Source organism: Variovorax sp. P5_A3 (assembly GCF_056400665.1).
Map to the genome: position 1 here is coordinate 1 of NZ_JBFUKW010000021.1, position 54,873 is coordinate 54,873.

General features: G+C 65.6%; 55 protein-coding genes and 3 pseudogenes (1 of these 58 only partly in view). 36 read left to right on the plus strand and 22 right to left on the minus strand.

The window, feature by feature from the left end; genetic code table 11:
- Window positions 1-1,101, plus strand: a 1,101-nt coding sequence (locus AC1D3B_RS26105) for an autotransporter outer membrane beta-barrel domain-containing protein (protein ID WP_478193578.1), incomplete at its 5' end; no start/stop codon positions are given.
- Between the two features lie 211 nt (window positions 1,102-1,312).
- Here the strand turns inward: AC1D3B_RS26105 and AC1D3B_RS26110 are convergent.
- From AC1D3B_RS26110 to AC1D3B_RS26120, 3 genes are all read right to left on the minus strand, one after another.
- A complete protein-coding gene (locus tag AC1D3B_RS26110; RefSeq protein WP_478193579.1) occupies window positions 1,313-2,533 on the minus strand; it encodes a DUF4382 domain-containing protein in 1,221 nt (406 codons plus the stop codon).
- Window positions 2,534-2,761: 228 nt separating this feature from the next.
- A complete protein-coding gene (locus tag AC1D3B_RS26115; protein WP_478193580.1) occupies window positions 2,762-3,895 on the minus strand; it encodes a CaiB/BaiF CoA transferase family protein in 1,134 nt (377 codons plus the stop codon).
- Window positions 3,896-3,907: 12 nt separating this feature from the next.
- Window positions 3,908-4,909 carry a YhdH/YhfP family quinone oxidoreductase gene (locus AC1D3B_RS26120; protein ID WP_478193581.1) on the minus strand — a complete coding sequence of 334 codons (1,002 nt, stop codon included), beginning with the start codon at window positions 4,907-4,909 and terminating at the stop codon, window positions 3,908-3,910.
- Window positions 4,910-5,029: 120 nt separating this feature from the next.
- Here AC1D3B_RS26120 and AC1D3B_RS26125 point away from each other — a divergent pair, with 120 nt between their 5' ends.
- Window positions 5,030-6,262: an acyl-CoA dehydrogenase family protein gene (locus AC1D3B_RS26125; RefSeq protein ID WP_478193582.1), complete on the plus strand. Its 1,233-nt coding sequence runs from the start codon at window positions 5,030-5,032 to the stop codon at window positions 6,260-6,262.
- Between the two features lie 4 nt (window positions 6,263-6,266).
- Here the strand turns inward: AC1D3B_RS26125 and AC1D3B_RS26130 are convergent, their stop codons facing one another.
- Entirely contained in the window at window positions 6,267-7,424 is a 1,158-nt protein-coding gene (locus tag AC1D3B_RS26130; protein ID WP_478193702.1) for a CaiB/BaiF CoA transferase family protein, read from the minus strand.
- A 235-nt stretch (window positions 7,425-7,659) separates the two neighbouring features.
- Here AC1D3B_RS26130 and AC1D3B_RS26135 point away from each other — a divergent pair, with 235 nt between their 5' ends.
- From AC1D3B_RS26135 to AC1D3B_RS26150, 4 genes are read left to right on the plus strand one after another with little or no spacing between them, the layout of a single operon-like run.
- Window positions 7,660-8,469: an IclR family transcriptional regulator gene (locus AC1D3B_RS26135; protein WP_478193703.1), complete on the plus strand. Its 810-nt coding sequence runs from the start codon at window positions 7,660-7,662 to the stop codon at window positions 8,467-8,469.
- 23 nt (window positions 8,470-8,492) lie between these two features.
- Complete coding sequence (locus tag AC1D3B_RS26140; protein WP_478193583.1) at window positions 8,493-9,647, plus strand: acyl-CoA dehydrogenase family protein; 1,155 nt, start codon at window positions 8,493-8,495, stop codon at window positions 9,645-9,647.
- A 45-nt stretch (window positions 9,648-9,692) separates the two neighbouring features.
- Window positions 9,693-10,673 carry a tripartite tricarboxylate transporter substrate binding protein gene (locus AC1D3B_RS26145; protein ID WP_478193584.1) on the plus strand — a complete coding sequence of 327 codons (981 nt, stop codon included), beginning with the start codon at window positions 9,693-9,695 and terminating at the stop codon, window positions 10,671-10,673.
- The gene (locus tag AC1D3B_RS26150; protein WP_478193585.1) at window positions 10,670-11,782 is read left to right on the plus strand and encodes an NAD(P)H-dependent flavin oxidoreductase; all 1,113 of its coding nucleotides are present in this window, start codon (window positions 10,670-10,672) and stop codon (window positions 11,780-11,782) included. Before AC1D3B_RS26145 ends, AC1D3B_RS26150 begins: the two co-directional genes overlap by 4 nt.
- 527 nt (window positions 11,783-12,309) lie before the next feature.
- On the opposite strand, the gene AC1D3B_RS26155 is transcribed toward AC1D3B_RS26150, so the two are convergent.
- From AC1D3B_RS26155 to AC1D3B_RS26175, 5 genes are all read right to left on the minus strand, one after another.
- Window positions 12,310-12,816: a tyrosine-type recombinase/integrase gene (locus AC1D3B_RS26155; RefSeq protein ID WP_478193586.1), complete on the minus strand. Its 507-nt coding sequence runs from the start codon at window positions 12,814-12,816 to the stop codon at window positions 12,310-12,312.
- A gap of 165 nt (window positions 12,817-12,981) precedes the next feature.
- Window positions 12,982-14,235 (minus strand): NAD(P)/FAD-dependent oxidoreductase, encoded by a 1,254-nt coding sequence (locus AC1D3B_RS26160; protein WP_478193587.1) that lies wholly within the window; start codon window positions 14,233-14,235, stop codon window positions 12,982-12,984.
- Between the two features lie 2 nt (window positions 14,236-14,237).
- Window positions 14,238-14,630 carry a 2Fe-2S iron-sulfur cluster-binding protein gene (locus tag AC1D3B_RS26165; RefSeq protein WP_478193588.1) on the minus strand — a complete coding sequence of 131 codons (393 nt, stop codon included), beginning with the start codon at window positions 14,628-14,630 and terminating at the stop codon, window positions 14,238-14,240.
- A 36-nt stretch (window positions 14,631-14,666) separates the two neighbouring features.
- Complete coding sequence (locus tag AC1D3B_RS26170) at window positions 14,667-15,062, minus strand: RidA family protein (protein WP_478193589.1); 396 nt, start codon at window positions 15,060-15,062, stop codon at window positions 14,667-14,669.
- A 54-nt stretch (window positions 15,063-15,116) separates the two neighbouring features.
- The gene (locus tag AC1D3B_RS26175) at window positions 15,117-16,190 is read right to left on the minus strand and encodes an aromatic ring-hydroxylating oxygenase subunit alpha (protein ID WP_478193590.1); all 1,074 of its coding nucleotides are present in this window, start codon (window positions 16,188-16,190) and stop codon (window positions 15,117-15,119) included.
- Window positions 16,191-16,384: 194 nt separating this feature from the next.
- On the opposite strand from AC1D3B_RS26175, the gene AC1D3B_RS26180 reads away from it, so the two are divergent.
- The 11 genes and pseudogenes from AC1D3B_RS26180 to AC1D3B_RS26230 all read left to right on the plus strand — a co-directional run bounded on the left by AC1D3B_RS26180 (window position 16,385) and on the right by AC1D3B_RS26230 (window position 29,199).
- Window positions 16,385-19,147: a winged helix-turn-helix domain-containing protein gene (locus AC1D3B_RS26180; RefSeq protein ID WP_478193591.1), complete on the plus strand. Its 2,763-nt coding sequence runs from the start codon at window positions 16,385-16,387 to the stop codon at window positions 19,145-19,147.
- Between the two features lie 135 nt (window positions 19,148-19,282).
- Window positions 19,283-20,491, plus strand: coding sequence for an ABC transporter substrate-binding protein (locus tag AC1D3B_RS26185; protein WP_478193592.1), 1,209 nt, complete (start codon window positions 19,283-19,285; stop codon window positions 20,489-20,491).
- A complete protein-coding gene (locus tag AC1D3B_RS26190) occupies window positions 20,488-21,231 on the plus strand; it encodes an ABC transporter ATP-binding protein (RefSeq protein WP_478193593.1) in 744 nt (247 codons plus the stop codon). The genes AC1D3B_RS26185 and AC1D3B_RS26190 overlap by 4 nt, the downstream gene beginning before the upstream one ends.
- Entirely contained in the window at window positions 21,231-21,965 is a 735-nt protein-coding gene (locus AC1D3B_RS26195) for an ABC transporter ATP-binding protein (RefSeq protein WP_478193594.1), read from the plus strand. Before AC1D3B_RS26190 ends, AC1D3B_RS26195 begins: the two co-directional genes overlap by 1 nt.
- Window positions 21,962-22,891, plus strand: a complete 930-nt coding sequence (locus tag AC1D3B_RS26200) for a branched-chain amino acid ABC transporter permease (protein ID WP_478193595.1) — start codon at window positions 21,962-21,964, stop codon at window positions 22,889-22,891. The genes AC1D3B_RS26195 and AC1D3B_RS26200 overlap by 4 nt, the downstream gene beginning before the upstream one ends.
- A 41-nt stretch (window positions 22,892-22,932) precedes the next feature.
- Complete coding sequence (locus AC1D3B_RS26205; RefSeq protein ID WP_478193596.1) at window positions 22,933-23,985, plus strand: branched-chain amino acid ABC transporter permease; 1,053 nt, start codon at window positions 22,933-22,935, stop codon at window positions 23,983-23,985.
- 46 nt (window positions 23,986-24,031) lie between these two features.
- A complete protein-coding gene (gene gloA / locus AC1D3B_RS26210; RefSeq protein ID WP_478193597.1) occupies window positions 24,032-24,430 on the plus strand; it encodes a lactoylglutathione lyase in 399 nt (132 codons plus the stop codon).
- Window positions 24,431-24,512: 82 nt separating this feature from the next.
- Window positions 24,513-25,430 (plus strand): FAD binding domain-containing protein, encoded by a 918-nt coding sequence (locus AC1D3B_RS26215; protein ID WP_478193598.1) that lies wholly within the window; start codon window positions 24,513-24,515, stop codon window positions 25,428-25,430.
- Window positions 25,423-25,920, plus strand: a complete 498-nt coding sequence (locus AC1D3B_RS26220) for a (2Fe-2S)-binding protein (RefSeq protein ID WP_478193599.1) — start codon at window positions 25,423-25,425, stop codon at window positions 25,918-25,920. The genes AC1D3B_RS26215 and AC1D3B_RS26220 overlap by 8 nt, the downstream gene beginning before the upstream one ends.
- The gene (locus AC1D3B_RS26225; protein ID WP_478193600.1) at window positions 25,913-28,270 is read left to right on the plus strand and encodes a xanthine dehydrogenase family protein molybdopterin-binding subunit; all 2,358 of its coding nucleotides are present in this window, start codon (window positions 25,913-25,915) and stop codon (window positions 28,268-28,270) included. The genes AC1D3B_RS26220 and AC1D3B_RS26225 overlap by 8 nt, the downstream gene beginning before the upstream one ends.
- A 382-nt stretch (window positions 28,271-28,652) precedes the next feature.
- A pseudogene (locus tag AC1D3B_RS26230) lies at window positions 28,653-29,199 on the plus strand (IS6 family transposase).
- 278 nt (window positions 29,200-29,477) lie between these two features.
- On the opposite strand, the gene AC1D3B_RS26235 reads toward AC1D3B_RS26230, so the two are convergent.
- The 3 genes from AC1D3B_RS26235 to AC1D3B_RS26245 all read right to left on the minus strand — a co-directional run bounded on the left by AC1D3B_RS26235 (window position 29,478) and on the right by AC1D3B_RS26245 (window position 31,498).
- The gene (locus AC1D3B_RS26235; protein WP_478193601.1) at window positions 29,478-29,879 is read right to left on the minus strand and encodes a nuclear transport factor 2 family protein; all 402 of its coding nucleotides are present in this window, start codon (window positions 29,877-29,879) and stop codon (window positions 29,478-29,480) included.
- Between the two features lie 145 nt (window positions 29,880-30,024).
- On the minus strand, window positions 30,025-30,657 hold the full coding sequence (locus AC1D3B_RS26240) for a class I SAM-dependent methyltransferase (protein ID WP_478193602.1): 633 nt from the start codon (window positions 30,655-30,657) through the stop codon (window positions 30,025-30,027).
- Window positions 30,658-30,745: 88 nt separating this feature from the next.
- Entirely contained in the window at window positions 30,746-31,498 is a 753-nt protein-coding gene (locus tag AC1D3B_RS26245; RefSeq protein WP_478193603.1) for an SDR family NAD(P)-dependent oxidoreductase, read from the minus strand.
- Between the two features lie 156 nt (window positions 31,499-31,654).
- Here AC1D3B_RS26245 and AC1D3B_RS26250 point away from each other — a divergent pair, with 156 nt between their 5' ends.
- Window positions 31,655-32,245 (plus strand): TetR/AcrR family transcriptional regulator, encoded by a 591-nt coding sequence (locus AC1D3B_RS26250; RefSeq protein WP_478193704.1) that lies wholly within the window; start codon window positions 31,655-31,657, stop codon window positions 32,243-32,245.
- Window positions 32,246-32,252: 7 nt separating this feature from the next.
- Here AC1D3B_RS26250 and AC1D3B_RS26255 read toward each other — a convergent pair whose 3' ends face one another.
- The 4 genes from AC1D3B_RS26255 to AC1D3B_RS26270 form a co-directional block, all read right to left on the minus strand.
- A complete protein-coding gene (locus AC1D3B_RS26255; RefSeq protein WP_478193604.1) occupies window positions 32,253-32,594 on the minus strand; it encodes a nuclear transport factor 2 family protein in 342 nt (113 codons plus the stop codon).
- Between the two features lie 59 nt (window positions 32,595-32,653).
- The gene (locus tag AC1D3B_RS26260; RefSeq protein ID WP_478193605.1) at window positions 32,654-33,253 is read right to left on the minus strand and encodes an NADPH-dependent F420 reductase; all 600 of its coding nucleotides are present in this window, start codon (window positions 33,251-33,253) and stop codon (window positions 32,654-32,656) included.
- A 22-nt stretch (window positions 33,254-33,275) separates the two neighbouring features.
- Window positions 33,276-33,689 (minus strand): GFA family protein, encoded by a 414-nt coding sequence (locus AC1D3B_RS26265; RefSeq protein WP_478193606.1) that lies wholly within the window; start codon window positions 33,687-33,689, stop codon window positions 33,276-33,278.
- 98 nt (window positions 33,690-33,787) lie between these two features.
- Complete coding sequence (locus AC1D3B_RS26270; RefSeq protein WP_478193607.1) at window positions 33,788-34,522, minus strand: SDR family NAD(P)-dependent oxidoreductase; 735 nt, start codon at window positions 34,520-34,522, stop codon at window positions 33,788-33,790.
- A gap of 112 nt (window positions 34,523-34,634) precedes the next feature.
- On the opposite strand from AC1D3B_RS26270, the gene AC1D3B_RS26275 reads away from it, so the two are divergent.
- The 3 genes from AC1D3B_RS26275 (at window position 34,635) to AC1D3B_RS26285 (ending at window position 36,546) form a co-directional block, all read left to right on the plus strand.
- Window positions 34,635-35,012 carry a winged helix-turn-helix transcriptional regulator gene (locus AC1D3B_RS26275; RefSeq protein WP_478193608.1) on the plus strand — a complete coding sequence of 126 codons (378 nt, stop codon included), beginning with the start codon at window positions 34,635-34,637 and terminating at the stop codon, window positions 35,010-35,012.
- A gap of 92 nt (window positions 35,013-35,104) precedes the next feature.
- Window positions 35,105-35,560 carry a hypothetical protein gene (locus AC1D3B_RS26280; RefSeq protein ID WP_478193609.1) on the plus strand — a complete coding sequence of 152 codons (456 nt, stop codon included), beginning with the start codon at window positions 35,105-35,107 and terminating at the stop codon, window positions 35,558-35,560.
- A gap of 68 nt (window positions 35,561-35,628) precedes the next feature.
- A complete protein-coding gene (locus AC1D3B_RS26285) occupies window positions 35,629-36,546 on the plus strand; it encodes a helix-turn-helix domain-containing protein (RefSeq protein WP_478193610.1) in 918 nt (305 codons plus the stop codon).
- A gap of 22 nt (window positions 36,547-36,568) precedes the next feature.
- On the opposite strand, the gene AC1D3B_RS26290 is transcribed toward AC1D3B_RS26285, so the two are convergent.
- The gene (locus tag AC1D3B_RS26290; protein WP_478193611.1) at window positions 36,569-37,486 is read right to left on the minus strand and encodes a LysR family transcriptional regulator; all 918 of its coding nucleotides are present in this window, start codon (window positions 37,484-37,486) and stop codon (window positions 36,569-36,571) included.
- A 166-nt stretch (window positions 37,487-37,652) separates the two neighbouring features.
- On the opposite strand from AC1D3B_RS26290, the gene AC1D3B_RS26295 reads away from it, so the two are divergent.
- The 11 genes from AC1D3B_RS26295 to AC1D3B_RS26345 all read left to right on the plus strand — a co-directional run bounded on the left by AC1D3B_RS26295 (window position 37,653) and on the right by AC1D3B_RS26345 (window position 46,185).
- Complete coding sequence (locus AC1D3B_RS26295) at window positions 37,653-38,372, plus strand: pirin family protein (RefSeq protein ID WP_478193612.1); 720 nt, start codon at window positions 37,653-37,655, stop codon at window positions 38,370-38,372.
- Window positions 38,373-38,507: 135 nt separating this feature from the next.
- Window positions 38,508-39,161 (plus strand): hydrolase, encoded by a 654-nt coding sequence (locus tag AC1D3B_RS26300; protein WP_478193613.1) that lies wholly within the window; start codon window positions 38,508-38,510, stop codon window positions 39,159-39,161.
- A gap of 13 nt (window positions 39,162-39,174) precedes the next feature.
- Window positions 39,175-39,465 carry a XapX domain-containing protein gene (locus AC1D3B_RS26305; protein ID WP_478193614.1) on the plus strand — a complete coding sequence of 97 codons (291 nt, stop codon included), beginning with the start codon at window positions 39,175-39,177 and terminating at the stop codon, window positions 39,463-39,465.
- Between the two features lie 104 nt (window positions 39,466-39,569).
- On the plus strand, window positions 39,570-41,459 hold the full coding sequence (locus AC1D3B_RS26310) for an amidohydrolase (protein ID WP_478193705.1): 1,890 nt from the start codon (window positions 39,570-39,572) through the stop codon (window positions 41,457-41,459).
- Window positions 41,460-41,526: 67 nt separating this feature from the next.
- A complete protein-coding gene (locus AC1D3B_RS26315; protein WP_478193615.1) occupies window positions 41,527-42,156 on the plus strand; it encodes a hydrolase in 630 nt (209 codons plus the stop codon).
- Window positions 42,157-42,213: 57 nt separating this feature from the next.
- Window positions 42,214-42,657 (plus strand): hypothetical protein, encoded by a 444-nt coding sequence (locus AC1D3B_RS26320; protein ID WP_478193616.1) that lies wholly within the window; start codon window positions 42,214-42,216, stop codon window positions 42,655-42,657.
- Complete coding sequence (locus AC1D3B_RS26325; RefSeq protein WP_478193617.1) at window positions 42,657-43,052, plus strand: DoxX family protein; 396 nt, start codon at window positions 42,657-42,659, stop codon at window positions 43,050-43,052. The genes AC1D3B_RS26320 and AC1D3B_RS26325 overlap by 1 nt, the downstream gene beginning before the upstream one ends.
- Complete coding sequence (locus tag AC1D3B_RS26330) at window positions 43,045-44,619, plus strand: MFS transporter (protein WP_478193618.1); 1,575 nt, start codon at window positions 43,045-43,047, stop codon at window positions 44,617-44,619. Before AC1D3B_RS26325 ends, AC1D3B_RS26330 begins: the two co-directional genes overlap by 8 nt.
- Before the next feature lie 26 nt (window positions 44,620-44,645).
- A complete protein-coding gene (locus AC1D3B_RS26335) occupies window positions 44,646-45,164 on the plus strand; it encodes a Dps family protein (protein WP_478193619.1) in 519 nt (172 codons plus the stop codon).
- Between the two features lie 115 nt (window positions 45,165-45,279).
- Window positions 45,280-45,867 (plus strand): AraC family transcriptional regulator, encoded by a 588-nt coding sequence (locus AC1D3B_RS26340; RefSeq protein WP_478193620.1) that lies wholly within the window; start codon window positions 45,280-45,282, stop codon window positions 45,865-45,867.
- Between the two features lie 3 nt (window positions 45,868-45,870).
- Window positions 45,871-46,185: a GNAT family N-acetyltransferase gene (locus AC1D3B_RS26345; protein WP_478193621.1), complete on the plus strand. Its 315-nt coding sequence runs from the start codon at window positions 45,871-45,873 to the stop codon at window positions 46,183-46,185.
- Between the two features lie 31 nt (window positions 46,186-46,216).
- On the opposite strand, the gene AC1D3B_RS26350 is transcribed toward AC1D3B_RS26345, so the two are convergent.
- Window positions 46,217-46,921 (minus strand): YoaK family protein, encoded by a 705-nt coding sequence (locus AC1D3B_RS26350; protein WP_478193622.1) that lies wholly within the window; start codon window positions 46,919-46,921, stop codon window positions 46,217-46,219.
- Between the two features lie 206 nt (window positions 46,922-47,127).
- On the opposite strand from AC1D3B_RS26350, the gene AC1D3B_RS26355 reads away from it, so the two are divergent.
- Window positions 47,128-48,624, plus strand: a complete 1,497-nt coding sequence (locus AC1D3B_RS26355) for a catalase (protein WP_478193623.1) — start codon at window positions 47,128-47,130, stop codon at window positions 48,622-48,624.
- Window positions 48,625-48,753: 129 nt separating this feature from the next.
- On the opposite strand, the gene AC1D3B_RS26360 is transcribed toward AC1D3B_RS26355, so the two are convergent.
- The gene (locus AC1D3B_RS26360; RefSeq protein WP_478193706.1) at window positions 48,754-49,908 is read right to left on the minus strand and encodes a DUF6351 family protein; all 1,155 of its coding nucleotides are present in this window, start codon (window positions 49,906-49,908) and stop codon (window positions 48,754-48,756) included.
- Between the two features lie 160 nt (window positions 49,909-50,068).
- Here AC1D3B_RS26360 and AC1D3B_RS26365 point away from each other — a divergent pair.
- Window positions 50,069-50,317: pseudogene (locus AC1D3B_RS26365) on the plus strand (IS110 family RNA-guided transposase); the annotation flags it as partial.
- Window positions 50,318-50,783: 466 nt separating this feature from the next.
- On the plus strand, window positions 50,784-52,466 hold the full coding sequence (locus AC1D3B_RS26370) for a serine hydrolase domain-containing protein (protein WP_478193624.1): 1,683 nt from the start codon (window positions 50,784-50,786) through the stop codon (window positions 52,464-52,466).
- Between the two features lie 171 nt (window positions 52,467-52,637).
- Here the strand turns inward: AC1D3B_RS26370 and AC1D3B_RS26375 are convergent.
- Window positions 52,638-53,105 (minus strand): annotated as a pseudogene (locus tag AC1D3B_RS26375) (transposase); the annotation flags it as partial.
- On the opposite strand from AC1D3B_RS26375, the gene AC1D3B_RS26380 reads away from it, so the two are divergent.
- Window positions 53,104-53,412: a hypothetical protein gene (locus AC1D3B_RS26380; protein ID WP_478193625.1), complete on the plus strand. Its 309-nt coding sequence runs from the start codon at window positions 53,104-53,106 to the stop codon at window positions 53,410-53,412. The pseudogene AC1D3B_RS26375 and the gene AC1D3B_RS26380 overlap by 2 nt on opposite strands.
- Window positions 53,413-53,599: 187 nt before the next feature.
- On the opposite strand, the gene aroQ is transcribed toward AC1D3B_RS26380, so the two are convergent.
- Both aroQ and AC1D3B_RS26390 read right to left on the minus strand, forming a co-directional pair.
- Window positions 53,600-54,043 carry a type II 3-dehydroquinate dehydratase gene (aroQ, locus tag AC1D3B_RS26385; RefSeq protein ID WP_028252444.1) on the minus strand — a complete coding sequence of 148 codons (444 nt, stop codon included), beginning with the start codon at window positions 54,041-54,043 and terminating at the stop codon, window positions 53,600-53,602.
- A gap of 30 nt (window positions 54,044-54,073) precedes the next feature.
- Window positions 54,074-54,873, minus strand: partial view of a TRAP transporter large permease gene (locus tag AC1D3B_RS26390; RefSeq protein WP_478193626.1) — the 3' portion only. Its footprint extends 487 nt past the window's final position; the window shows 800 of its 1,287 coding nt (coding positions 488-1,287); its start codon lies beyond the right edge, outside the window; its stop codon occupies window positions 54,074-54,076.

Here is a 54,873-nt window from a genome sequence, read left to right on the forward strand (position 1 = left end):
CCCGCACCCGCACCCGCACCCGCACCCGCACCCGCACCGGCACCSGCACCSGCACCGGCACCGGCACCCGCCGCAGAAGAGCCCACCAAGAGTGCAGCACCAGCAGTCGCCGCCGAGGAAACAACTGCGCAGTCCGAGGCGAGCGTGGCAGCGCCTGCTCCGCCGGCACCCGCATCTCAGAAGGAGGCGCTGCTGTTCGCTGCCCTTCCCGCGCAAGTGCGCCAAAGTGATCTCGCGATGGTGGGCAACCTGCATCGCCGCGCCGGCGATACCGGTCCCGCGGTTGGCGCCTGGGCGCGCGCTATCTACAGCGATCTGGACATCCGCCAGAACGGCATCGCTTCGCCGAACAGTCAGGGTCAATTGAGCGGCCTGCAGGCCGGCAGCGACTTCCTGACCGCCGACAACTGGCGTGTCGGTGTCTACGTCGGCTCGCTCGACGGCAGCGTCGACGTGAGCAACACCCGTGTCGCCACTGGCAGAGTCGGTAGCAACGATCTGCGCTCGAGCTTCCTCGGTGGCTATGCGACCTGGATGGATGCGAACGGCTGGTACGCTGACACTGTGCTGCAAGCGGGCAGCCATCGCTACGACGTGCGGCCCGATGTCAGCTTGTCGGCGTCAGGCAAGGCGCGGAGCTACTCGGCATCGCTCGAAGCGGGCAAGTCCTTTGCCCTGACAGGCGCATGGAGCATCGAGCCCCAGGCACAGCTGATTTATCTCAGTACGCGGTTCGACGACGTGCGAATCGTCGGCGCGCGCGTCCAGCAGGACTCCGACGCAGGCTGGATCGGCCGCCTCGGCGTGCGGATCAAGGGCGACATCTTTACTGCGGCCGGCCGTCTGCAACCCTATGCACGCGTCAATGTGTACCGCGCGGAAGCGGGCACCGACGTGGTGACGTTCGTCGGTCCCGTCAGCGCCATCCAGAGTTCGAGCGCGAGTGGCTACACCTCCACAGAATTCGCGGGTGGTTTTACGTTGGCGCTGACGCCTGTCACGACCCTGTACGGTGAGGTGGGTCGGTTGTTCAGCAGCAGCGGCGATGCCCAGGTGAAGTCATCGGTGCAAGGGTCGCTGGGCGTACGAGTGACCTGGTGATGCGGATCGACCCGTCATCGCAACAAGGTTGCCGTGGGTTCACAGTCATGGCGCTTGGCGAACGCCCGGCGCGCACGCGATTTCGACCCGTCAATGCCATGCTGGAATGCCGGGAGGCGGTCGTCGATGGCTTGTGAGGTCGTCCAGCGATCGTGGCGGCAATCGTCCCATTTGAGGTGCGCCCGGTCCCCGGGGCGCAGCTCACATCAACTCAGGGCAGGGTGAAATTGGTAGCGAAGGTAGCGCCCCCGGCCAGCTCCGGCGAGGACGCCGTCTTCACCGCGCCGGCCCCGCTGGCTTCCACTACGTAATTGCCAGCCGCAGCCGTATTCGGCGCAAAGACCAGCGCCGCGGGCGTCTCGACATAGGGCGCAACCAGCGGCGCATTCACCGGCACCGCGTAGGAGTAGACGCCCGTGGCGCCGTCCGCCGGACGATCGGCCACGACGATGGTCGGGCCACCGGACAGCGGCTGCAGGGCACGCACCTGCGCCTCGATCGGCGAGTTGGCGGTGCTCACGACGCCAGACAGGGTGGCCGTCGGAGAAGTGGGCACGGAGAGCGCCGACGTCGATGCATTGAGCGTGGTCACGGTTTGAGCGGCGACGGGCACGCTGGTCACCACCGCAGTGGTGCGGCCGGGCGCCGTCAGCACCAAGGTGTAGTTTCCAGCAGGCGCCGGCTGCAGCAGGAATTTGCCCGTGCTGTCCGGCACCGTCGCCTTGACGATCACCCCGTTCTGCTGCAGCGAAACGCTGGTCTGCGGATCGATCACGCCGACGGCCACATAACCAAGCACGCCAGAGATCAGGCGCGGCACCACCGTGAGCACCGGCTTGAGCAGGTACTGGCCGGAGTTGCCAGCTTTCACCACTGACTTGCAGGCGTCGAAGTCAATCACGAAGTCCGCCATCTGGTTGGCCGCCACGTTGATGTCGGCATTCGCCTTCAGGCCCGATTGCTGGCCGCTGGGCGTCTTCAGCGCGATTTCCTTTGCCCCAGTGGGAACGACCGAATTCGCCAGCGGCGTGCTGCCGCCGTTCTCAGCCAGGACCAGGCGCAGCTGGGTGTATTTGCCTATCGGCAGTGGCATTTGCCCGAGTTCGATGAGCACACCGTTGGTCAGCGACAAGAGGTCGATCCGCGCCGGCGGGTCCACCGGCAGGTCCTGCCAACCGGCATCACTTTCTGCCGCGTCTGCGGCCTGATTAACGCGCACCTTGGTGACGGTCACATTGACGGCGTCATAGCCACAGGCCGGCGCGTCGGTCATCGCCAACCGGAGCGTGCCTTTCTCGGCAGTGGAGGTAGGGGCGGGGGKGGCGGCGACTGGAATCGAGCCCCCGCCGCCGCCGCCTCCTCCTCCGCAAGCCAGCAGGGATCCCAGCACCGCCACGGACAAGGCCGCACGCATACAGGCGAATGTGTTCATCTTCTAATTCCAGAATGGACAAATGTGAATATTTCACATTCTGCACACACGCAAACGCTTCAAGCAAGGGCCTGCACACAGATCGCGCGTCCTTGCAACGCTGCCGGCGCAACCTCAAGCCACGGCAGGCATGCTCGATTCCAACGATGAAAAAGGACATTCCAGGAAGAAGAGCGGGTGTGTTGTCTACCCCGAGGCCCCTGGGCAATCCAAGCGGCGGGTATGCGCTCAGCGCTGGCCGAGGACTGACAGGCGCGCATCCTCGAGATCGAAACCCCAGTCGCGCAACGCTTCGTCGCCACCGCTGCAGGCGTCGGCCGGCGTGCGGTCCGTGATGCTCGTGGTGCGCGAGAAGCGCGGTGCCGGTGCGGGCTGGCGCACACCGCCGACCTGCACGAAGCTCTCGCGCGCCACGTGGTGCGCATGGCCCGGCACTTCGGCGAGCGAAAGCACGGGCGTCACGCAAGCCTCGGTGCCGTCGAAGATCGCGCACCACGCGTCGCGTGTGCGCGTGACGAAGAGGGCGGCAAAACAGCGCCGCGTCTCGGGCCATGCGGTGCGGTCGTGCTGCGGCGGCAGTGCATCGGGCGCCAGGCCCAGCCCCGCGAGCAGCGCTGCGTAAAACGCGGGCTCGATGGCACCGACGGCCATGTGCCGACCGTCGCGCGTCTCGTACACGCCGTAGAAGGGCGCGCCGCCGTCCAGCAGATTGGATTCGCGCCGGTCCAGCCATTCGCCCGTGGCCACGCGCCCCAGGATCGGCGCCATCAACAGCAGCGAGCCGTCCACCATCGCGGCATCAACCACCTGGCCTTGCCCGCTGGTGCGCGCCTCCAGCACGGCGGCCAGAACGCCCAGCGCCAGCAGCATCGCACCGCCGCCGAAATCGCCGATGAGGTTAAGCGGCAGAACCGGCTTGTCGGCCGTGCCGACGGCATGCAACACACCCGTGAGGCCGATGTAGTTGATGTCGTGGCCCACGGCCTGTGCGAGCGGCCCTTGCTGGCCCCAACCCGTCATGCGTCCGTAGACCAGCGCGGGCGATGCAGCCAGGCAGGCATCGGGACCAAGGCCCAGCCGTTCCATCACACCGGGGCGGTGGCCTTCGAGCAGCACGTGCGCGTTGCGCGTCAGCGTGAGCACGGCATCGCGCGCGGCCGGGTCCTTGAGATTCGCCGTCACGCTGCGCCGGCCGCGTAGAACCGTCTCGTGCCGCAAGTCCCGCGCGATGCCCATGTCGACCGGCGCCGGCCGCGCGATGCGCAACACGTCGGCGCCCATGTCCGCGAGCATCATCGCGGCCCAAGGCACGGGGCCGATGGCTTCGAACTCCAGCACGCGCAGACCGCGCAAGGGACCCATCGCCGCAATCCTTCAGCGCGAGAAATCGATGAGCACGCGGCCCGAGCTCGCGCCGTCGAGTTGCCGTGCGCTGTGTTCCATCAACGCGCCCAGCGGGATGTGCTGCACGTGCGGCAGCACGGCCGCCATGTCGGGTTTCCATTCGGCCGCGAGCTTCGTCCACAGGCGCCGCCGCTGGTCGACGGGCGCATTCGCCACGATGCCGAACAGCTGCACGCGCCGCATGATGAAGGGCAGCACGCTGCCCTCGTAGGTGTTGCCGGCCGCATTGCCCACCGATGCCACGGCGCCGCCATCGACCATCGAGCGAAGCAGCCACGACAGCATCGGGCCGCCGACGTTGTCGATGGCGGCGGCGAAGCGCGGCTTCTCCAGCGGGCGTTGCGGCGTGTCGAGCACGGCGGCGTCGATCACGTCATGGGCACCGATGGCACGCAGCCGTTCCTCCTGCGCCATGCGGCGCGTGATGGCCGCCACGCGATAGCCCGCGCGCGCAAGGATCGCCGTGCCCAGCAGGCCTACCGCGCCGCCCGCGCCGCTCATCGCCACGCTGCCGGTGTCGGGGCCGATGCCGATTTCGATGAAGCGCTCCAGCGCCATCGCGGCCGTGAAGCCGGGCACGCCGATGACGGCCGCCTCGTGGGGCGTGAGTCCTTGCGGCACGGCCTGTACATGTGCGGCGGGCACGCGCACATAGGCGGAAAAGCCGCCGTCGAACGCAATCCCGGTCTGGAAGCCGTGCACGAGCGCGGCCTGGCCGGACTCGAAGGAAGCCACCGATGACGCGACCACCTCGCCGACCAGCTCGATGCCCGCCACGCGCGGATACGACGCGATGATCTTCGCGCGCCCGTGCAGCGAGAGGCAGTCCTTGTAGTTCACGCCCGCGTAGAGGTTGCGCACGACGATCTCGCCGGCGGACAAATCGTCGAGCCGCAAGGTCTCCATGCGACTGTGCACGCCGCCCTCCGTTTGATGCGTGCGAAGGGCTTCGAAAGTCTGTGGAATGCGCATGGGGACATCTGACCAGCGCCGGAGCGCATCCGCAAGCCGGTGTTTCGCCTGTCGAAACACGGCTCGACCGTGCGGTCCGTGCGACGCCACCATGCAGGCCCTCGACCGGAGACACACAAGATGACGACAAGCACGCAAGCCGCACGACTGTTCGGCGATCACTTTCTCGAACGCCTGCAGCCCGATGAGCAGGTCACCGTTCAACGCGTGCGCGACCTGTGCCGCAACACGCTCGGCCCGCAAGCCGATACCGTCTCCCGCGAGGACGTGTTCGCCTGGGCCACCTTCCGCACGCTCGCACGCGAAGGCGTGGTCGCCACGGCGTTCCCGCGCGAATACGGCGGCACCGACGCGCGGCAGGCCGTGCGCATCCGCATCATCGAAGAGCTGGGCCGGGTATGCAGCACCTCGGCCTCGATGATCACGGGCACCGATCTGTCGAGCCGCGCCATCGTCGCGGGTGCGAGCGAGACGTTGCGCCGCGCGATCGTGCCGGGCCTTTGCGCCGGCGAGCTGCAGGCGGCCTTCGCGCTGACCGAACCCGGCGCGGGCTCCGACGTGCGCGGCCTCTCGACGACGATCCGCCGCGAGGGCGAGCGCTACGTCGTCACGGGGCGCAAGAAGTTCATCACGCGCGCGAGCACGGCCGACTGGTTTGCGGTGGTGGGCCGCGCCGAGGACGATCCCTCGGTGTTCATCGCCGTGCTGATGCCGCGCGACGCCAGGGGCTTTCGCATCAGCGCGGAGGTCGACAAGCTGGGCTGGTTCGGCGTGCCGATCTCTTCGCTCGAATTCGATGCGGTCGAAGTGCCTTCTTCACACCGTCTTGGAGAAGAGGGCGACGGCTTTTCGCTCGCGCAGGACGCATTGCTGCGCGCCCGCATCGGCCACGCCGCGATGGCGCTGGGCCGCGCGATCGGTGCGGTCGAGATCGCGAGCCGCTATGCGAGCGACCGCACCGTGTTCGGCAAGCGCGAGGGGGAGCACCAAGGCGTGCAGTGGATGCTGGCCGACATGGTCACGCAGATCGAGGCGAGCCGTGCTTTGCTCGCGCTCACGGCCGACAAGTACGACGCAGGCGCGAGCGATGTGTCGATCTTCGCGTCCATGGCCAAGTTGCAGGCCACCGACCTGTGCATGAAGGTCGTGACCGATGCGGTGCAGCTCACGGGTGGGCGCGGCTACCTGCGCGACTTTCCGCTGGAGCGCTTCTTCCGCGATGCCAAGCTCAACCAGATCGGGGAGGGCGCGAGCGAGGTGCACAAGACGGTGATCGGCCGCGATGTGATGCGCCGCGCGCCGCTGGCCGAGCGCAACCCGTGCCTGCGCGACGGGCCGCTCACGGACTACTGAAGCTTCAGATCACCTTGGCCGCACGAAGCGCATCGAGCGCGGCGGCGTCCAGGCCGAACTCACCGTAAACCTCGGCGTTGTGCTCACCGGTGTCAGGCCCCGTGCGCGGAACGGGCAGTTCGCGGCCCGGCACGCGCGGCACCACGCACGGCGCGGGCAGCGTGCCGTAGTCGCGGTCGGGCAGGCGGATGATCGCGTGGCGCGCCTGGTAGTGCGGGTCTTGCTCGATGTCGGCGATGGTGAAGATCTTGCTGAACGGAATGCCCGCGTCCTCGAGCTTGCGTTCGACGGTGCCGTAGTCGTGCGAAGCAAACCATGCGCCGAGCCCTTCGTCGAGCGCCACGAGGTTCAACACGCGCGAAGGGTTGCTGGCAAAGCGCGCGTCGCTCGCCCATTCGGGCTTGTCGATGGCCACGCACAGCCGCTGGAAGATCGGGTCCGACGAAGCCACCACCGAAAAATAGATGCCGTCGCGGCTGCGGTACATGTTCGAGGGCGCGGTGTAGCTCGCGCAATTGCCCGCAGGCATGCGCACCGTGCCGAGCTGTTCATGCTCCACGGGCAGCGGATCGAGCAGGCGGAACAGTGCCTCGGTGGCGGCCAGGTCCACTTCGCAGCCCAGCGCCTGCGGATCGCCGCGCAGGCGGGCCATCTCCGATGCGATGGAGAAGGCGCAGAACAGTCCCGCCACCGCATCGCCCACCGGGAAATTGCTGTGCAACGGCGAGCCGCCCGCTTCGCCCGTGAGGTTGGTGAAGCCGCTCATCGCCTCGAAGATGCGCGCAAAACCCGGCCGCGCCTTGTAGGGCCCGGTCTGGCCGAAGCCCGTGAGCCGGACCACCACGAGCCGCGGGTTGGCGCGGTGCAGCGTGGCCAGGTCCAGCCCCCAGCGGTCGAGCGTGCCGGTGCGGAAATTCTCCACCAGCACGTCGAACTGCGTCACCAGCCTGAGCAACAGCTCGCGTCCGGCGGGCTGGCGCACATCGAGCGTGATACCGCGCTTGCCGCGGTTGGCAATCTTCCACCACAGCGCCTTGCCGTCCTTCACGGGCTGCAGGCCGCGCAGCGCGTCGCCGCCGCCGGGCAGTTCGAGTTTCACCACTTCGGCGCCCTGGTCGGCGCACAGCGTGGCGCCCAGGGGCGCGGCCAGCACGGTGGCCATGTCGAGGATGCGCACGCCGGAAAGGGCGCCGCGCGCGGCTTGTCGTCGGGTGTCGTCGGGGGAATTCAACCGTGGCTCCAATGCCGGAGCAAAGGGCCCCGGGTAAGGACCGGTTTTGCCAGACGCAGCGCGGGCCAACAATCGATGTTTCGCACAGCGAAACACCTGCTGCGTTTCATTGACTCCCCATTTCGATCGGCCAATCATGCCCACACTGCCGCGTTCCTCCTCACGCATGACAACCATCGCGCTTCCGGGTCTCGTCGACCCGCACGACCTCACCGCCGACCGCCAGTTCTCCATGAACCTGGCGCGCGGGATGGAAGTGCTGCGCGCGTTCACCAGCGCCGACCCGGTGCTGGGCAATCGCGAGATCTCGGACCGCACCGGCCTGCCCAAGCCCACCGTCTCGCGCATCACCTACACGCTCACGCTGCTGGGCTACCTGAGCCGTGATGCGGGCGCGCAGAAATACAAGCTCGGGCCCGGCGTGCTGTCGCTGGGCTACCCGTTGCTGGCCAGCATGCAGGTGCGCCAGGTTGCGCGGCCCATCATGGAAAGGCTGGCGCGCGAGACGGGCTGCTCGGTGAACCTGGGCATGCGCGACCGCGCCGACGTGGTGTACGTCGACACCATCCGCACCGGCAACACCAACACGCACATGCCCGACATCGGCAGCACGCGCCCGCTGCTGGCCGCGGCCATCGGCCGTGCGCTGGTGCTGGCGTGCACGGCGCAGGAGCGCTCGGCCATCCTCAACCGGCTGCGTCTGCAGGACGCGGCACTGTTCCAGCAGTTGCGTCCCGCGTGGGAAGCCGACCAGAAGGTCTTTGCCGCCCGCGGCTTCTGCTACTCGCGCGGCGACTGGAAGAAAGACATCCACGCCGTCGCCGTGCCCGTGCGCGTGCCCCCGCGCGAAACGCCGCTGGCCATGAATTGCACGCTCGCCACCCACCGCCCGCCCGGCGAGAAGATGGAGCGCGAAGTCGCGCCCCTGCTGCTCGACGCCGTGCGCCAACTCGAAATGGCGCAAGGCCTGCGCTGAACAACTACCAAGCCCTCGAACCCATGATCCGCAACCCCGAAAAGTTCAACGCCCTGCTCGCCGAAGTCCGCGACTTCATTCGCAACGAATGCATGCCCATCGAGGCCGAGGTCGACCGCAACGATCTCATCCCCGAGCCCGTGGTCGAACGCATGCGCACGCTGGGCCTGTTCGGCCACAGCATCCCTGAACAATACGGCGGCGCCGGCCTCACGAGCGAAGAGCTGTCGCTGGTGAACATGGAGGTCTCGCAGGCCGCCACCACCTTTCGCGCGCGCTTCGGCGGCAACACGGGCATCGCGTCCGAATCGCTCGTGGTCGACGGTACGCCCGAACAAAAGCGGCGCTGGCTGCCCGAGCTGGCCAGCGGCCGCCTCACGGGCTGCTTCGCGCTCACCGAGCCCGAGGCCGGCTCCGACGCCACCGCGCAGCGGACCGTGGCCGTGCGCGACGGCGATCATTACGTCATCACGGGCCGCAAGTGCTTCATCACCAACGCGCCCATCGCCGGCCTGTTCACCGTGTTTGCGCGCACCGACATGCAGGCCAAGGGCGCGGCCGGCATCACGGCCTTCCTGGTCGAGCGCGACACCCCAGGCCTCACGGCGCCCACGGGCTATCGCAAGATGGGCCAGCACGGCTCGCCTGTCGGCGAGGTGATTCTCGAAGGCTGCCGCGTGCATGAATCGGCCATCGTCGGCGGCATGCCGGGGCTGGGCTTCAAGACGGCGATGAAGGCGCTGAACAAGCAGCGCATCAACCTCGCGGGGCTGTGCATCGGCCCGGCCATCCGGCTCGTCGACGAGATGGTGGCGCGCGCCGCATCGCGCAAGCAGTTCGGCCAGGCCATCGGCGAGTTCCAGCTTGTGCAGCAGATGATTGCGGAGAGCAATACCGAAGTGCACGCCGCCCGCGCGCTGCTGCTGGAGACGGCGCGCAAGCGCGACGACGGCGCCGACGTGACCATGGAAGCGTCGATGTGCAAGCTGTTCGCCTCCGAGATGTGCGGCCGCGTGGCCGACCGCGCGGTGCAGGTCTTCGGCGGCGGCGGCTACATCAACGACAACGTGGCCGAGCGCTTCTACCGCGACGTGCGGCTGTTCCGCCTCTACGAAGGCACAAGCCAGATCCATCTCACCAACATCGCGCGCCGCACCATGGCACAAGCCGGGCACTAGACCTGAGCCGGCGGCGCAGCCAGTCATCACCAACGGAGACAAACCATGACCCTCAAAAGCACCTTGCTGGCCGCGCTCGTCGCAGTCCAGTCCCTGGCAATGGCGGCGCCCGCGCTCGCGCAGGGCAATTACCCGGCCAAGCCGATCCGCATCATCGTGCCGTTCACCGCCGGGGGCGTGGTCGACTCGGTGGCGCGGCTCGTGGGCGAGCGGCTGTCGGCCAAGTACGGCCAGCCCGTCATCGTCGAGAACAAGACCGGTGCGGGCGGCTCGATCGGCACCGACTACGTGGCCAAGGCCGCGCCCGACGGCTACACGCTGCTGTGCGTGAGCCCCAGCCACGCGGTGGCGCCGAGCCTCATCAAGGGCGTGGCCTGGAACCCCGTGCGCGACTTTCGCGCCATCGAGGGCTTCGGCGTGATTCCCAACGTGTTCGTGGTGCCGACCGAAGTGCCCGCCAAGACCATGGCGGAGCTGGTCGCGATGGCGAAGAAGGCCAATCCATCGCTGACCTACGCGACGGCCGGCATGGGCACGTCCAACCATCTGTCAGGCGAACTGTTGGCGCAGAGCGCGGGCATCAAGATCACGCAGGTGCCTTATCGCGGCCAGCCCGACGCGCTCAGCGACCTGCTCGCGGGCCGTGTGACGATGATGCCGCTCACCGTGGCGCTGGCCGTGCCGCACATCAAGACCGGCAAGCTGCGCCCGCTGGCCGTGACCACGAGCAAGCGCTCCAGCGCCTTGCCCGACATTCCCACCGTGGCGGAGGCCACGGGCCTGAAGGGCTACGACGTGGGCACGTGGTTCGGCCTTGTCGCGCCGGTGAAGACGCCCGACGCCATCGCCGCCAGGCTGTCCGCCGACGTGGCCGAGATCCTGGCCGACCCGGCGATGAAGCCCAAGTTCGAAGTGCTCGGCCTCGAGGTGGCGCCACAGGGGCCCAAGCAGTTCGACGCCTTCATCGCGACCGAATACGACAAGTGGAGCAAGGTCATCAAGGCGGCGGGCATCGAAGCGCAATGAACACCGCGGGCGATTCGCCCCTGCGGCCGCCGCTGTGCGACTGGCTGGGCATCCGTCATCCGATCTTCGGTTTCTCGCACTCGATGGACGTGTGCGTGGCCATTGCGCAGGCGGGGGGCTTTCCGGTGCTGGGGCTCGCGCGCGAGCTGCCGCACGAGATTCCGCACATCCTGGCCGAGGTCAGCGCGCGCATGGCAGGCATGCCCTACGGCATTGACCTGATGCTGCCCTCGCAGGTGCCCGAAGAGGCCACGAGCATCGAGAGCGTGCGTGCGCAACTGCCCGCGCAGCACGTGGCCTTCGTGGAAGGGTTGCGCGACCGCCTCCACGTGAAGCCGCCGCAGCGGCCCAGCTTTTTCACGACACAGGTGCGCACCAAGGCGCTGTTCGATGCCCAGATCGAGGCCGTGCTCGACTCCGATGCGCGCGGCGTGGCCACGGCCATCGGCCTGCGCGCCGACCTCATCGGACGGGCGAAGGCGCGCGGCAAGCTCACATTCTCGCTGGTTGGCTCGGTGCGGCATGCGCGCAAGGCGCTCGGCATGGGCGTGGAGGTGCTGGTGGCACAGGGCTACGACGCGGGCGGCCACACGGGCACGGTCGGCACGCTCTCGCTGTTGCCGCAGGTCATCGCCGAAGCAGGCGACGTGCCGGTGCTGGCGGCCGGCGGCATCGCCACCGGCGCGCAGGTGCTGGGTGTGCTGGGCATGGGTGCGCAGGGCGCGTGGCTGGGCACGCTGTGGATGGGCGCGAAGGAAAACCACACGCCGCCCGCGCTGTTGCAACGGCTCATCGCCAGCGGCAGCGAAGACACGCTCATCACGCGCGCCCACAGCGGCAAGCCCTGCCGCGTTGTGCGCAGCGACTGGATCGACGCGTGGAACGAGCCTGGTGCGCCCGCGCCGCTGGACATGCCGCTGCAGCAGGCGCTGACGGGCGACGTGTTCGCCTCGATGCACGAGTTCGACGACGCACGGCTCATCTACGAGGCGGCTGGCCAGAGCGTGTTCGGCATCGAGCGCGAGACCACGGTGGCCGCGCAGATGCACGCGCTGGTGGCCGACATGCAGGCCGCGTGGGCCCGCATGCGCGGCTGGGCCGCTCAGTAGGCAGTCACTCTCCCGCGTCAGCCGCCGGTGCACGCAACCGGCATGGCGCGTCCCACGGCCCACGAGGTGCGACCCTGCTCGATGAGCAGCGTTTGGCGGCCGTTGGAAAACGTGGTCCCCGACTCTCCGATCGCCGGAAGATCGACGGCAGCCGCCCCGTCAACGGAGATCGAGGCGCTTTCTCCCATCAAGCGCACAGCCAAGCGTGTCCCGTCGCAGACGTAGCTGCTGACTGGATATGGATTGCCGACGCCGATCGAGGGGCTTGGCGTCGGATGGTGGCATGCCGCCAGCGTCCAGATGGCAAACGCGCCGACGATTGAACAAAAAAAGTATCGCATTTATCCCCACGTTCGCTGGTTCACGAGTTTTGCGCCGTTCATAGTACGGCGTCGAGTAGGGCGTCGTCCAGTGAGCGTTCCTGAGGCGAACGTCAGGCTGCGACGTTTTCAGGGCGGGCGTGGCTGCACGATTCAGCGATCCTGCCCCTGCGTCACTGCGTCACTGCGTCGCCCTGAATGGCCCCTTCAGGCTTTATCGGAACTCTGCTTTCCCGAGTCCATCATCCGAGCCACCGCACTCACCTGCGCGGGCCCGGCCCGGAAATACCCCGCCACGGTGTCCGTGCTGTGATGCCCCGTCATCGCCATCGTCTCCTGCAGCGGCATGTTTTGTCTTCCGGCTTCGGTGACGAACCCCGAACGCAGCGAGTGCGCCGAGAAGTTCTCTCCCACGCCGGCGAGCGCACAGCGCGCCTTCACGATGTCGCGTACCGCCGTGCCCGAGAGCCCGTCGGTGCCGAGCTTTCCGTTCTTGAGGATGCGCCGGAAGAGGGGCCCCGAGGGGATGCCGCTCGCCTTCACCCAGGCCTCGAGCGCTTCTGCGGCCGAGCCGACCACCGGCTTCACATCTTCCGGACGTATCTTCCCGTTGTGGTTCGTCTTGGGGTAATCGTATCTTTGATGAAAATTGACACGGTTGCCCTCAGCAAACCCAAGCGCGACAAGTACTTGCGGACCACGTCCGGATGTCAACCGACACTCCGCATAACTTATTGCACGGACATTCGCTGCCTCGAGTGCCAGAGAAATCCGGACCACCGGCTCGGCGAGGCCTACCTGGCACAACGAGAACCGGCCCGCGCTGATAAACCAGAAGACCGTGCGCGCGTCGATGCCACTGCACTTGTCGAAGCGTCGTTAAAGCGCCCCTAGCGCCAGTTCCGAATTTACGGCGTGGTGTTTCAGAGGCGAGTGGCCCCGGGCCAGCCATCGGCGGGCCGCCATGTGATCGCCGGGTGCGTTCACCGACTCGACCGCCAACAACCGTTCGCCCGCGTAGTGCAGCAACGAAAAACTGCCTGGCTTATTGCCGATGCGCCGAACACACTCTCCGCCGGGCCGCCACAGGCCCGCAATTTGGAGGCGCGTTTGACCTTGGTCCGACCAGAATGACGGCGCCGGCACATAGGCCGGCGCGCCGCGCCCGAGCAGCCGATGGCTCAGCAACCGGGCCTGCGCCTGTGCGTTCTGCACCGACTCCAGCCGCATCCTGCCCCCGTTGACCGGGTCCGGAAACGCGGCGCAATCACCGATCGCGAAGATGCAGGGATCGGTCGTCGCAAGACCTTCATCGACCGCAATGCCGTTCTCGCAATCCAGCCCGCAGTCGCGGGCCAGCGAGGTGTCAGGCTCGGCCCCGATGCCGGCGAGCAACAGGTCGGCCGACACGCTGCCATCGACCAGCGCCAGCCCGGTGAAGCGGCCATCGCGTTGCCGCAAGCCGCGCACTTGCGTACCCAGCCGCAGGTCGATCGACGATTGGGCATGGACCTCGCGCAGGTGCTCGGACAACGCTGGAGAGACGGCGCGGGCCAACAAGCGGGCAGCCGACTCCAATACCGTGACTTGCAGCCCCAGCGTGGCCGCGGTCGCAGCCGCTTCGAGGCCAATGAAGCCGGCACCGAGGACCGCGAGCGATCGGGCCTGCTTCAGCCCGCGTGCCAGTCCCAAGGCATCGTCGGCGCTTCGCAACAGATGCACGCCCTGGGGCGATGCGTCTTGGCCCCAAGCCGGCGGCAGGCGACGTGCACGCGCGCCGGTCGCCAGCACCAGCACGTCATAAGGCAGGCATTCGGACGGTGCGCCCGCGCTCAACGATCGAACCATGACCCGTTGCCGGGCACGGTCGATCTGCTCGGCCCGCGTCTGCAGGCGCAGCGTGATCCCATGCTCCGGGTAGAAGGCCTCGCCGAGCAACGATTGCAACCCCGCCGCGGGTTCACGCAAGAAACTCTTCGACAGCGGCGGTCGGTGATAGGGCGCATGCGCCTCCTGGCTGATGATCGTCAGTTTCCAGGCGGAATCGGATTGCGCTTCTGCGGCCTGCGCGACCAATTCGCTGCACAACTGCGCCGCCGCGTGGCCGCCACCAATCACGACGATGGAAGACATGGCTATTCTCCGATGACGGTGAGCCGCACGCCGTCAAGTGCGGGCTCGAGGCGCACCTGACAGCTGAGCCGTGAAAGCCCGGGCCGGTAATCTTCGCAGCCCTCTAGGATTGCCACCTCGTCCGATGAGGCGGCTGCGATTCGATCGGCCCATGGCCGCGGCAAATGGACGTGGCAAGTGCCACAAGACATGCCGCCACCGCACAGCGCCATGACGGACATGCCGCGATCGCGCAGCAATTGCATCAAGGTCTGCTGTCCCGAGGCTTCGAGGGTGCGCTCGCCGCGCCGCGGATCCTGGACACGGACCGTCGTAGCGGGCTCTCGCGCCGATGCACTTGGCGCCGACGCCTCGTGCGGGTCGGCCCCGAAGGTTGCTGGACTTCTGTCGGTCATCGGTGCCTCCCTGCGCTGCGGATGGGCCTCGGCCCGCTACTTGAACGAGGCCACGGCCTCGATTTCCAGCAGCAGTTCCGGCGCGACGAGCGAATCGATCTCGATCCAGGTCGAAGCCGGCGCCGGGCCGCCCTTGAACACCGCCAACCGGGCATCCGCATGCCGCACCAGCGCACCCATGTCGCGCGTGTAGATCGTCTCCTTGACCAGGTGATCGAAGCTCAGGCCGTGGTGCTGGAGCGTCTTCTCGATGTCTGCGTAGCAATTGCGGATCTGCGCCGCCATGTCGTCGACGTCAATGGGCGTCCCGTCCTGATCCCAACTGACGGAACCCGCGATGAAGAGCAGATCGCCGGCCCGGACGGCCTGGGAAAAGCCGAACTTGGTTTCGAGTTCGGGGCGCAAAAGATAGACGTTGTTGGAGCGTGCCATGGGAAATTCCTGGTGGAGCGTGATGGGCATAGCTGGTGCGGTGTGGCGGCCGGCTCAGCGGATGAAATCCGCGGAGGGATGGGCGCGCGGATAGGCGCGCAGGTAGTCGAAGAACTTGCTCAGGAACTTGTCGGTGCGGGTCAGCGAGCCCGGCCGATAGTGGATGGTGTTCAGGAGGTTGAGGTCCTGCATGCCGAAAGTTATTTCGAGGTTCGTGCTCACGCGCAGCCATTCCTTGGCCCGAATTTCCGAGCGGTCGCTGCCGTCCCCCTTGTGCACCACATTGATGAAGTACGAGAACGACTTGCCAGGTTCCGGCATGCCAAAGGGCGCCGCGAGGCCGAACCACTGATCGTCCAGCGTGCCGTCCTGAATGAAGAGGCTGGTGCCGTAGATGCCGATGTCCCAGTTGAGCTTCTTGTCGCCCCAATGCAGCCACTCAGAGTGGTACATGAAGCCATGCTCGAACCAATTGATGTCGTCATCAGGCACCACGTGACTGCCCTCCAGGCCGTGGACCGTCATCAGGTGCGCCACGTCCGGCGTATTGGCGGCAAAGACCCACGGGTCCGCGCCGAAATCGATCCTCGGGCTGACCGAGACCAGGAGTTCATCATCCGGGTACCGGAAGTCGGGCAAGTCCCAGGTCGGCGTGTCGCCATTGAAGGCGAACACCACGCCCCAACGCTCCTGCGTCGGAAAGGTGTAGATGCAGGCGGTTTTCGGCGCCGGATCGCCAACCCCGGTCTTCTCGCACCAGCCATCGCCGTTCATTTCCCACTTGTGGAACGCGCACTGGATGTTGTTGCCCACGACGGCGCCGATGGAGAGATCGGCCCCCATGTGCGGGCAGTAGGCGCTCATGACCCGGGCGTTGCCGTCCTCGCCTCGGAAGGCCACCACCTTCCCGTCCAGGAAAGGACGTCCAATGACCCCGCCCTTGGGAATGTCGGTGGACAAGCAGATGGGGAACCAGCTTTGCGAGAACAGGCCGTTCTCGCCTTCTGCGGGTATGGGGCTGGCCAACACACGCCTGCGTGGAGAGGCCGCGCCGAATTGTGCGGCGCTGATGCTGGAGCGCGAAGGGGTGGCGCCGGGTCGGCGGTCTTTGAGTGCATGCACTTCCATGGGAAATCTCCTGTACATCGGGGTCGGTGGGTGATGCGATGAATTCTGTGGCGCGGAGCTTGCGTTGCCACTCACACCCAACAGGGGACCCCCGTGTGAGGCATTGCTTTTCAGGGCTAACCCGGGTGTGGATGTCCCCTATTCGTGGCGCAATGGCCGCGCCAGCGCCCCACGATGAACAAGGAAATACGGATATGAGTCTCACGCTCGTCGAACACCAGGACGGGCAGCGAGCGAGCGCGGAGGACTGCGGTCTTCCGGTTTTGCCCGCGCCCTGCATGGACCTCTCCTCGCGGCTGCCCGCGCCGGGGCCGAAGCCGCGCACGGTCCTGATCGTGGCGCCAGCGGGTTACGGCAAGACCACGCTGATGTCCCTGTGGTTCCGGTCGCKGCGCCGCGAATCGCGCGGCGCCGCCTGGCTGTCGCTGACCCGGGGCTGCAGCGACGAGCACTCGTTGCTGGCGGCACTGACCCAAAGCCTGACCCTCGCGCAAGTGCTGCGCGAAGACGCACCGCGCGCCCTGGCGCTGGACGACCTGCTGCTGAACGCTGCGGCAGTTCGGCCCTTCACGTTGTTCATCGACCATCTGCGTCACTTCCCTTCGACCGGACTCGACGCCGTGTTGCAGGCACTGCTGCAGGGGCTGCCATCGCGCTGCCAACTAGTCATCGCGTCACGCGTCCGGCCGTCTTTTGGCTTCGGCGCCATGTCGGTGGAAGGCACCGCCATGGAAATTGGCAGCGAAGAGCTGCGCTTCAGCGACGAAGAGGCGACGCGCTACCTGGGCGATGCCGTCTCGCAAGACGAACTGGAACAGGTGCAGCAATTTGCCGAGGGCTGGCCGGTGGCGTTGCGCATCTGCCGCGACCTGGCGCGACAGCCCGGTGTTGCGGCGCGGCCGCCCCAGGCACTGGCCGCCGCACTGTGCATCAGCAGCCGGCTGCACGCCTATTTCGACGAAGAAGTGCTGCGCCCGCTGCCGGCACCGGTGCGCGATGTCGTGCTCAAGCTGTCGGTGCTGGACGAGATCTCGCCCGAGCTGGCCGAATGCCTGACTGAGTCCCCGGACACCCCGGCCATCCTCGAGATGCTGGGGCAGCAGAGCCTGTTCATCCTGCAGGTGGACGAGCGCCCGCAGTGGCTTCGCTACCATCGCCTGTTTGCCGCCTACTTGCGTGCGCGCCATCCGCAGCAACCCGCCGCAGCGACCGACCTCCACCGCAGGGTTGCCGCCTGGCTGCTGCAGCGCGGGTTGTACGCGCAGGCACTCCCGCACATCGGCGCGGTCGGCGATGCCAATCTGATCGCCAGGCTGCTGATTTCCTCCGGCGGCTGGTGCCTGCTGTTTCGTGGCGGCGCGACGGCTGCGCGCATCCTGCACAGCCTGCCGCTGGCCGTGGTGCGCGCGTACCCGTCGCTGGAACTGGCACGCATCTACCGGCTCGTGCACACCGGCGACATCACTCAGGCCCGGCAGTGCTTCGAGGACCTGAAAACAAGGACCCACGACTTCAGCGTCTGCGCCGAGACGCCCGAGCTCACGCAGGCCGACGGCATCGTCATGGAACTGCTGCTGTCGCTCTACGAAGATCGCACGCTGGGCCCGCAAGCACTGATCAAGGCCGAGGCCGGACTCGGCACCGACCTGACCGGCGACGCGATCCGCTCCTCGGTCATTCGCGAATTGCTCTCATGGTCGTTCTACCACGCAGGCAGCTTCTACAAGGCGCTGACCGTCGGCCAGGAATCGGTCGACCTGTGCGAACGCGTCGGCATTCCGTACGTGCAGATCTACGCCTTCCTGTCCATGGGCCTGGCCGAGCTCGCCGAGGGGCACATCAGCCGCGCAGCGGGCATCTACGCACATGCCGAAGCGGAAGCGGTGCGCTGCTTCGGCGATGGCGGCAACCAGGTCATGGCCGCGCAAATCCTCGGCGCAGAGATTCTTTACGCGCGCAACCAGGTCGTGGCCTCGCGCAACTGCACCGCCTACTGGCGCGAAGCCGTCGCCGACGGCGATGGCTGGGTCGACCTGTATGCCTCGCTCTACCGCACGCTGAGTTCCGCCATGCGCGTGCTCGGCGATGGTCCGGCCGCGCTGTCGGTGCTGGAACAAGGCCGCCACATGGCCCGCAGCCGGCGTCTCTGGCGGCTGGACCAGATCCTGCAGAACCACCAGCTGCGCGAAGCCTGTATGAGCGGCGACACGGAGCAGGCCGACCGGCTTGCGGCCCAGTTGCAAAGCGCGCATCCGCGCTCCGTCTCGGTGCAGCAGCAGGGCTGGCGCGTCTGGTACACCCGGCTGCTGGCGCTGGCGCGGCACGCCCTCGACAGGCACGACACCGGCACTTGTGCACAGATGCTGGACGACATTGACCAACTGGTGTTCTCCGGCACCGGCAACCACAGCCTGTGCCGGCTCGAACGCGACCTGCTCGAAGCCCGCATGCTGTTCGAACGCGGCAACGATGCCTACGTGCGGCCACTGTCGCGGGCGCTGCTGCAGGCCGCGGAAGCGGGCCTGGTGCGGCCCGTGCTGGACGAAGGCCCGGTCATGTTGCGGATGCTGCGCCAATATACCGAGGGCTTCACCCTGACCCGCGCGATTGGCGTTTTCATGCAGCTGGTGCAGGCGCAGGTGGCGCAGGATTGCGTGCAGCCGAGCGTGCCAGGATCGCCGCCCGTGGCGGCCCTCGCGGACTCGGCCCACACGCCAGTGGCGAGCGACATGCTGAGCAAACGAGAAGCCGACGTGCTGGCGCTCATCTGCGATGGGCTCACCAGCAAGGAGATCGCGCGCCGTCTTGCCATCTCGGTCAACACGGTGTTGACGCACCGCAAGAACCTCTACCGCAAGCTCTGCGCAACGACCCGCTCGCAGCTGATCACCATCGCCAGGGAGCAGCAGGTGCTCAGGCCATCGAGCGTGGCGGCGCCGTACGCACGCGAATCCTGAGCCCGGCCCGCAGCGCGGGTGAGGCGGGATGCAGTCACATCACACATTGCATGTGACTGCCTGACAAGCCGCACAGCGGCACGATGGCAACCACTCGCCCATACCGGGCAGTGCCCCATCGATTTGGAAAGCACCATGAACACTGTTGCCAGAACACTGGTGGCGATCGCACTGGCGTCCGCCATCTTGCCCTCGTCCGCACAACAGACGTCCCCGCCGATCAAGGTGGGCTTCGCGGTGGCGGAGAGCGGCTGGATGACCGCCTACGACGGGCCGCCGCTAAAGGCTGCACTGCTCAAGATCGAGGAACTCAACCAGAAAGGCGGCCTGCTGGGCCGGCGCATCGAGACCGTGGTGGCGGACACCAAGAGTGAACGGGAGCAAGGTGCCAAGGCGGGTGAATCGCTGGTGGCGCAGGGCGTGGACTTGCTGGTGGTGTCGAGTGACTACGACTACGGTGCACCCGCCGCGCTGGCGGCTCGCAAGGCCGGCAAGCTGGCGTTCAGCCTGGGCGCTGGCGACCCGAAGATGGGCCCGCTGGGCATCGGCCCCTACGTCTTCACGCCGAACATGGCCGCGCAGGTGGAAGGCATCACGATGGCCGAATGGGCCTACAAGCGCAAGAACCTGCGCCGCGCCTACATCCTGGAGGACCAGTCGATCGAGTACAGCAAGTCCGGCTGCGCCGGCTTTCGAGCCGGCTGGACGCGCGTGGCGGGGGACAAAGGCATTGCGGGCTCGGACAGTTTCAAGAACGGCGATCCCTCCATTGCCTCGCAGATCACCCGGTTGCGCGCGATGTCTCCGGCGCCCGACGCGCTCTACCTTTGCACCTACAACCCCGGCGGCGCCTCCGCGATCCGCCAGTTGCGCGCGGCCGGCATCGACCTGCCCATCCTCACCAACGTCGGCATGACCGACGCCTACTGGCTGCCAGCGGTGCAGCAGCTCAGTAACTTCTACGTGCCGACCTACATGTCGATCTTCGGCGACGATCCGCGCCCGGCCATTGGCAGATTCCTCACGGCGTTCGCCGCGCGTTACGGCGCACGGCCAGAGTCGGCGTATGCGGTGCTCGGCTACAGCATGATGGAGCAGTGGGCCCTCGCGGTGCAGCGCGCAGGGGCCACCGCGGCGCCCGCCGTCACCGCGGAGCTGGAGAAATTCCGCGAAGAGCCATTGACCGTCGGCCCGACCACGTATTCGAACCAGCTGCACATCCAGGTGAACCGCCCGCTGCTCATCATGGAAGTGCAGAACGGCAAGAACAAGGCCATCGAACTCTGGCGCAACGAACTCGTGCCATCGACGCAACTGCTGTTCCGCCTGCCGGCCAAGCCATGAACACGCCGGATCGCTCACAGTCGCTGGCGGTCGACAGGGTGTCGGTGCGTTTCGGCGGCGTCGCTGCCCTGACCGATGTGAGCTTCCGCCTGCGCCCCGGCGAGGTTCTGGGTCTGGTCGGCCCCAACGGCGCAGGCAAGACCACGTTGGTGAATTGCCTCTCCGGTTACCAACGCCCGAGCACCGGCACGATCCGGCTCGACGGGACGGACACCGCCGGCTGGTCGCCCGCACGGCTGCGCCATGCGGGCATCGCGCGAACCTTCCAGGCCGGTCGCCTGTTCGCCGGGCTCACGGTGGCAGAGAATGTCGAGGCGGGCCTGCTCGGGCTGGGCCTCGGGCGAAGCGAAGCGTCTTCCCATGTGCACGCCATGTTGCGGTTGCTAAACCTCACGCCGCAGGCCAGGCAACTCGCCGGAACGCTGCCCTACACCGCTGCGCGCATCGTGTCCATCGCGCGTGCGCTGGTGCACGCCCCCGCCTTCGTGCTGCTCGACGAGCCCGCCGCCGGCATGTCCGATGCGGAGAGCGCGCAACTGGCCGAGTTGATCGCGTCGCTGCCGTCGCGCTTTGGCTGCGGCGTGTTGCTGATCGAGCACAACATGGCGCTGGTCAACGCGGTCTGCGAGCGCATCCATGTGCTCGATGGCGGCCAGACCCTGGCCGAGGGCACGCCTGCGGAAATACGCGCCAATGCCGCGGTCGCTGCTGCCTATCTGGGTGCCAAGGAGGCCGCGTGATGCTCGAGGTAGACGACCTCCACGTCCACCATGGCGCGCTGAAGGCGGTGGCGGGCGTGACGCTGCGGGTCGGCCGCGGCGAAGTGATCGGCGTGATCGGCCCGAACGGGGCCGGCAAATCCACGCTGATGGCCGCTATCGCCGGCGGCATCGCGACACGGCACGGCGAGGTGCGGCTGGACGGCCACCGCATCACCGGCCTGCGCGCGGACCGCATCGCCCGCCTCGGGCTGACGCTGGTGCCCGAGGGGCGCCACGTGTTCGGCATGCTCAGCGTGCAGGAGAACCTGCGCATCGGCGCCTACATGCATCCCGGCGTGGAGGGCGGCGTCGAGCGTGTGCTGGCCTACTTCCCGCGGCTGCGCGAGCGGCTGCACATGCCGGCCGGCAAGCTCTCGGGCGGCGAGCAGCAGATGCTGGTGATCGGCCGTGCCTTGCTGACGCGCCCGCGCCTGATGATGGTCGACGAGCCCTCACTGGGCCTGGCGCCCCGGATCGTGGACCAGGTCTACGAACTGTTGCTGCAGCTGAGCGAACGCGAGGGACTCAGCCTGCTGGTCAACGAGCAGAACGCCACCCGCCTGCTGCGTGCTGCGGACCGGGTGTATGTGCTGCGCGAAGGACAGGTGCGCCTTCAGGGGACCGCGGCGGACTTGCGCCAGGGCGACGCCTTGGCGCAGAGCTATTTCGGCCACCCGGCGGCTGCTGCGCTGCACGCAGGAGCAACTTCATGAGCTATCTGCTGCAGATTGCAGTGGATGCCCTGAGTCTGGGCAGCCTCTATGCGCTGGCGGCGTTGGGCATCGGGCTGCTGTTCGGCATCCTGCGCCTGGTGAACTTCGCGCACGGCGACCTCATTTCCCTGTGCGCCTATGCCCTGATCCTGCCGGCCGCGGGTGACAGCGTGACCTTGCCGATGCTTGCGGTGCTGCCGGCGCCGCTGCTGGTGGCCGCGATCATGCTGGTGGGCGCGCTGGCCGCCAACGCGGCCGACCTCACGGTCTTCCGGCCGCTGCGCAAGGCGTCGGTGCCGACCCTGATGATCGCCTCCTTCGCCATTGGCTACGTGCTGCAGAACCTGCTGTTGGGCCTGTATGGCGGGCGACCGCGCAATCTCGATCTGTGGTCTGGATTGAACCGCCAGATCGTGCTGCCCCTGGGTAGCGACAGTGTGCATGTGCCGCTGGTGCAGGTGGTGACGATCCTGACCACTGTGGTGGTCGTGGCCGGCCTGACACTGTTCCTGCACCGAACGCGGCATGGCGTGCAGATGCGTGCCGCAGCAGAAGACTTCCGCATGGCGAGCTACCTCGGTGTGCGTGCGCACCGGGTGGTGGGCCTCGCGTTTGCGCTCAGCGGTGCGCTCGCGGGCATCGTCTCGCTGCTCTATGTCTCGCAGACCGGCGCCCTGTCGCGCACGCTGGGTGTGCCGCTGATGCTCTACGCGTTCATTGCCACCGTGGTCGGCGGCATGGGCAGCCTGGTGGGAGCGGTGCTCGGTGGCTTTCTGCTCGGGGCAGTGGCGGTGTTGCTGCAGGCCTTGCTGCCGCCCGATCTGCGGCCCTTCCGGGATGCTTTCGTATTTTCAATCGTGCTCGTCACGCTGCTGCTGCGCCCGGCCGGCCTGGTCCGCAACCCGGCGCTGATGGAGCGCGTCTGATGGCCTCCCCCTTCTCTCACGCACCCTTGGACCGCACTGCCATGTCAGCCACCTCCTATGCGGACGCTCCGCTCGCGCCCGCCGCCATTCCCCGGGGCCTGCACGGTCTCGCCACGCCCGCCGCCCTGATCGCGGTGCTCGCCGCCCTCACGCTGCTGGCGACCCAGGGCCTGTCGCAGACGGCGCTGCTCACGGTGACCGAGATGCTGATCCGTGTAACGGTGGTGGTCGGCATGGGGGTCTTCATCGGCAACAGCGGCATCATGTCGTTCGGTCACGTGGGCTTCATGTGCATCGGCGCATTCGCTGCTGCATGGGCCACGACCGAGCCGATGGTCAAGGCGATCACGCTGCCCGGCCTGCCCGAATGGCTGGGCACGCATCAGTACGGTTTCGCGCTGGCCACGGCGGGCGCCGCGCTGTTGTCGGCGCTGGTGGCCTTGCCGCTGGGCATCGCGCTGGGCCGGCTGGCGGGCATCGCTGCCTCCATCGCCACCTTCGCCTTCCTGGCGATCGTCAACAGCGTGTACGCCAACTGGGATTCGGTCACTGGCGGCACCGGCTCGTTGATCAACATCCCCACCGTGGTCGGGCCGTGGACGGCGCTGGCCTTCGCCTGCCTGGCCATCGCCGTGGCGTTCGCGTTCCAGCGTTCGCGCACCGGCCTGATGCTGCGTGCCACGCGCGAAGACGAGGTCGCTGCGGGTGCTTGCGCGATCCCGACGTCCAGGGTCCGGTTGATGGCGTTCGTGCTCAGCGCCGCGCTGGTCGGCATGGGCGGCGCCCTGCATGCGCAGTTTCTTGGTGTGCTGAGCGTCGATGCCTTCTACCTGGGCTTGTCCTTCGTCACCCTGGCGATGCTTGTGGTCGGCGGCATCGGCAGCCTGACCGGCGCTGTCACCGGCGTGCTCGCAGTCACGGCGCTGGTGGAACTGCTGCGCGCCGGCGAGGCCGGACTCGCCCTGGGCAGCGTCCGCCTGGCGCTGCCACCGGGCAGCCAGGAGATCGGCCTGGGTATTTTTCTTGCGCTGGTGCTCGTGTTCCGCCCCGCCGGCCTCGTCGGCACCCGCGAATGGCTCGCACCGCGCGCGTGAACCACTGATCAGATTTCCTCTTTTCCAACCACTTGAGACTTCCACCATGCGATTGCTCCACACCATGCTGCGCGTCGGCGACCTGCCGCGCTCCATCGATTTCTACACGCGCCTGCTCGACATGCAACTGCTGCGCCAGGCCGACAACGAGACCTACAAGTACACGCTGGCCTTTCTTGGCTACGGCCCGGAAAGTGATCAGACCGTGCTGGAACTGACCTACAACTGGGGCGTGGACCAGTACACGCACGGCAACTCCTACGGTCACATCGCCGTTGAAGTGGAGAACGCCTATGCCGTCTGCGACCGCGTCGCAGCCGCGGGCGGGCGCGTGACGCGGCCCGCCGGTCCCGTGCAAGGAGGGCAGACCGTGATTGCCTTCCTCGAGGATCCGGATGGCTACAAGGTGGAGCTAGTCGAGAAGGGTGGCGTGCACGACCTCTGACCAATCGGTCCCTTTTGCCATCTTTCGTTGAAAGCCGGTTGTCGCCCGAGGGGCGGCATGTGTCCAACCGCAGGAGTTCGCGATGATTCAAGCCGCCCTTTCCCCACCGACCCGTCACCCCTGCGATCCCCGAGCGCCTGGCGCGTCGCTGTGGTGCGGTGAAGATGTCGCGCTGGAGTGTGACTATGTCGAACCTGAAGACCTGAATCAGGCGCTCGACGCGCTGCGCACGGCCACCGGCCGCGCGCGGATCGTCGCCGGAGGCCAGAGCCTGTTGCCGGCACTGCGCAGCGGCATGATGAGCGCCGGCAGGCTCGTGAGCCTGCGGCGTATCGCTTCACTCAAGACCCTCGCTTGCGAGCGCGGCGTGGTGATCATCGGAGCCGAGGTCACCTTCAGCGAGTTCCTGGCCAGCGTGCACGCCACGACGCAGCCCTTGCTGCAGCAGGCGGTGAGCCATGTCGGCCATCACACGGTGCGCAACCGCACCACCTTCGGCGGCACGATCGCCTGGGCCAACCCCATGGGCGCGCTGCTGCTGGCGTTGGCCATGCTCGATGCGACCGTGGTGACGACGCATCGACGCCTGCCGAGTACCGACTGCGTGGCCGGCGTGTTGCGCAACAGCCTGGCGCCCGACGAGATCATAGTGGCTGTCGAGATTCCGATGCCCCCGGCCACGCGGTGCTTCGCCTTCCACAAGACCACGGCCCGCCGCTCGGGCGGAAAGGCCTTGTCGAGCATGGCGGTGACTCTGGACTTGGCGAATGACGGTACCCAGACTCTGCGGATCGGCGCCGTCGGCTTGCTGGACCGTGCGTGGGTCTCGCACTGGCGCGTATTTGCCTTCGACGATTTGACAGGAAACGCAGTGGACGCCTTGCTCGCGAGCGCACCCACTGCACCGCGCTTCGATCCGCTGCTGCCGTCGCCGGCCTATGCACGCGCTTCCGCTGCACTGGTGTGCCGGCGGCTTGTCCAGGAGATGCTCCATGCATGACACCCCTTCCGTGACGCTGAATGGCCGGCTCACGCCGCTGCTCGTCCATCCCTGCGATTCGCTGGCCGATGCGCTGCGCGACACACTCGGCATGACCGCCACGCGCATCGGCTGCAACGAAGGCATCTGCGGCGCCTGCACGGTGCTGCTCGATGGCCGCTCGGTGCGCGCCTGCATGACCCTGGCCGGGCAGGCTGACGGCTGCCGCGTCGAGACGGTGGAGGGCTTTGCCACCTTGCCCACGCGGCGCCTGTTGCAACAGGCCTTCGTCGAGCAGTTCGCCGCGCAGTGCGGCTTCTGCACCTCCGGCATGCTGGCTGTGGCCGCAGAGTTCCTGGAAGACCCGACGGTCGGAGATCACACGGACGAAGCCCTGATCCTGGAACGCCTGAACGCCGTCATGTGCCGTTGCACCGGCTACCGCAACATCGTGGCTGCCATCGTTCAGGCAGCGCGACAGCAGCAGGAACAAGGAGTACGCAATGAATGACCTCAGCGACGCACGCCTGCTGACGGGCACGACCTATGTCGGCAGTTCGGCGCGGCGGCCGATCATCGAGCGCTTCGTCAAGGGGCGCGGGCAGTACGTGGCCGACTTGCGGCGCCCCCGCATGCTGTATGCGGCCTTCGCACGATCCTCGGTTGCGCATGGGAGGCTGCTAGCCGTCCACACGGCACAGGCCGCGGCCGTCGATGGGGTGGTCCACATCCTGACCGGCGCCGACATCGGGCATATGCAGCCACAGCCCTTGACCTACGATCTGCCCGAGCAGCAGGTCTCGGGCATGCTGCCGCTGGCCACGGACCACGTGCTCTTCGTCGGCCATGCGGTCGCGGTGGTGGTCGCCACGAGCCGCAAGGCGGCGGCGCGCGCTTGCGCGCTGTTGACGGCCGACATCGAGCCCTTGCCCGTGGTGGCCGAGATGGACGAGGCGATGCGGCCCGATGCGACGGCAGTCCACGCGCACTGGGCGCATAACCGCGTCGCGACCTCGCGCTGGAACAGCGCCGACGTACCGGCATTGCTCGCCGAATCCTTCCTCGTGATCGAGGGCGTGTTCAACAGTCCGAGGGTGCATGCGCTGCCACTGGAGACCCGCGGCGTGCTGGCCGAACCCGGTGGCGAACCCGGCTGCGTGACGCTCTACACGCCCACCCAGTCGCCGCACCAGGTGCGCGGCCATGTGGCCCACATCCTGGGCTGGCCGGAACATCGGCTGCGCGTGATAGCACCCGACATCGGCGGCGCCTTCGGCATGAAGGTCTGGATGTTCCCCGAAGAGCCGGTGATCGCCTACCTAGCGGACTTGCTGGAACAACCGGTGCGCTGGATCGAAACCCGCCGCGAGGCCTTCGTCGCTTCGACGCATGCCCGCGCGGAACGCGTGGAACTGGCGATGGGTTTTTCGCATGACGGCCGAGTCACGGGCCTGAAGGCGCGCGTGGTGCTGGACAAAGGGGCCGATCCGGGCACCGTATCGAATGGCACCGCGTTCGTGTCCGGCGTCTGCATGACCGGCGCCTACGCCATAGCGGCGATCGACGTCGAAGCCACCGGCTTCGCCACGCACCGCACGCCGACCGGCGCGTTCCGCGGTTTCGGCCAGCCGGAGGCCAATTTCGCACTGGAACGCGCCCTGGACATCGCAGCGCGGCACCTGGGCATGGACCCGGCCGAAATCCGGCGGCGCAATTTCGTGACGCCCGAGGCCATGCCGTATTCGGTGCCGACAGGCCTGGTGCTGGACAGCGGCCACTACGCAACGCTGATGGACCTCACGCTGAAGCGCTTTGGCTACGCGCAGGCCTGCCAGCGCGCGGCAGAAGCGCGTGCCGAAGGCCGGCTGGTCGGCGTCGGCATGGCGTTCTACACCGAGGTGACGAACTTTGCGCCGTCCTGGCTGACAACCCTGCTCGGCATCCGCACCAGCGGCTTCGACATGGCGTCCATCCGGATGGAGCCTTCGGGCCACGTGGCGGTCTTCATCAGCCAGACGCTGATGGGCCAGGGCCTGGAGGTCGCCATGGCACAGACCTGTGCAGACGAACTCGGCCTGCCGATCGAGCACATCCTGGTGGTGGCGAACGACACACAGACCGCCGCGTTCACCGGCTATGCGAGCGGTGCCAGCCGGGGCGCCGGCGTTTGCGGCTCGTGCGTGACGCTGGTCAGCCGCCGCCTGCTGACCCGCCTCAAGACCTGGGGCGCGCACCTGCTGCAGCTTGACCTCGATGCGGTGGTGGTCGAGGCCGGGCAGGTTCGGTCGATTGCCGATCCGCAAGTCTCGGTGCCGATGGCCGACATTGCGCGCGCCGCCTACCTCTACGTGAGCCATCCCGAAGGACTCGAGCCGGGGCTGGCAGACCAGGCCGGCTACGACCCGCCTGGCCTGGCGATTCCCTACGGGTTAGCGGTTTGTGAAGTCGAGGTTGACCCCGCCACCGGTACCGTGGCGCTGCAGCGGCTGGTGTTCGGTCACGACTGCGGCACCCAGATCAATCCGCGCATCGTGGAAGGCCAGGTGCTGGGAGGCGCCTTGCAGAGCGCAGGCACCACCTTGTCGGAAGAGATCGTCTACAGTGCCGATGCCCAGCCCCTGACCTGGTCACTGCACGACTACGGGCTGCCATTCGCGGGCGATCTGGGCGACTTCGATGCAACCCACACCGAAACGCCATCACCGTTTTCGCTCAACGGAGCCAAGGGCGTGGGTGAAAGCGGCACGATCCCGATCCCGGCAGCAATCGCCAACGCCGTGCATGACGCACTGGGCGGCACCCGCGGCCTGTGCGAGCTGCCGCTGACGCCGGAACGGGTGTTCAGCTACCTGCATGGCTGAACCACAGGGTACCAATGCCCCGAGTTGGGGACTTGTGCGACTCTGCATCTCATTGTCGTGGAACTGATGAGATGGGACGAACTTTGGCTCCATCTGAAAGACTCATCATTCGTACTGCACAGCCTTGTGGCCAGCGACTGAGAGCTGTGTAGTGTCGTGGATATTGCAGCCGCAAGTGCATATGGGAACGACAAAAATGCCCTCCTTCGCCTCCCGGCGCGCCGGGATTGGCGCGGCAGCGTCGGTAGGCTTCGTGCAAGACATCTTCGCGGCACACCTTGTCCCACAGGCTGTAGATCCGGTGGGCTACTTCGCTCTTGGCTTTCACCCGCAAGGTGCTCTGCAGGGCACTGTCACATTGTTGATGGCGTAAGCTTGATCGATGCAAAAGACGACGAGATCGCTCTATCACGGGCGGTTCCCGGCGGTGGTGATCAGCCGGGCCGTGCGCTGATATTTTCGATTTCAACAGAGCCTGCGCGACATCGAGGAGCTTCTGTTCGAGCGCGGTGTGGTCGTCAGCTACGAGACGATCCGGCGCTGCTGCGACAAATTCGGCGCGAGCTTTGCGCATGGCGCCAAGGGCGCACGCCGCAAGCCGGGCTCGACCTGGCATCTGGACGAGATGTTCGTGACGCTGCGCGGCGAATCCTAGCTGCTGTGGCGCGCCGTCGATCAGTATGGCGCTGAACTCGACGTTCTTCTGCAGAAACGCCGCGACAAGGTCGCAGCAAAACGCTTCTTTCGTGAAGGCCAGTGCCCGCGTGAACAACCGTGCCGAAAACAGCCATCAGCCCACCCGTGAACGCGAGCGGCGCATGCGAGGCTTTCGCCTGCCTGAGCGCACGCAGGCCTTTCTCTCGAGCTTCGGTCCCATCCGCCAGCACTTCGCACTCAAGCGTATGCGGTCAACGAACGCGGGAACGTAGTGACAGACGATCTGGAAGATCTCAAGCGCCGACTGGTGGTGGGTCACAAGCGACGGGCGCAGTGTGTACGACGAGAAGGCGAAGTCTGAGCTTGTGGCGTCGTGCCTGCGGCCTGGCGCCTCGGTGTCGCGCCTGGCGCGCAAAACGACGAGACGCCGTCTGCTTGAACTTCCGCTTCCGAAAGCTGAGGTCCGCGTTAGACCGGACTCGGCGGAAGCTGCCGTCCGCGTCTGCCTGCAATCTGTTCGCGACTTCTCTGAGATTCATCGTGCGTTGCATCAAGTAGTTGGTCCGGAAGCCCGCGCCATGGCGAGCGTGTCGATGTATTCGCGGATTTTCGTCACCTTGCCGTTTTGAACAGTGATGGCGAAGACGAAGTGGTCCTGGAACGTCCTGTTCGTGGCTTTGACCTTCCCGCGGCTGAAGCCGATCATCAGAACCCGGTCGCCTTGCGCAATGAATTCGGGGGGCTCCGGAAACGAAGTCTCCAACTCGGAAGACATGTGCAGCAAGTCGGCAAGACCCGCGTGCCCGCGGTGCGTGCCGGCCAGCGGCCAGTCCGCACCCGGAATGATCCACTCGATGTCATCGTCCGACAAGGTTCGCAGACCCCGCTGGTCGCCGCGGCCAACAGCCGCAAAGAAGTCCTTGACAGTCTGGACATTCGCTTGTGTGCTCATCGAGATGTCTCCATCTACATTACAGCGCATCGTGTCCGACCTAATCGGACACGATCGAAAGAAACCCGCGACTGGAGCAAGGGACGGAACGATGGCGTCTTGAGGTTCGCGTCGGTCAGGTCGCACCCGTCGCCGCGGGTACCTGTCAGCGCTTCACGAACCGATAGACGAAACGATCCGTTTCGCCCTTGATCGAAGGATCGAACACCTTGATCGAGTGCGGATCGTCACTTCTGGCGAGCATGGAGCTTTCCGCGTCCAGTACGAAGCCGGCCGCCTCCACCTCCTCGCGAACGGCCGCAGGCTCGATCCGATGCAGCGACTGCGCGTCGCTCGTGCCCAGCCCGGCGGTGGCGGCGTGGTCCACGATGACGTAGTACCCGCCGGGCTTCAGCTGCTCGTAGACAGCTCGATTGAAGTGGGCCGCCGTCGCGCCCTTGGCCTGCATCAGCGCGGTGTGGAGATCGTGATAGAACAGATGCATCCAAAGAACATCCGCTTGTTGCGTGACCTCCGGCATCGCCACGAGGTCCGCCGAAACGGCTTCCACGTTCTCTCGGCCCGGCTCCGTCGCAAGCGTTCGCATCCGGCCGACCGGATCGTTCTTGAAGTGGGCGACTTCGGCCGGCACAAAGCTGAAGACCCGTCCTGCGGGTCCCACTATGTCGGAGAAGAGACGGGTCCAGTCGCCATCGCCCGGGTAAACGTCGATGACGGTGGAGCCCGCATCGACTCGTGCGAACTGGATCAACTCGGATAGCTTGGCTTGGTCGTACATCGGAATCTCCTTTACGGTTGGCATTCGACGAGCGCGGCGTGCGAGGGGGCGATCCACGGCGGGTCCACCGTTGATCTGCACTCTCGTACTAGACCTGCGCCATGCCTCCGTCGACGGCGAGATCCACACCGGTGATGTAAGAACTTTCATCAGAGGCGAGGAACGTGACGGCTGCCGCGATTTCCTCGGGGACGCCTCTGCGACCCATCGGGATCTGCGTGGTGAACTGTGCGACCGCTTGCTCGACCTGTTCAGCGGTAAGGCCTGTCGTCGTCGCCAATGCCGGGGTATCGATTGCTCCGGGGCTCACACAATTCACGCGGATGTGGCGGTCCTTCAATTCCAAAGTCCAACCGCGCGCGAGGTTGCGCACAGCCGCCTTACTCGCGGCGTAGGCGGTAAACCCTGGGAGCCCGAGCACGTTCGAGACTGAAGAGGTCAGGATTATCGAACCGCCGTCTTTGAAGAGGGGAAGGGCCTTCTGCACCGTAAAGAACAGCCCCTTCACGTTCACGTCAAAGGTCTGGTCAAAATGCGCCTCAGTAGCTACCGCGAGCGGTGCGATTGTCCCCGCGCCCGCGTTCGCGAAGAGAACGTCGATGTGACCGTGTTTCTCTTTCACGACGGCATAGAGCCGGTCCAGATCTTCCAAGCGCGACACGTCGCCCACGACCGTCGTAACGTTTCTCTTGATGGAGGCGGCAGCCTCCACCAGCTCTTTCTCTCGTCGCCCAGTGATCACAACGTGCGCACCTTCTTCCACGAAGCGCTTGGCCGTGGCCAAGCCAATCCCGCTGCTCCCGCCCGTGATGACTGCAACCTTACCTTCTAGTTTCTTCATGATCTTCAACCTTTCGTTTGTGGTGTGACGCGGCGCCGCTGTTCCGATTGGCACATAGGCGCTGTATCATTTGGATCACCGATCCAGATCAAAATTCGCTTTATCCGAATCAGTGATCCGAATATACGGATCGGTGATCCGTTTGTCAAGGGACCTATGCGAGCCGACGCCCAGAAGAATCGAACCCATCTCCTTGCGGTCGCGCGCGAGGTCGTCGCCGAGCACGGTGTCAACGCGTCCATGCGCGATATAGCGCGCCGGGCCGAGGTCGGATTGGCCACGCTGCTTCGTCATTTCCCGACGCGGGAAGCCTTGTTCGAAGCGCTGTTGTGCACACACTTGGACGCATTGGTACAGACGGCGGGCGGACTCGAGAAGTCGGATGCACCCGGTGAGGCGCTCGTTTCATGGTTCCGCGAATGGATGGCGTTCGCGCAGAGCTATCGAGGCGTTGTCGCCATGATGGCAGCCGCCCACACGAACCCGGAGTCCGCTCTGTATGCCGCGTGTGCAGCGGTGCACTCAGCGAGCGCGCGCCTGCTGCTTCGCGCACAGGCCGGGGGGCAGGCGCGCGCCGACATGAATGGGGACGACTTGTTCGGCCTGATGTCGGCGCTCGGTTGGCTTGTCGACCTGCCGGCGTTCGCGCCGCGGGCCGATCATCTATCCCACATCGTCGCCAGCGCCATCTTGCCGAATCTGCCGAGTCGCGGTGTCGCCAAGCGACCTGCCAAGCCCGAGCGGTGAGGCTTCGCTATGCCGGCGCCGACGCGTCCATCCGCGCGGCCAACGCCATGGCCTGCGTGTCGATGTACTCGCGGAGCGTCGCCAGCCTGCCGTCCCGGATCGTGATGTCGAAAACCCAGTGGTCCTCGAATGGCTTGTTCGTGGCCTTGATTTTTCCCGTCGCGACGCCGACGACCAGAACACGATCTGCCTGCGCCACGAATTCCGGAGGTTCCGGGTAGGTCATCTCCACCTCATCGGACGCCTTCTGAAGCACATCCGCGACCAGCGCCAGCAGAGCCTGCTTGTCGCCTCGGCCGATGGCGGCGAAGAAGTTCTTCACGACCTTGACGTTGTTCTCGGTGCTCATCGTGTCTTTTCAGCAGGCGCGAATCGGATCGTGCTCGACCCGATTCGGGCATCGTCCTTTCAGTCGAACTTGACCAGGTCCTTGAAGATCAGGCGACCCCAGCTGTTTCCGCGTGCCTGCATGAGCAGTCCACCTTCGGAAAGCCCGCCAAGCAGGATCGGCGCGAAGCCGAGCTTTTTCGCGAGCTCGCCAATCTCTGCTGCAGCGCCTTCATCGTCGCTCGACAGGAACACGACTCGCTTTCCGCCGTGCACAGCCGGATCCTGGTCGAGGACGGCAGCGCCCAGATGGTTGAAGCCCTTGACCAGCCGGGCACCAGGGAAGGCCTGTGCGACGAACTTGGATGAAGGCTGTCCTCCCAATGTCTCGGGAGGCACGCCGTAGGCATTGGTCACGTCGACGACGATCTTTCCCCGCCAATCGGAAAGCGCGCCCCCGACACCTGCGTGTGATTCAAAGCGGACAGCCAGAAAGACGACGTCCGCTTTCGCGGCCTCCGCCAGTGTCGCGGGACTGATCTGCGGGCCGATCGTGGCCGCGTCTGATGCGAAGCTTTCCGGGTCGCGGGTCGTGGCCACTGAAACGGCGACGCCGCTTCGGGCAAACGCCTTGGCCAGCGCCTGGCCGATCTTGCCGAAGCCGATGATTGCGTAGCTCATAAAGATTCCTTTCTTGCCAATTTCACAGGAGGCGGGTGTCGGCCGGCTCATGCTTCAGGTCGTCGTGACGGCCGTCGTTGTATTTCAAGGTCCTGGCGAGTTGGTCGGCGTCCTGCTCGATGCCGTCCAGCGCGGCGATGGACACAGCGTAGAACTTCGCTTCGTTTCCCTCTGCGAAGGCGCGGACACCACAGGTCCTGCAGAAGCGGTAGCGAAGGTGGGACTCGGATTTGCCGGGAGGAATCCATGCGTAATCGGTCAGCTGGTCTTTGCCTCTCTCGACTTCAAAATCTTCAGGCGGCACGATCGCGAACCAGAAGCGTGACTTGGTGCAGATCGAGCAGTTGCAGCGCGTCGTTCCTTTGTCGAAGTCGATCTTGGCCTCGAAGGCGAGCGCACCACAGTGGCACGAGCCACGGTAGGTTCTCTTCGTCATCGTGTTTCCTTTGTCCGCTGTGAGTGAAGGTTGGAAAGGCCCCTGTCGGAGCCTCGCCCGCATGAAGTTCGCTGCAGCCCCGGGCCGAACTCCGCGCGTCAGAGTTGCGCCAGGCCGCCGTCGACGGCGACCTCGCTGGCGGTCATGAAGCTGCTGTCCGACGAGGCGAGAAAGGCAGCCACCGCTCCGATTTCCGCCGGATCGGCCATGCGCTGGAGTGGAGTCATCGCGGCATAGGCTTTCTGGCCTTCCTCGCCCAGCGCTTCCTTCGCGAGGTCGGTCGCCGTCGCCCCGGGCGAGAGCACGTTGACCCGGATGCCAGTGCCCTTGAGGTCCTCGGCCCAGGTGCGCGCGAGGTTGCGCACCGCCGCCTTGCTCGCGCTGTAGGCGCTCATCCCCGGGGCGCCCGTGGTGCCGGCGCTCGAACCGGTCAGGATGATCGAGGCGCCTTTGCCCATCAGCGGCAGCGCCTTTTGGACCGTGAAGATCGTTCCCTTCACATTGGTGTCGAAGGTCTCGTCGATGTGCTCGGCGGTGATGCTGCCGAGCGCAAGTTGGCTTCCCGCCCCCGCATTGGCGAAGACGATGTCGAGGCTTCCGCGCTCGGCCTTCACCGCGGCGTAGAGCCGGTCGAGGTCGGCCTCGTCGGAGACCGAGCCCTTTACCGCGCGGGCATTGGGCCCGAGCTCGGCCACAACGGCGTCGAGCACTTCCTGCCGGCGGCCGAAGACGAAGACGAACGCACCCTCGTCGATGAATCGCTTTGCCGCGGCGCGGCCGATACCGGTCGCGCCACCGGTGATCACGGCGGTCTTTCCATTCAGTCTGTTCATGAGATGCATCTTTCGTTGAAGTCGTCTGGACGCAGCGATCTGCTTCCTTGCCAACAAATATGCACTCCTGATAACCTAAGGACAAGTATGCACTTTTTGGTAAGTATCGAAAATGACGACGTCTTCTGAAATCTGCGGCACTGGCTGCGGGCTCAATGCCACGCTCCGCGTCATCTCGGGCAAGTGGAAGCCGCTGGTCCTGTTCTTCCTTCGCGACGGCCCGAAGCGCTACGGCGAATTGAAGCGACTGGTCGAGGGCGTCAGCGACAAGGTGCTCATCCAGTCGCTGAAGGATCTGGAGGCCGATCGGGTGCTGGCGCGGACAAGCTACAACGAAGTACCGCCGCGCGTGGACTACGCGCTGACCCCGCTCGGTCGCAGCCTGGCCGACGCGATCATCCCGCTGTGCACCTGGGGAACTAAGAACGCGGCGGAGATGGCAGGCATCTTCGCGGAGCGCGACAGCCTGGTTCAGCAGGAAGCCGAATGACCGGTTCGCCGTCACTCATCTGAAGCAGCGAGAGGCAGCAACGGGCCCTAACCGGGCCTACAGCGGACGCCGAAACTGCCCGAAAGCGGCGGTTGGATGACGCGCAGTCTTCCGTCACGCACACCTCCTGGAACGACTATGAGGTCGTGGCGGCGAATCTGCCCGACGGCGAGGAGCGGAGCATCGATGGTCGAGCGCCGCCATATGCTCTCTATGTCGACCCGCCAATGGCAAGAATCGGTGATTCCGAACGCCAGGCGCGTGACCGCGGAGGTCGGGTCCTCGTCGGCTTCATGCCCATGTCGCGCGTCGGCCGGGCGAGGGAGCGCTCCGAGACCCGAGGCTTCATGAAGGTGCTCGTTGACGCCGACTCGTTGCGTCTGCTCGGCGCGACCTTCGTATGTATCGACGCCGACGAGGTGGTGCATTCGTTGCTGGACGTCATGGCCGCAGGCGTTGATGTGAGGAAGGTAGCCACCAGCGTCCCGATTCATCCGACGATCAGCGAGCTGATTCCAAGCATGCTGCAGCAGCTGAGGCAGCTCTAGGAGCGTTTGCAGATCCTGTCCCGCCGACCTTCCCTTGGTACTATCGCCGCGACGCATTCCACCAAAACATGGCAACCATTCATCGCTCCGACTGCTGGTTCGGCCAGCGGCTCGCGCGACAGTACGGTATCGACACCGTGCCGTCTCTCGTCACCACATCGCGCAGGGGCTCCGAGCTCGGTGTTGCGCGCATGCAGCATGAGCTCCCGCATCTCTTCGTGCTGCCGCCATTGCCGCCCGAAGACGCGTTCCTGCTGAGCGTCGAGATCACTTCGGGAGGCAGCCGGCGCATCGTCAGGGGCGGCGCCTCGCTCCAGTTGGGCTTGCAGCAAGAGGGAGCGTTTCACATTGCTGATCTGTCGGAGCGTGCCTCCGCCTACGTCTGCAGCCCATTTCACTCCATGCTGTTCCACATGCCCCGCGCGACCATCGATTCGTTCGCCGAGGAGATGGAGGTGCCGCGCGTCGACACGCTGCGTTGCGATGGCGGCACCGTGGATCCGGTGATTGCAAATCTGGGAAAGGCGATGCTGCCTGCATTGATGGTCCCGGAGGAAGCAAGCACGTTGTTCATCGATCATGTGGCCCTCGCGTTGAAGGCCCACGTCATTCATGTCTACGGTGGCCTGCGGCGTGCTGCGCCGCTGCGTTCAAGAGGACTGGCACCCTGGCAGGAGCGTCGCGCGAAGGCGTTCCTGATGGAACACCTCGCCGGGGACGTTTCGCTGACCGATCTCGCGCGAGAGTGCGCGCTTTCGCGCAGTCATTTCAGCAAGGCCTTCAAGCAGTCCACCGGACAGGCGCCACACGACTGGCTGGTGAGCCAGCGCGTGGATTCGGCGCGGCGCCTGCTGAGCGAGCCCGATCTCTCGATTGCGCAGATTGCCGCGGCCTGCGGCTTTGCGGATCAAAGCCACTTGACGCGTGTGTTCGTGGCGCGAACCGGCACGTCGCCGGCGCGCTGGCGTCGCAGCCGGGCTGCCTGATCCGGGCACGGTACCGTGTGGATCACGGCATCCAGACCGAGTGCGGCAGCAGTGCGGGTACGAGCGGCCTGTTCAACTGCTTCACCCACCATTGCAGGGCCTGGCCGTCGGCACCCGTCTTCCAAGCCAGCCAGAAGGCTTCGGGCTGACGAGGCTCTTCGGTGGGAAGTTCCACCAGGGTGCCGCGCGCGAGTTCGCCCTGGATGCAGGCCTTGGGCAGGAACCCATGCCCCAGGCCCGCGGTCTGGCAGGCGATCTTGGCCGCCATCGACGGCACCGTGATGCGTTGCTGGCCTGCGAGAAGGCCGATGGTGCGGTCCGACAGCGTGCGGGCGCTGTCCCCCACCACGATGGCGCTATGCCCCAGCAGGTCGCCGCGTTGGAGAGGGCGATCCAGCCGGGTCAGCGGATGTGTCGGCGCAACGCAGAACACGAATTCAAGACTGCCCACGGTGACGGCCTGGTAGCCGCCGCCGGCCGGCCCTTCGCCCGCGGCGATGACGACATCGGCGCGCCCCTCGCGCAGCGCCTCCCAGCTTCCTGTCAGTGCCTCGCACCCGATGCGCAGCCGCGTCCCGCAGCGAAGCGCTTCGAAGGCCCGGACGTCGTCGATGAGCGCCTGCGTCGGGATCAGCGAATCGTGCACGAGCCGCAACTCTGATTCGAAGCCCGTAGCGATCTGCCGCATGCGGGATTCCAGGTCGCCCGCGGCGCCGAGCAGCCAGCGCCCTTCCTTGAGCATCTCCTCGCCCGCGGCGGTGAGGGTCACGCGCGGTCCGTTGCGTTCGAACAGCAGCATGCCGAGCTGCTCCTCCAGCTTGCCAACGGCGTACGAGATCGTGGAGGGCACCTTGTTCAGGTGGTTGGCGGCGGCGGCGAAGGAGCCATGGCGCGCGATGGCGTCCACGACCTCAATGGCTTCCAGGCTGAGTTTGAGCACGTGCGGGTCCTTCGGGCTGGATGATCGAAAAAATCGATCATAAGGGGCGAAAAGTTTCGCCCATGGGCCTTATCCGATGCAAGAAGATTTGGCCATGCCTTGGGGATTGTCTTCGAGGCTCATCGTGAATCCAATCGAATTCAGTGAACATCAAAGGAAATGAGACATGCTGGAAGTTCGCAGTGCCAATGACCGTGGAATCGCAGACTTCGGCTGGCTGAAGTCCCGCCACACTTTCTCTTTCGGCCACTACCACGATCCCGCGCAGGAGGGCTTCTCGGACCTGCTGGTGATCAACGACGACCGCGTGCATCCAGGTCGTGGCTTCGGCACGCACCCGCACCGCGACATGGAGATTTTTTCGTACGTGCTCGACGGCGCGCTCGAGCACAAGGACTCGATGGGCACGGGGTCGATCATCCGGCCCGGCGACGTTCAGATGATGAGCGCCGGCACCGGCGTGCGGCACAGCGAGTTCAATTCGTCCTCCTCGGACCCGTTGCATTTCCTGCAGATCTGGATCCTGCCGAATGCCAAGGGCGTCGCGCCGCGGTATCAGCAAGTGCACTTCACGCCGGCAGAAAAGCGCGGGCGGCTGCGGCTGATCATTTCGCCCGACGGCACCGACGGTTCGCTCGCCGTGCACCAGGACGCCCGCGTCTACGCGGGCCTGTTCGACGGTGAAGGAAGCGCCTCGTTGGCGCTCGGCCCCGAGCGCTATGCCTACGTTCACGTGGCGCGCGGCAGCGTCGAGGTCAATGGAAAACGCCTGTCCGAGGGCGACGGCGCGCGTGTGCGCGACGAGCAGCGGCTCGACCTGGCGCGCGGCGACGGCGCCGAGGTGCTGGTGTTCGACCTGCGGCCGAATGAACTGCCCTCGTTCTGACCGCATTCCGGGTCTGGCGGGACGTCAAATGTCCAAAGAGCCTCACTAATCGACAAGACGAGCGTCCGCGCCGAAACGAAGATTCACGCCGGACGCCGCCCCTCAGTTTCCTCTCACAAACCACGGAGTCACCCCATGTCCATCAAAGCCACCCCGACCCCCGGCGCCAAGCTGCTCACGCCGAAGGACCACACGCTGATCCTGATCGACTTCCAGTCGCAGATGGCGTTCGCCACGCACTCGATCGACGCGGTCACGCTGCGCAACAATGCCGCGCTGATCTCGCACGCCGCGGCCGGATTCGGCGCTTCGACAATCCTGACGACCGTCGCGGAAAAGAGCTTCTCCGGACCGATGTTCGACGAGATCAAGGCCGCCTTCCCGAACCAGAAGATGCTCGACCGCACCTCCATGAACACGTGGGAGGACGCCAATGTCATCCAGCAGGTCAACGAGATCGGCAAGAGCCGCATCGTGCTCGCCGGCCTCTGGACCGGCGTGTGCATCGTCGGCCCCGCGCTGTCGGCGATCGACCAGGGCTTCGAGGTCTACGTGATCTCGGACGCTTGCGGCGACGTCTCCGCCGAAGCGCACAACCGCGCCATGGACCGCATGGTGCAGGCCGGCGCGCGGCCGATGACCTCGCTGCAATACCTGCTGGAGATGCAGCGCGATTGGGCACGCACCGACACCTACGAGATGACGACAGGCATCGCCAGGAAGTTCGGCGGCTCCTACGGCCTCGGCATCACCTACGCCAAGACCATGTTCGGCGCGCACGAAGGCTGAGCGGGCGGGCGCGATGAAGCCGTACCTCATTTCCCTGGCGCTCGGCGTGCTGGTCGGCGTCATCTACGCGCTCTTCAGCGTGCGCTCGCCGGCGCCGCCGATCATCGCACTGGTCGGGCTGCTCGGAATCCTCGCGGGTGAGCAACTACCACCATTGGTCAAGCAGATGTTCGCCTCGAATCCGGCCTCGACCTCGTGGCTGCACCACCAGGTCAAGCCGCACATGTTCGGCGAGCTTCCGCAGCGCGCGAAGCCGAAGCTCACGGCGTCAGAGCCGGCCCGGGCCGAAGATCACAGCGCATGACAGACGACTTCGATCTCCGGCGCCGCCGGCATTTTCTCGGCACGCTGGGCGCCGCCCTCGCCGCGCCCAGCCTGGCGCAGCAACTGTCTTCAAGGACACCCGACATGGTCGACGCACAAGCTCCGCAACTCATCCTCCATCATGGCCGCATCACCACGCTGGACCGCGCGAATCCCGTTGCCAGCGCTGTCGCTATCCGGGACGGCCGCTTCACCCAGGTGGGCCGCGACGAGGACATCCTGCCTCTGGCGGGGAGCAAGACGCGGGTCATCGACCTGATGGGCAAGCCGGTGCTGCCCGGCCTCATCGACAACCACCTGCACATCATCCGCGGTGGCCTCAACTACAACCTAGAACTGCGCTGGGACGGCGTCCGCAGCCTCGCCGATGCCATGTCGATGCTCAAGCGCCAGGTCGCGATCACGCCGGCGCCCCAGTGGGTGCGGGTCGTGGGCGGCTTCACCGAACATCAGTTCGCCGAGAAGCGCCTGCCCACGATGGAGGAACTCAACGCCGTGGCGCCCGATACGCCGGTGTTCATCCTCCACCTCTACGATCGCGCGTTGCTCAACGGCGCCGCCCTGCGCGCCGTCGGCTACACGAAGGACACGCCGGCACCGCCCGGCGGCGAGATCGTTCGCGACGCGTCGGGCAACCCGACCGGACTGCTGCTGGCAAAGCCGAACGCCGCCATCCTCTACGCCACGCTGGCCAAGGGGCCGAAGCTTCCCTTCGACTACCAACTCAACTCGACGCGCCACTTCATGCGCGAACTGAACCGCCTCGGCGTCACGGGCGCCATCGACGCCGGGGGCGGCTTCCAGAACTATCCCGAGGACTACGACGTCATCCAGAAGCTCGCCGACGCCGGCCAGTTGACCATCCGCCTCGCCTACAACCTCTTCACGCAGAAGGCCAAGCAGGAGAAGCAGGACTTTCTCAACTGGACCGCGAGCTCGAAATACAAGCAAGGCGATGACTACTTCCGCCACAACGGCGCCGGCGAGATGCTGGTGTTCTCGGCCGCCGACTTCGAGGACTTCCGCCAGCCCCGGCCCGACATGGGCCCCGAGATGGAGGGCGAGCTGGAAGAGGTGGTGCGCATCCTCGCGCAGAACCGCTGGCCCTGGCGTATGCACGCGACCTACGACGAGACCATCACCCGCGCGCTGGATGTCTTCGAGAAGGTGAACCAGGACATTCCGCTCGCGGGCCTGAACTGGTTCTTCGACCACGCGGAGACGATTTCCGAGAAGTCGATCGACCGCATCGCGGCGCTCGGCGGCGGCATCGCGGTGCAGCACCGAATGGCCTATCAGGGTGAGTACTTCGTGGAGCGCTACGGTCCCGCGGCAGCCGAGGCCACGCCGCCGGTCAAGCGCATGCTGCAGAAGGGCGTCAAGGTGTCGGCCGGCACCGATGCCACGCGTGTTGCCTCGTACAACCCGTGGGTATCGTTGTCCTGGCTCATCACGGGCCGGACGGTGGGCGGCCTGCGGATCACGCCGCAGCGCAACTGCCTGGACCGCGAGACAGCATTGCGCATGTGGACCGAGAACGTCACCTGGTTCTCCAACGAAGTCGGCAAGAAGGGCCGCATCGAGGCGGGCCAACTCGCCGACCTGATCGTGCCGGACCGCGACTTCTTCGGCTGCCCCGAATCCGAGATCGCCGACACGACCGCGCTGCTCACGATGGTGGGCGGCAAGGTGGTCTATGCGGCCGGCGCCTTCGAGCCGCACGACGAGGGTGCGCCGCCGCCGGCCATGCCCGACTGGTCGCCGGCGCGCCGCTTCGGTGGCTACGGCGCCTGGGGCGACCAAGAGGGCGCGCCCTTGCAGAAGACACTGCGCCAGGCAGCGGCGGCCTGCGGCTGCGCTAGCGGCTGCGGCATCCATGGCCACAGCCACGCGTCGGCCTGGGCGAGCAAGGTGCCGGCGTCCGACCTCAAAAGCTTCTGGGGCGCCCTGGGCTGCGCCTGCTGGGCCGTCTGACACGGAGTCCGCTCTTGTGTGACCCGCCTCGAATGCTTCAGCAACACTCCTCACGATCGAAATCATCATGGACGCTCTTGAAAATCTTCTGACTCCAGAGAACTGCGCGCTGGTGTTGATCGACCACCAGGCGGGCTTGGCATTCGGCGTCCAGTCAATCGACCGTCAAACGCTGCTCAACAACACGATTGCGCTCGTCAGCACCGCCCTGGCGTTCAAGCTTCCTATTGTGGTCAGCACCTCGGCCACCAAGGTGTACAGCGGGCCGCTGCTTCCCGCGCTGCGCGAATTGCTCGCGGGTCAGACCATCATTGATCGCAGGTCAATGAACGTCTGGGAGGACCCGAACGTGCTGGCGGCCATACGGGCGACCGGGCGCCGGCGCTTGTTGTTCTCGGGGATGCTGACGGAAGCATGCATCACCTTCCCCGTGGTCTGCGCGCAGGCGTCCGACTTCCAGGCCTATGTCGTCGCGGATGCCTGCGGTGGGCTGACCCTGTCGGGCCATGAGCTTGCTCTTCAACGGATGAGTTCCAGCGGCGCCGTCATGACGAGCTGGCTCCAGGTCTTGCTCGAGCTGCAACGTGATTGGACGCGCCAGGACACTTACCAAGCCGCGAGAGCAATCGTCGAACGTAACGGCGGCGGCTACGGCATCGGCCTCAACTACGCGCGGGACATGCTTCCTTCCAAGTGACCAGTCCCCCGGACGACCCTGTCAATTCATTTTCTTCAGATTCGGAAGATGTCCTCCATGATCCTTGATGGAAGTTCTCAGAAAGCTTCTCGATTCACTCTTCCACTGGCGCGAACTGCACGCAGCCTGTCGCTGATGCTGGTGCTTGCGGCCGGCATGTCCGCCGCTCGCGCAGACGATCCGACCATCGACGAATCCGCTGCCCATTGGCATTCCACGTCGACGCGTGCGCAAGTGGTGGAAGCCTGGTCCGCATCGCGCACGGATCCCACGGCGCGGTTTTGGTTGCTCAGCTTCAATCCGTTGAAGTATTTCCATTCGACCATCTCTCGAGCCGAGGCGCGCTGCCAGGCCTTGCAGCCGTCCACGGCTGCGGATGCCGCGACCCTCTCGTCCGAGAGTTACGGCGGTCGCGCGTACGGGAGGCCGCAGACGACGCTGCCCAGTGCCGACATCGAGATCTCGTCGAGCGCGCTCGGCTGCGCCCGGAGGGCGGTCTGATGCGCTGGCAACCCGGACCCGCCTTGCGCTGGATCACGTTGCTGCTGTTGTGCGCCGCCTACCTGCAGGGCGGCTTCAACAAGGCAGTGGACTTCGGATCAGCGATCGCCGAGATGAACCACTTCGGCCTGTCGCCGGCCGCACCTCTGGCCATTGCGGTCATCGTCCTGGAACTGGGCGCCTCGGCGCTCATCCTTACGGGCTTCTACCGATGGCTGGGCGCACTGGCGCTGGCCGGCTTCACGTTGTTCGCCACTTTCGTTGCATTGCGCTTCTGGGAGATGCCGCCACCCGAGCGATTCATGGCGGCCAACTCGTTCTTCGAGCACCTCGGACTGGTCGGCGGTTTCCTGCTGGTCGCCTGGCATGACCTGCAGGAGCGCGCGCATGGCTGAGTCCGCTCGAGGCGGCTTCGCACCGCTGCGCCAACCCGTGTTCGCCGTGCTGTGGGCGGCCACGGTGCTGGGCAATATCGGCAGCTTCATGCGCGATGTGGCGAGTTCGTGGCTGGTGACGGATCTGTCCGCCAGCCCGACCGCCGTGGCGCTGATCCAGACGGCGGCGACGCTGCCGGTCTTCCTGCTGGCCATCCCGGCCGGGGTGCTCTCCGACATCCTCGATCGCCGGCGATTCCTGATCGCCGTGCAACTCCTGCTGGCCAGTGTCAGCAGCACGCTGCTGGTGCTGTCGCACACCGGCGCATTGACCGTCGAGTACCTGATTGCGCTGACCTTCGTCGGTGGCATCGGCGCCGCGCTGATGGGGCCGACCTGGCAGTCGATCGTGCCTGAACTCGTGCCGCGCGCTGACCTGAAGAATGCGGTGGCGCTGAACTCGCTCGGCATCAACATCGCGCGCTCGATCGGCCCGGCGGCGGGCGGTCTGGTTCTCGCCAGCCTCGGCGCGGCGGCCGCCTACGGGGCCGATGTGCTGAGCTATGTGTTCGTGATCGCCGCGCTGCTGTGGTGGAAGCGGCCCGCCGTGGCCGACACCGGCCTGTCGGAAGACTTCCTCGGCGCCTTTCGCGCCGGCCTTCGCTACACGCGTGCGAGCAAGGAACTGCACGTGGTGCTGCTGCGCGCGGCGGTGTTCTTTCTTTTCGCCAGTTCGGTCTGGGCCTTGCTGCCGCTGGTGGCGCGCCAGATGCTCGGCGGCACGGCCGGCTTCTACGGCGTCCTGCTGGGCGCGGTGGGCGTGGGCGCCATCGTCGGCGCCCTGGTCATGCCGCGTCTGCGCCAGCGCCTCGACGCGGATGGACTGGTCCTGCTGGCTTCTGTGCTCACGGCCGCCGTCATGGCCAGTCTGGTGTTCGCACCGCCGAAGTGGCTGGCCGTGCTGCTGCTGTTGCTGCTGGGCCTGGGCTGGATCGTCGCCCTGACCACGCTCAACGGCGTGGCGCAGGCGATCCTGCCGAACTGGGTGCGCGGGCGGGGGCTGGCCGTCTACCTGACCGTCTTCAACGGCGCGATGGCGGCCGGGAGCCTCGGCTGGGGCTTGATCGCGCAGCAGATCGGCGTGCCTGCCACGCTGGTGGCGGGCGCGGTCGGGCTGCTGGTCGTCGGCGTAGTCTTTCATCGGGTCCGCCTGCCTGCGGGCGAGTCCGATCTGCAGGCATCGAACCATTGGCCCGAACCGCTGCTCGCCGAGCCCGTGGCGCACGACCGCGGGCCGGTGATGATCCAGGTCGAGTACCGCATCCGCCAGGACGATCGCCCCGCGTTCCTGCAGGCGATGAAGCGCCTGTCGCTGGAGCGCCGTCGCGACGGTGCCTACGCCTGGGGCGTGCAGGAGCACACCGCGGATCCCAGCCGGGTCATGGAGTGGTTCCTCGTCGAATCGTGGGCGGAACATCTGCGCCAGCACCACCGCGTGTCCAACGCCGATGCGGACCTGCAAAGCGAAGCGATTCGCTTCCACATCGGACCCGAAAAGCCCGCGGTACATCACTTTCTTGCACTCTAGTCTCACGCACCTCTGAAGGAAAAGGCATGGCCGATTCAAAGACCATCAAGAAGCGACGCCTGGCTCCGCTCCACACGTCGAACGATCTGACCGCGGACGCGACACGCGATATCTCCGCGGGGCTGAACGTCTTGCTGGCAGACACCTTCGCGCTCTACTTCAAGACGAAGAACTTTCACTGGCACATGTCGGGCCCGTCGTTTCGCGACTACCACCTGCTGCTGGATGAGCAGGCCGACCAGATCTTCGCCACGGTCGATCCCATCGCCGAGCGCGTACGCAAACTGGGCGGGACCACGCTGCGTTCGACGGGCCATGCCTCGCGACTGCAGCGGCTCTCCGACAACGATGCCGACTTCGTGACGCCGATCGGCATGCTGGCCGAGTTGCGCGAAGACAACCAGCGGCTGGCCGGGTTCATGCGTGCGACGCACGCTCTGTGCGACGAATATGGCGACGTCGCCACCGCGAGCGTTCTGGAGAACTGGATTGACGAGGCCGAGCGCCGCACCTGGTTTCTCTTCGAATCCGTGCGGCAGGGCTGAGGGCCGGACCGATCAGGCAGCCACCGCGATGATTGTTCCCGCTTCATTTCCTCAAGGTGCCTTCGGCGACCGCCTGGGAAGGTATTTCGAGTTGTCGTCTGCGCCTGCGCTTGTCATGCTGCCTGCATTGAACGCGCCGTTTGCGGTGACACGCATCACCTGCACTTCCGATCAGCTCGGCATGAAGCTGGAGATTCCAGCGGAGGACGCCTTCGTTGTGACGCTGCACCTCGTCGGGGTGCGTCACCATGAGCTCTGGGTGCGCGGCCGGCCCGCCGTGGTTCGAAGCTACTCGCGCGGTGCCATCAGCATCGTCGATCTGCGCGACGAGGTGTCCACCTACCTGGGCAGCCCGCTGGACGCGCTCGAGTTCTACGTCCCGCATGCGCTGGTGGACGCGGTGGCAGACGCCGCCGGCGTCGCTCGCGTGAGCGCGCTTTCGTGTCTCCCAGGTCTGATCGATCCCGTGATGAGGCAATTGGGCGCGGCGATCCTGCACTTGTTCGACAATCCGCGATTCGCGACCCCAGCCGTCCTCGAGCACTTGGCCGTAGCCATCTGTGCCCACCTGCTGCATCGATTCGGAAAGAATGCCGGAAGCGATGTGCCGGCGATCGTCGCCTCGTCATCCTCACCCCAGCCGTTTGCCTTCACGCAAGTGACGCTGCCGCGAGCCGCTTGGCACCGGCAGAATCTGCACTGAACCATGACCCAATCTTCTTCAATTCCCGTTCGCGACAATCCTTCGAAGCATCGTTTCGAAGCCGAGTTTCAGGGCGAGGTTGCGGTGGCGATCTACGAGCTGACGGGCGAGGTCATCACGTTCATCCACACCATCGTTCCGGAGGCCTTGCGAGGCCACGGCATAGCGACGCAACTGGTGCTGGCGGGGCTGGCCTCCGCGCGTGAACGCGGCCTGAAAGTCATTCCGAGGTGCCCCGTCTTCGCTGCCTACATGCGAGGACACCCCGAGACGCACGATCTGCTGGCCCAGGAAGGCCGAACTCTTCTGGGCATTTGAAGGGCGCCCTTTGTGGAGTGCGCCTTGCCATTCAGTGGCCGACGACGACCGGTCCTGCGGTTTCGCCCTCGCGCGTACTGTGTTGAAGAACGACGGCATACGCGGCCAGCACGGGCGGAATCACGAAGCACCACATCCTCAACCAGATGTAGGTGAGCGCGGCCGCTGCGCAACCCGCGGCGAACACGGTGACGCTGCCCGACATGCGCTGCAACCGGGCGCGTGCGGCAAGGGCGTCCTGCGATGGAAGACCTCGAAGCAGGTCGGCGAGGTCGATCATGATCTGCGTGGTCGTGCCGGTCATGAGGGTGGTAGGCGGGGCACTCGCCAGATGAATCCGGTGCGTGGCGTTCTGGATAGCCATCGCCGACACCAGCGCCATGCCCGTGAGCATCGCGAGCCCGCTGTCGCCGTCGCTGAAAGGACCGAAATGGACGGCGAGGGCAGCGCCAGCGGCGAGCAGCAGCGTCTTGAGGATCAGCATCGTTCGCAAGACCGGCAGGCCGAAGTCGGGCAGCTTGTAGCTCAGCCATCGCATCAGGATGACGACGGCACAGAACACCGGCAATGCCAAGAGCTTGGCCAGCGCACCCGAGGTCCCGTGCACCAGCGCTGCTCCGAAGGTCACGAAGTTTCCCGTGACATGGGCGGTGAACAGGCCTTGCAGCGCCAGAAAGCCGGCGGTGTCGACAAAGCCGCCGTTGAGGCTCATGAGCAAAGGAAGAGACGGTTTCATTGGGCAGGCCTTCGTGTGATGGGCGCGCTTCTGCGCGCAGGCCTTCATGATGCGCCTTGGGCGCCCGCCGTCTTGTCGGGTTGTCCGTCTCTTTGCACATTCGGACGCTGCCACGGCCCAACGTTCAATCCGGGCGACTCTTGTTCAAGACAAGCGAGCCGGGGGGGTCCAATATCTCCTGAGATATTCGACTCGAGAGTTCACCCATGCCAGGAGAAAACAGGCCGCCCACGCTGACCACGGCAGGCGGCGCGCCGGTCGCCGACAGCCAGCACTCGATCACCGCCGGTCCTCGCGGACCGATCCTGATCCAGGACTACCAGATGGTCGAGAAACTGGCCTATCTGGCGCGCGAGCGCATCCCGGAGAGGGTGCTCCATGCAAAGGGTGCTGCCGCCTTCGGCACGCTGCACATCACGGGCGATCTTTCGCGCCACACCAGGGCCCGGGTTCTTCAGCCCGGCCAGCGCACGCCGGTGCTCGTCCGCTTCTCCGGGCTGACCGGCGAGCGAGGCTCGGCCGACGCGGAGCGCGACGCGCGCGGCTTCGCCCTCAAGGCTTATACGGAAGAGGGCAACTGGGATCTGGTCGGCAGCAACCTGCCTGTGGCCTGCATCCGTGACCCGCAAAAGTTTCCCGATCTGGTTCGGGCCTTGAAGCGCCATCCGGTCAGCCACTTGCGATCGCCCACGGCAATCTGGGACTTCTGGTCGCTTTCGCCCGAGAGCATGCACCAGATCGTCATGCTGTTTTCCGACCGCGGCCTGCCATGGGGCTTCCGCCACATGCACGGCTATGGCGTGCACGCCTTCGGACTCATCAATGCGTCCAACGAACGGGTGTGGGTCAAATTCCACTTCAAGACGCAGCAGGGGATCCGTCATCTGACGAACGCAGAGGCCCGCGAGGTCATCGCCAACGATCGAGAAAGCGCGCAACGCGATCTGTTCGAAGCGATCGAGCGCGGCGAGCATCCGCGCTGGTCACTGGGGGTACAAGTAATGAGCGACGATCAAGCCGCCGCGATGACGTTCAACCCGTTCGACGCGACGAAAGTCTGGTCGCAACAGGAATTTCCGCTCATGGAACTCGGCACGCTCGAACTCGATGCCAACCCGGACAACTATTTCGCGCAAGTGGAGCAAGCGGCATTCAACCCGGCCAACATCGTGCCCGGGATCTGCTTCTCACCCGACAAGATGCTGCAGGGGCGGTTGCTCGCCTACGCGGATGCGCAGCGCTACCGGATCGGCACGCACCACGAGGCGCTGCCCGTGAATCATCCGAGATCGCCCGTGCACACCTACCACGCGGACGGCGCGATGCGTCTGAACGTACCGGCTCGGACCGACGCCTACTATGAGCCGAACTCATTTGGCGGGCCACGTCCGGATCGTCAGCTCGCGGAGCCGGCGCTACCGCTGAGCGGGGACGCGAAGCGATTCGACGATCGTCAGGGACTCGGCGACTATGCGCAGGCGGCTGCCATGTACCAGCGCATGGACAGTGGTCAGCGTCAGCGGCTGATCGAGAACATCGCAGCAGCGATGACCCACGTGCCCGAAGCCATCCAGAAGCGTCAGATCGCGCACTTCCGCCTCGTCGACGACTCGTTCGGACAGGGCGTCGCTGCGCAGCTTGAAACCTGTTCGATGGGTAACGCGCGCTCGGCGGAACGGCCGGGTAAGCCTGGAGACAGGTAGGGCACGCCCAATCGGGCGTCCAACATCTTCAACTCTTCGCCTCGCTCGTGAACGCCGTACGCTACGAGCGCCGCGTGTTTGCGAACCTCCGCAAGGCCATCATCGAAGCGCGCTCTCGCCTGTACCCGCTCAGTACATTGGCAATCGCAGATAGGTCCCCTTCAGAGGGAGCTGTCCTGTGCTCGGCTTGCCCCAGTCACACACTCCGTCCGGGAAGATCCCGTTCAGCCGCGCCTTGTCGGCATCGCTGAACGTCACCATATAGTCAGCCATGTTCACCGGCTTGAGCTGGCACTTAAGCACGTCATTCGTCAGCGGCGAGCCTGCCACGATGCGCGGCGTGCTGAAGCGCGGGTAGACCGTGTTGCACTGCGCGGCCGGGGCCTGCGAGGCCACCTCGTCGATGCGTGTGTTGCCCTTGTCCCAGCAGGCATCCTTTGCGCCCACGGGTTTGTTGCGCACTACCTTGTCGATGGAAGCGGGGGCTGAGTCTGCGGCGACGTTGTCGAGCCAGGCATTGAGCAGGTCGATCGAGTTACCCATCATGGCGTACAGGTTCGAGGTCGATCCCAGTGTCCAGATGATCTGGTTGTCGCTGCGGCCGTTCGCGCGCTGCAGGCGGGCGCGAATAATGAGGTCTTGCATCGTGTCGTGGATGTCGCCCACCGAGTCGGCGTTGTTTCGCTGCGTAATGATCGGAATGTTCGCCAGACCGGGACCACTGAAGCTGTTCTTGAAGCCTCCGGAATAGGTGGCTTCGAGTGCACCCGCTTCGGCCTGCGTTCGCGCTGCCCGCGTGTTGCCGTCGCGGTCGTAGCCGCCCACATGCTCATTGAGGTCCAGGAACTCGTGCACCGTGATCGCGTTCCTGTTGAGCGCGGCCAGACCGTATTGCACGCCGACGTTGTCGATGGGGCGGCGCGCCTCCTGCGTTCCTGGGGGGGTGCCCAGCAGGTTGACGTTGGTCTGGAAGAAATCACAGCGGATGCCGCTGGGGTTGGTTGTGCGGTTGAACACGTTGGCCTGGTTGGCCGGCTCGAGGAAGCCGCAGCCTGCCGCGTTGTCCGACTTGATGATGCTGGCGAACGAAAGGTCCCACGCAGTGCAGGTGTTGGTGTTGAATCCGTTCACTGCGTTCTGCTTCTCGGTGGTCCAGGTAGACAAGTCCGACTTGTAGACGTTGTTGAGCAACCGGCACTCCATCACCTCGGGCATCAGCGTCTCGGGGAAGGAGACGATCGGCTGGATGCCGTCAAGCAGCCCCGGGTAGAGCTGCGCGACCAGGTACTGCCAGGGCACAACCCCGATCCATTTCATCGAGAAACTCGCACTTGCGAGTCTTCTTCGTCGATAGGTTCAGGCCCAAGCCCAACTGCTTCGTGGGAGTTACGCGTTTGGCAATCATGGGATGAGATCATGCAAGGCTCGCGCCTGTTCAGAAGCGCAAGGCATCAGCAAGGCAGGCAACAAGCGAGCGCGGGCGTTGTTGGTCGAGCTCGCCTGGGGCTGGCTGCGCCTGCAGCCTGACAGCGCGTTGACCCAGTGGTTCAACCGACGCTTCGCCGGCAGCGGAAAGCGCATGCGGCGCGGGGGCATTGTGGCGCTGGCACGGCGCCTGGCCATTGCGCTGTGGCGCTACGTCGAACATGGGGAAATTCCGGCCGGAGCCATGCTCAAGCCGGCAGTCGCGTGAAGCAAAGCGAGCGATTCCGCCCCCGCACAGCTAGGCAAGGAGCACATTTTGATGGTCAAAGGTCGACGCGCCCGGAAGGTCCGCGGGCCACTTCAAAGTGGCCGTCTAAAAAGATGGGGCGCGTCGGAAACTGGGGTTTGCCATTGCGCTTCGCGCGCATGCTGCATGAGGTGCACGGCATCCACACCGTGCACGGATAGAAGCTCGTTCGAGCAATGGCTCGAACGCTCATCACGCCCCGACCTTGGACCTGGATGCATCTCTCGAGCTAGGCCCCGTCCGTAGACTCACCGCAAAGCAGAGGGCATTATGAAATACCATCCATCGATATGTTGCCCGACACTGCTTGACAAACAAGTCCTCATAGAAACGGACCTTCGCCCACGCCGCCCGTTCGCGAACACCCTGAGGTCGGCGACATCGCCGGCCGGCTACAGCCGCCAGCTGCGGACGGTCGCACCCGACCTTGAAGTGGATCTCTAACAAGGAGACTGAATTGAGACGTGCATTGGAAGCGATTTGGAGTCTACCCAGCGCTAGTCAACGGGAATGCGTCGCGCACATACAAAGGCGCTGCCAGAATGTCGCCGCCCTCGTCTTCGCCGTGGTGCTAATGGCTTGCGGTGGTGGCGGAGGCGGTGGTGGTAGCGGCAGTGTTGGTGTTGTGGCTGGCGACGGTCTTGGCGCTACGTCCGGAGCCCCATCATGCGACGCACCTTCCATCACGACGCAGTTGCCGGCGACCAGTGCACTGAATGCGCGGGCCAAGTGCTTCGAATTGAACACGCCTTATGTGCCGCCACCCGGCAACGCTCTGGAGCACAGCGCATCGGGTTTTGCCAAGACGATGTGTTCGGCCGTATTCATCACCGGTGTTGATCCTGCTGTCGCCGCCGAAAGCCTTGGATACTTCGTTGCGCCGTATGCCCAGCGCAAGTTGATGGGCGCTCCAGTCGTGGACCGCAGCAAGAATGAAGTCCGCGTTGCGATTCCTAACGGCCCGACGCTGGTCGCGCGCTATTTCGGGTCACAAGGCTGCATCACCTTGCCGCCCGGGAAGGACGAGGTCCTTTTCAATCCAGTGCGGGTCAAGAGCGCGCTGGCCGACCCCACGACGCTGCCTTGGCCAATGGGCGATGTGTTGCCGTCCGACCCATTGCCGGCGGCGGTCGATGTGGGCAAAGTGACCCAGGCGCTTGACGCCGCTTTCGGTAACCCGGAGGCCTACACCTCCGCATTCGTGGTGACGCACAAGGGGCGGATCGTCGGGGAGCGCTATCAAACCGGCGTCGGTGTGACGACGCCTCTCGAGTCCTGGTCAATGGGCAAGAGCGTGACCGCCACCATGATCGGTGTACTCATCAAGCAGGGCGTCTACCAGCTCGATCAGCCCGCCCCGATTCCCGAGTGGCAAGGGCAGGGCGATGCTCGCAAGCTGATCCGCATATCGGACATCCTTCACATGTCCAGCGGCCTGCGAATCAAAGCACCGGACGACCCGGACTTCGACCCCAATGGGACCTACCCGGACCACCTCTACTACTACACCGGCCGAATCGATGCCTTCAACTATGCCGCGACACGGCCGCAGCAATGGCCACCGAACACGGTAGGCCGCTACCGCAACACGGATCCGGTGCTTGCCAATTACCTTGTGCGTCTTGCGGTCGAAAAGCGCGGCGAAGAGTACCTATCGTTCCCGCAGCGCAGCGTCTTCGACAAGATCGGCATCCGCTCGATGGTCATCGAGACCGACCCGTACGGCAACCTTCTCACGCAGGGATACGACTTCATGTCGGCTCGCGATTGGGCGCGGCTGGGCAATCTCTACCTCCAGGACGGCGTCTGGAACGGTGAGCGCATTCTCCCTGAGGGCTTCGTCAGTTTCGTGAGCACCGTGGCGCCCGCTTGGGCTGCGGACAAGCGGCCAATCTACGGCGGCTTTTTCTGGATCAATGGAACGGGCGCGCTGGCAGTGCCGACGTCGGCGTACTACATGCTCGGCGCCGCCGGGCAGTTCGTCGTCGTGGTGCCATCGCACGACCTCGTCGTGGTGCGCATCGGCTATTCGAAGGGTGAGCGATTCGCCACCGCGACCCTGAATCAGGCGCTGACGCTACTGACAAGTGCCGTGCCGCGCGCCCGCTAGCCGCATTGGAGCTTCTCAAAGGAGATCGAATGGCCGGCCAAACACCAACTTGAGAAGCATGGGCATCAGCGCACCGCGTGAAACTTGACCGTCGCGAACAGACCCCCTCGTTGTCAGCTGAGCGATTCTCGGCATTGGGCGCTCCGAGCTTGCCTAAGTATGGTGTGAGCCCTCGCAGTCCTTGAGCTCCGTGCCGCTGAGGTAGCCGCGATCGGCAAGGGCCTGCAACTTGGTCTTGCCCATCGCCTCGCGTGCAGCCATTGCCATCTTGCTGAGTTGCGAGCGGTCGTTGCCGTCGTTGGTGACCTCGTGTGCCACGATCAGGTGGTGCCTGGCATCGACCGCCGCCTGCACGTTGTAGCCCACCAGGCCCGAGCCCTTGGCCTGCGAGTTCATCGAGCGCGCATCGGGATCTGTGGTCGAGCGCTGGCCGTCGGGCTCGTGCTTGAGCTCCTCCTTGGTCCGATCCAGTTCCCGCATTTGCTCGCGCAGCTTCTTGATCTTCTCCGTCAACCGCTCGGTCTTGACCTCGACCTCCGCAGGCTGCGTGCGATCCGCAGTCTCCATGGCATCGAGGTAGCGCTGGATGCTCTGCTCGATCTGCCGCTGGCGCGCTTCGATCTTGGCGGCGGTGAAGTTGGACACGCAGGTCACGCTGCACGAGGAAGGGACGCGGCGCGAGTGGAAGCTTCCCTATACGGCTGTCGAACCGCCGACCGCAACTGCTCAGCCGACAGCGGCCGCAGCACTGCCGGAACCTCCACCGATCAAAGCCTCTCGCAATGACTTCCGCGGCGGTGAGAAGGTCTCGTTCGACGACAAGTACCTTCAACCCCAAGTGGGCACCGTCGTTCGCATCAACCAGAGAACAGCCACCGTCGACACCGGCGACGGTCACTCATGGCGCGTGCCGTTCCACATGCTTCGCCACGTGCTCGACATGTGATTGCCATCGATCAGACGCCCGTCAAGAGGGTGCTGAGCCCACACGTACAACGCGGGCGTCGGCGACTTTGTTGAAGAAGGCGGTATTGGCTATGTGAGCGTTCCAGTCCATGTCGGCCCAACGGCCGAGGAACCTTCTGCTGATGGCGGGGATAGCCAAGTTGAACTCCCGTTCAGATACCTGCGGATCAGGTCGTCTTTTCTTGGAGCATCTGCAGTATGGCCTTGATGGCCGCCCGGTACCCGCCAGGTCCGAGGCCGGCGATCACCGCGGTGGCCACCGCGGACATGTAAGAGTGGTGGTACATCTCCTCGCGGCGATAGATGTTGGAGATGTGGACCTCGATGATCGGACCTGGAAACATCTTGAGCGCATCCATGATGGCCATGGACGTGAACGAATAGGCCGCCGGGTTGATGATGATTCCGCTGCCCGTGTCGATGGCCTCGTGGATCCAGTCAATCAACTGGGTCTCGCTGTTGGACTGGTGGAACTCCAACGCGATTGCGCCGGCTTCGTCGCGGCACATTGCCTCGATCTCGGCGAGCGTGGTCTTGCCGTAGATCGCAGGCTCGCGCTTGCCGAGACGGTTGAGATTCGGGCCATTCAGGATGAAAAGCGGCTTGGTCATAGGTGAGTACGTTTGCAACGCAAAAGAGTTTCAGGGACCGCCGTGGAACAGCTTCGCGGGGCCGGTGACGAGCCAGGGAAAGAAGACCATCAGGAACATGATCAAGAACTGCGCGATCATGAACGGCAACACGCCCTTGGTCACTGTATCCATCGACATTCGACCGACTCCGGCCACCACGTTCAGTACCACGCCAACCGGCGGCGTGACCAACCCGATGGCGTTGTTCATGATGAACATGACCCCAAAGTAGACTGGGTCGATCTTGGCGGCGATGACAACTGGCATCAGTACCGGCGTGAGGATCAGGATGGTCGGCGTCATGTCCATCGCGGTGCCGACGATCATGACCAGCACCATGATCGCCACCATCAACAGGATGGGACTGCCCAAGAAGGGCTCGAGCATGCCCACCACCTTACCGGGCAGGTCCGCCACCGTGATGAGCCAGGCCGAAACCATGGCCGCGGCCACCAGGAACATCACCACCGCGGTGGTCTTGGCCGCCGCCTTGAAGATGCCGAACAACTGCGAGAGCTTCAAGCCACGATAGATGACCGTCGCGACGAACAGGGCATATACCGCAGCCACCACGCCTGCTTCCGTCGGCGTGAACACGCCCATGCGCAGACCGACGAGAATGATTACTGGCAGCATCAGCGCCCAGCCACAGCGGCGCATCGTGGTCAACAGTTCCTTCAATGGCTTGCGCGGCGGAGGCACCACGCCTTCGTTGCGCGCGACCCAGGCCCAGGTAACCCACAGCGCCAGTCCCATCAGCAGGCCGGGAGTGATACCGGCCATGAACAACTTGGAAATCGAGACGTTGG

What these genes read in the sequence shown, in the direction of transcription:
- AC1D3B_RS26185 (WP_478193592.1), top strand. Translation starts at nt 19,283, where the DNA reads ATGAACACTGTTGCCAGAACACTGGTGGCGATCGCACTGGCGTCCGCC.
- AC1D3B_RS26215 (WP_478193598.1), top strand. Translation starts at nt 24,513, where the DNA reads ATGATTCAAGCCGCCCTTTCCCCACCGACCCGTCACCCCTGCGATCCC.
- AC1D3B_RS26315 (WP_478193615.1), top strand. Translation starts at nt 41,527, where the DNA reads ATGGACGCTCTTGAAAATCTTCTGACTCCAGAGAACTGCGCGCTGGTG.
- AC1D3B_RS26205 (WP_478193596.1), top strand. Translation starts at nt 22,933, where the DNA reads ATGTCAGCCACCTCCTATGCGGACGCTCCGCTCGCGCCCGCCGCCATT.
- AC1D3B_RS26190 (WP_478193593.1), top strand. Translation starts at nt 20,488, where the DNA reads ATGAACACGCCGGATCGCTCACAGTCGCTGGCGGTCGACAGGGTGTCG.
- AC1D3B_RS26265 (WP_478193606.1), bottom strand. Translation starts at nt 33,689, where the DNA reads ATGACGAAGAGAACCTACCGTGGCTCGTGCCACTGTGGTGCGCTCGCC.
- AC1D3B_RS26220 (WP_478193599.1), top strand. Translation starts at nt 25,423, where the DNA reads ATGCATGACACCCCTTCCGTGACGCTGAATGGCCGGCTCACGCCGCTG.
- AC1D3B_RS26330 (WP_478193618.1), top strand. Translation starts at nt 43,045, where the DNA reads ATGGCTGAGTCCGCTCGAGGCGGCTTCGCACCGCTGCGCCAACCCGTG.
- AC1D3B_RS26270 (WP_478193607.1), bottom strand. Translation starts at nt 34,522, where the DNA reads ATGAACAGACTGAATGGAAAGACCGCCGTGATCACCGGTGGCGCGACC.
- AC1D3B_RS26345 (WP_478193621.1), top strand. Translation starts at nt 45,871, where the DNA reads ATGACCCAATCTTCTTCAATTCCCGTTCGCGACAATCCTTCGAAGCAT.
- AC1D3B_RS26225 (WP_478193600.1), top strand. Translation starts at nt 25,913, where the DNA reads ATGAATGACCTCAGCGACGCACGCCTGCTGACGGGCACGACCTATGTC.
- AC1D3B_RS26145 (WP_478193584.1), top strand. Translation starts at nt 9,693, where the DNA reads ATGACCCTCAAAAGCACCTTGCTGGCCGCGCTCGTCGCAGTCCAGTCC.
- aroQ (WP_028252444.1), bottom strand. Translation starts at nt 54,043, where the DNA reads ATGACCAAGCCGCTTTTCATCCTGAATGGCCCGAATCTCAACCGTCTC.
- AC1D3B_RS26125 (WP_478193582.1), top strand. Translation starts at nt 5,030, where the DNA reads ATGACGACAAGCACGCAAGCCGCACGACTGTTCGGCGATCACTTTCTC.
- AC1D3B_RS26135 (WP_478193703.1), top strand. Translation starts at nt 7,660, where the DNA reads ATGACAACCATCGCGCTTCCGGGTCTCGTCGACCCGCACGACCTCACC.
- AC1D3B_RS26295 (WP_478193612.1), top strand. Translation starts at nt 37,653, where the DNA reads ATGCTGGAAGTTCGCAGTGCCAATGACCGTGGAATCGCAGACTTCGGC.
- AC1D3B_RS26235 (WP_478193601.1), bottom strand. Translation starts at nt 29,879, where the DNA reads ATGAGCACACAAGCGAATGTCCAGACTGTCAAGGACTTCTTTGCGGCT.
- AC1D3B_RS26140 (WP_478193583.1), top strand. Translation starts at nt 8,493, where the DNA reads ATGATCCGCAACCCCGAAAAGTTCAACGCCCTGCTCGCCGAAGTCCGC.
- AC1D3B_RS26170 (WP_478193589.1), bottom strand. Translation starts at nt 15,062, where the DNA reads ATGGCACGCTCCAACAACGTCTATCTTTTGCGCCCCGAACTCGAAACC.
- AC1D3B_RS26260 (WP_478193605.1), bottom strand. Translation starts at nt 33,253, where the DNA reads ATGAGCTACGCAATCATCGGCTTCGGCAAGATCGGCCAGGCGCTGGCC.
- AC1D3B_RS26300 (WP_478193613.1), top strand. Translation starts at nt 38,508, where the DNA reads ATGTCCATCAAAGCCACCCCGACCCCCGGCGCCAAGCTGCTCACGCCG.
- AC1D3B_RS26275 (WP_478193608.1), top strand. Translation starts at nt 34,635, where the DNA reads ATGACGACGTCTTCTGAAATCTGCGGCACTGGCTGCGGGCTCAATGCC.
- AC1D3B_RS26340 (WP_478193620.1), top strand. Translation starts at nt 45,280, where the DNA reads ATGCTGCCTGCATTGAACGCGCCGTTTGCGGTGACACGCATCACCTGC.
- AC1D3B_RS26310 (WP_478193705.1), top strand. Translation starts at nt 39,570, where the DNA reads ATGGTCGACGCACAAGCTCCGCAACTCATCCTCCATCATGGCCGCATC.
- AC1D3B_RS26355 (WP_478193623.1), top strand. Translation starts at nt 47,128, where the DNA reads ATGCCAGGAGAAAACAGGCCGCCCACGCTGACCACGGCAGGCGGCGCG.
- AC1D3B_RS26245 (WP_478193603.1), bottom strand. Translation starts at nt 31,498, where the DNA reads ATGAAGAAACTAGAAGGTAAGGTTGCAGTCATCACGGGCGGGAGCAGC.
- AC1D3B_RS26115 (WP_478193580.1), bottom strand. Translation starts at nt 3,895, where the DNA reads ATGGGTCCCTTGCGCGGTCTGCGCGTGCTGGAGTTCGAAGCCATCGGC.
- gloA (WP_478193597.1), top strand. Translation starts at nt 24,032, where the DNA reads ATGCGATTGCTCCACACCATGCTGCGCGTCGGCGACCTGCCGCGCTCC.
- AC1D3B_RS26285 (WP_478193610.1), top strand. Translation starts at nt 35,629, where the DNA reads ATGGCAACCATTCATCGCTCCGACTGCTGGTTCGGCCAGCGGCTCGCG.
- AC1D3B_RS26165 (WP_478193588.1), bottom strand. Translation starts at nt 14,630, where the DNA reads ATGACCGACAGAAGTCCAGCAACCTTCGGGGCCGACCCGCACGAGGCG.
- AC1D3B_RS26240 (WP_478193602.1), bottom strand. Translation starts at nt 30,657, where the DNA reads ATGTACGACCAAGCCAAGCTATCCGAGTTGATCCAGTTCGCACGAGTC.
- AC1D3B_RS26305 (WP_478193614.1), top strand. Translation starts at nt 39,175, where the DNA reads ATGAAGCCGTACCTCATTTCCCTGGCGCTCGGCGTGCTGGTCGGCGTC.
- AC1D3B_RS26175 (WP_478193590.1), bottom strand. Translation starts at nt 16,190, where the DNA reads ATGGAAGTGCATGCACTCAAAGACCGCCGACCCGGCGCCACCCCTTCG.
- AC1D3B_RS26130 (WP_478193702.1), bottom strand. Translation starts at nt 7,424, where the DNA reads ATGGCCACCGTGCTGGCCGCGCCCCTGGGCGCCACGCTGTGCGCCGAC.
- AC1D3B_RS26350 (WP_478193622.1), bottom strand. Translation starts at nt 46,921, where the DNA reads ATGAAACCGTCTCTTCCTTTGCTCATGAGCCTCAACGGCGGCTTTGTC.
- AC1D3B_RS26250 (WP_478193704.1), top strand. Translation starts at nt 31,655, where the DNA reads ATGCGAGCCGACGCCCAGAAGAATCGAACCCATCTCCTTGCGGTCGCG.
- AC1D3B_RS26255 (WP_478193604.1), bottom strand. Translation starts at nt 32,594, where the DNA reads ATGAGCACCGAGAACAACGTCAAGGTCGTGAAGAACTTCTTCGCCGCC.
- AC1D3B_RS26335 (WP_478193619.1), top strand. Translation starts at nt 44,646, where the DNA reads ATGGCCGATTCAAAGACCATCAAGAAGCGACGCCTGGCTCCGCTCCAC.
- AC1D3B_RS26200 (WP_478193595.1), top strand. Translation starts at nt 21,962, where the DNA reads ATGAGCTATCTGCTGCAGATTGCAGTGGATGCCCTGAGTCTGGGCAGC.
- AC1D3B_RS26325 (WP_478193617.1), top strand. Translation starts at nt 42,657, where the DNA reads ATGCGCTGGCAACCCGGACCCGCCTTGCGCTGGATCACGTTGCTGCTG.
- AC1D3B_RS26160 (WP_478193587.1), bottom strand. Translation starts at nt 14,235, where the DNA reads ATGTCTTCCATCGTCGTGATTGGTGGCGGCCACGCGGCGGCGCAGTTG.
- AC1D3B_RS26150 (WP_478193585.1), top strand. Translation starts at nt 10,670, where the DNA reads ATGAACACCGCGGGCGATTCGCCCCTGCGGCCGCCGCTGTGCGACTGG.
- AC1D3B_RS26195 (WP_478193594.1), top strand. Translation starts at nt 21,231, where the DNA reads ATGCTCGAGGTAGACGACCTCCACGTCCACCATGGCGCGCTGAAGGCG.
- AC1D3B_RS26320 (WP_478193616.1), top strand. Translation starts at nt 42,214, where the DNA reads ATGATCCTTGATGGAAGTTCTCAGAAAGCTTCTCGATTCACTCTTCCA.
- AC1D3B_RS26120 (WP_478193581.1), bottom strand. Translation starts at nt 4,909, where the DNA reads ATGCGCATTCCACAGACTTTCGAAGCCCTTCGCACGCATCAAACGGAG.